The following is a 55,866-nucleotide window of genomic DNA, read 5'->3' on the forward strand; positions in this document are numbered from 1 at the left end:
GCTTGCCCTCGGTGCCCACCTCCCGGGCCACCCGGGTCACCTCGTTCGAGAAGGACGAGAGCTGGTCCACCATCGTGTTCACCGTGCGGCCGATGCGCAGGTACTCACCGCGCAGCGGGCGACCGTCGATCTCCAGCGCCATGTGCTGGGAGAGGTCGCCGTCGGCCACCGCCACGATGACCCGGGCGATCTCCGTGGTGGGGCGGCCCAGGTCGTCGATCAGCGAGTTGACCGCCCGCTGGCCCTCCGCCCAGGAGCCGTCCAGCCCTTCGTCGTCGAGGCGTTCGGTGAGCCGGCCGTCCCGACCGACGATCCGCGAGATCCGACGCAGGTCCAGGTGCTGCCGCTCCTGCAACGACACCACGTCGTTGAAGGCGTCGGCCACCTCACCACCCAGGCCGGACCGCCGGGGCAGGCGCACCCGGAGGTCGCCGCGACGCACCCGTCGCAGCGCCTCCACCAGCTCGCCCAGGAGCACCTCGTGGTCGTCCGTGGCAACCGCCTGTTTCGCCGTCGTCATCATTCCTCGCTCAGCTCGGGGCCGACCGGATCGTGCCGACACGCCATCCCACCATTCTGCCTGCGCCGGCGTCGAGGCCACGGCCAGCGCGAATCCGGCCGCGCGGGCGCGCCGCCGCCCCCCGGGTGGGCGACCGGGGTGACCGCTCTTGGCACCCGGGGCGGGGTCGGTGGAGGATACGGAGGTGTCAGCGGAGACGGGGCCGGCAGCCAACGGCGGCTCGGACGAGCACGTCCGGCGGGTCCGGCTTCCCGCGGACCGGCGTACGCCCGCCGCGGCCCGGGCGCTGGTCCGGTCGGTGCTCGCCGAGGTGGACCTGGCCCAGCTGCTCAACGAGGCGCTGCTGCTCACCACCGAACTCACCACCAACGCGGTCGAGCACGCCCGCACCGAACTGGACATCGAGGTCACCGCGGACCGGACCGGACTGACCGTGACCGTCACCGACTTCGCCTCCGGCCCGGTGGAGGAACTGATCGTCGGCGTCCGCAACGACAGCTCCGAGATCGACGAGGTGGCCGAGCGCGGTCGCGGGCTGCTGCTGGTCGACCACTTCGCCAGCCGGTGGGGCACCACCTACCTGCCCACCGGCAAGGGGGTCTGGTTCCGGCTCGACCGGCCCGGCACGGCGTCCGCCCGGCCGGCCGCCGCGCAGACCCGGACACCGGTCACCGCCGCCGACGGCGTCGAGGGGAGCGTCCCGAGCGCCGCCGCGATGAGCGAGCTGATGCAGATCAACCCCGATCCGTACGCCAACGACCCGCTGCCCGAGTTCGCCGCCGACCTGCTGGCCCGGCTGGCCGAGATGGTCGGCGCGGCCGGTGGCGTGGTCCGGCTGGACCGCGGCGACGGGCAGGGCGACCAGGTGCTCGCCCGGTACGGCCGGCCGCCCCGGGAGGACGGCGACCTGCTCCGGGTGCCGCTCGCCGTGCACCGCCCGTACGCCGGTGAGCTGGAGCTGGACGCGGCACCGTCGGCGTACGCCCGACCGCTGGCCGTGCTGGCCGCCGAACGGCTCTCGCTGCACCTGGAGAACGACCGGCTGCGCCGGGCGGACATCCGCCGCTCGGCCTGGCTGACCTTCCTCGCCGAGGCGAGCGAACTGCTCGCCCAGTCCCTGGACGTCGAGCTGACGATGGCGCTCATCCCGCAGCTCGTGGTGCCCCGGCTGGGCCAGTGGTGCGCCGTGCACACCACCGACGAGTGGGGCCGGCTACGCCTCGCCGCCGCCAGTCACGCCGACGAGGCGATGCTGCCGCAGCTGCACCGGGTGCTCCGGGAGACCGGCCCGGACTCGGTCCAGGCCCGGCTGCGGGAGGCGTCCCGCAGCGCGGCGCAGGTGCCGCTGAGCGGGCCGATGGAGGGGTTCGCCGTACCCCTGATCGCCCGTGGGCAGCGGCTCGGCACCCTGGCGGTCGGCCGTCACCAGCGGCACCGGCACGACGCGGACGAGGTCTCGGTGCTGGAGGACGTGGCCCGGCGGGCGGCGCTCGCCATCGAGAACGCCCGCATCCACGCCGAGCGGCGCCGGGTCGCGCAGACCCTCCAGCAGTCGCTGCTGCCGCCGGTGCTGCCGGTGGTCGAGGGCATCGGCTTCGCCGCCGAGTACGTGCCGACCGGCGACGACGCCGACGTCGGCGGCGACTTCTACGACGTGGTGCCGCTGCCCGACGGCCGCTGGCTGGTGGTGATCGGCGACGTGTCGGGCAAGGGTGTGCAGGCGGCCGCGGTGACCGGCCTGGTCCGGGACGTGATCCGGGTGCTGGTCGGGGACGGCAAGCCGCTGCCGGAGGTGCTGAGCCGGCTCAACGAGACGCTGGTCGAGCGGGGCGGCGGCCGGTACTGCACCCTCGCCCTGGCCGCGGTCGGGCCCGGCGAGGGCCGGCGGCTCGACGTGTCGCTGCACCTCGCCGGCCACGACCGGCCGGTGCTGCTGCGCTCGGCGGGCGGGGCCGCCTTCGTCGGCACCGGCGGCACCGCGCTCGGCCTGCTCGACACGATCGCCACCCCGACCGCGGAGATTCCCCTCGGGCCGGGCGACGCGCTGGTCTTCTACACCGACGGGGTCACCGAGCGCCGGCGCGGCCGGGAGCTCTTCGGCGTCGACCGGCTGCGCGAGTCGGCCGCCCCGTTGGCCGGCTACTCCGCCGACGTGATCGCCGCCCGGCTGCGCGCCACCGCGATCGGCTTCTCGGTCGAACCACCCCGCGACGACATCGCCATCCTCGCCCTCCGCAACGACGCCCTGTAGCCGTCGTCCCTGCCGGGGTGGGTCAGATGCCGCCGGGGAGGCGGCCGGGGGCCAGGCGGTGGTCGGGGTCCAGGTGGGCCTTGGCGGCGCGGAGGCGGGACAGGGTGGGCACCTCGCCCCACAGGTCCACCGTGCGGCGCACCGGCCCGGGCGCGGCGACCACCACGCACCGGCCCTGGCGGGCCAGCAGGACCTCGCGGACGGCGGAGAGGATCGAGGCCACCCGCTCCGGCGGCAGCGAACCGGGCAGCGCGGCGTGCACCGTGCCGACCCCGGCGGAACCCCGGACGGGCACCGGGCCGCCGGCCGCGTCCCGCAACGCGTAGACGGCCGCGTGCAGGTCGTTGATGGGCACCTCGATGCGCAGCGCGGTGTCACCGGGGGCGAACGGGTACCGCCCCCACCACTCGGGCGCCGAGTGGCTGGCCACCGCCTCGTCGCCGAGCACCTCGACCAGCCGGTCGGCGCGCTCCGCGACGTGCGCCGGACCGCCCTCCAGGAGCACCACGAGGCTGCCCGCCGCGGCCGGCCGGCCCGACCGGCCGGTCAGCGCCGGGTGGTCGGGGCGCCCGACCACGGACGGATGGAACGGGCTGACCCGCCGGCGCGGCAGCGGCACCGGTACGGGCAGGTCCACCTCGACGGCGGCCGGATCCAGCCCGGCGCCGAGCACCGCGCGGACCAGGTCGTGCACCTCGAGCGGCGTCCAGACCGGGCGGGACACCCAGATCCGGCTGGCCGGCACCGCCTGGACCCGCAGGGTCGCCGAGATCAGCACGCCGAGCCCGCCCTGCGACCCGCAGAGCAGCCGCGCCACGTCCAGCCCCGGCAGGTCGCCAGCACCGAAGAGGGCGGCCGCGCCCGGGTGCGCCGGGCCGGGATCCGTCCCGCCGGCGTGCGTCCCGCCGACACCCGTCGCGCCGGGGTGCGCCGTGCCGAAGGACGTGCCGCCGCGACACGTTCCGCCGGGGTGCGTCGCGGCGGGGTGCGCCGGACCGCCGCCGGACGGCGCCGCCCGGCCCAGCAGCTCGGTGCCCGCCTCACCCAGGCTGACCAGCTCCCCCTCGGCGTCCAGGTAGCGCACGCCGACGAGCTGGGCGCACGGGGTCCCGTGCCGGTGCCGGAGCGGGCCCGCCTCGTCGGCGGCGAGCACCCCACCCAGGGTCGCCCCGGGTGAGGGCGCGTCGACGGGCAACCGGCGACCGGTGCGCTCCAGAGCCGCCTGCACCGCCCGCAGCGGGGTCCCGGCACCCACCTCGGCCAGCGCCGAGCCCTGCGGCTGGTGCCAGACCCCGGCGAGCCGGCCGGTGTCGAGCATGATGTCGACCTGGCCGGGCGCGGCACCCCAATCGATCTTGGTGCCGGCGCCCCGGGGCACCACGGTCAGGCCGTGCGCCGCGGCCAGCCGCAGCACCTCGGCGGCGGCGTGCGGGCCACCCGGCACCGCCACCCAGCGGGCCGTCCGGCCGGCCACCTCGTCCGCCGCGCCGGCGAAGCGGGCGAACGGCGGGCCACAGATCTCCGCCAGTCGTCGGGTTATCTCGAGGGCTCCGGGTCGATCGGTGGAACTCGTTGCAGCCGCCATGGCGGTTATCGTACACATGTTCGAAAGCGCCGGTAGCGGATTGCCGACGCCGCTCGCGACGGCCCGTGGGGCGACGCCCGCCGGCCGCCGGGACACGGCCACCGGAGCCGTCCGGAACACGTCGCGCAAGCACTTCGGATCGGGCGCCCGGTTCCGGTCCGGCCGGCCGGTAACGTGACGCCGTGACCACCGAGACCTCCGAGCCGTCGCCCGCACCCGTCGCCAAGCGCGTGCCCAGCGGGCGCACCCACCACGGCGACACCGTCGTCGACGAGTACGCCTGGCTGACCGCCAAGGACGACCCGGCGACGATCGCCTATCTCACCGCGGAGAACGCGTACACCGAGGCGCGTACCGCGCACCTCGAGCGGCTGCGCGGGCAGCTGTTCGAGGAGACCCGGCGGCGGACCCAGGAGACCGACCTGTCCGTGCCCACCCGCAAGGACGGGTACTGGTACTACACCCGCACTGTGGAGGGCCAGCAGTACGGCGTGCACTGCCGCCGCGCGGTCCGGGCCGGCGAGCAGGTCCCGCCGGTCAGCGCCGACGGCGCGCCCCTGGACGGCGAGGAGGTGCTGCTCGACGGCAACCAGCTCGCCGCGGGGCACGACTTCTTCGCGCTCGGCGCCTTCGACGTCAGCCCCGACGGGCGGTGGCTGGCGTACTCGACCGACCACAGCGGCGACGAGCGGTTCACCCTGCGGATCAAGGATCTGAGCACGGGCGAGGTGCTGTCCGACGAGATCCCGGACACCTTCTACGGCACCGCCTGGTCCACCGACGCCTCCACGCTGTTCTACGTCACCGTGGACGACGCGTGGCGGCCCGACCGGGTCTGGCGGCACGCCGTGGGCACCCCGTCGAGCGAGGACGTGGTGGTCCACCAGGAGGACGACGAGCGGTTCTGGGTGGGCGTCGAGCTGACCCGCTCCGAGCGGTTCGTCGTCATCGACATCCACAGCAAGATCACCAGCGAGGTACGGGTGATCCCGGCCGGCAACCCCACCGGCGAGCCGGCCGTCGTGGCCCCCCGCCGGCAGGGCGTCGAGTACGCCGTCGAGCACCACGGCCACCGGTTCCTGATCCTGCACAACGACGGCGCCGAGGACTTCGCGCTGGCGTTCACCTCGGCCGACGTGCCGGGCGACTGGACCCCGCTGATCCCGCACACCCCGGGCACCCGGCTGGAGGCCGTCGACGCGTTCGAGAACCACCTGGTCGTCTCGCTGCGCAGCAACGGGCTGACCGGGCTGCGGGTGCTGCCGGTGGGCGGCGCCGACCCGTACGACATCGGCTTTCCCGAGCCGCTCTACAGCGTCGGGCTGGACGCCAACCCGGAGTACCGCACCAGCGAGGTGCGGCTGCGCTACACCTCCCTGGTCACCCCGGACTCGGTCTACGACTACGACCTGGTGACCCGGCAGCTGGTGCTGCGCAAGCAGAAGCCGGTCCGGCCCGGGCCGGACGGGCGGGCGTACGACCCGGCCGACTACGAGCAGCACCGGGACTGGGCGGTCGCCGACGACGGCACCCGCGTACCCATCTCGCTGGTCTGCCGCAAGGACACCCCGCGCGACGGCTCCGCCCCCGCCGTCCTCTACGGCTACGGGTCGTACGAGGCCAGCATGGATCCGTGGTTCTCCATCGCCCGGCTCAGCCTGCTGGACCGGGGCGTGGTCTTCGCCGTGGCGCACATCCGCGGCGGCGGCGAACTGGGCCGGCGCTGGTACGACGAGGGCAAGCTGCTGACCAAGAAGAACACCTTCACCGACTTCGTGGCCTGTGCCCGGCACCTGGTCAAGGCCGGCTGGACCGGCGCCGACCGGCTGGTCGCCCGGGGCGCCTCGGCCGGCGGCCTGCTGATGGGGGCGGTCGCCAACCTGGCGCCGGACGCCTTCACCGGGATCGTCGCGCAGGTGCCCTTCGTGGACCCGCTCACCTCGATCCTCGACCCGTCGCTGCCGCTCACCGTCACCGAGTGGGAGGAGTGGGGCAACCCGCTCGACGACCCCGAGGTGTACGCGTACATGAAGTCGTACAGCCCGTACGAGAATGTGGCGCCGGTCCGGTACCCGGCCATCCTCGCGGTGACCAGCCTGAACGACACCCGGGTGCTCTACCACGAGCCGGCCAAGTGGATCGCCCGGCTGCGCAGCGTGGCCCCGGACGGCGACTACCTGCTGAAGACCGAGATGGGCGCCGGGCACGGCGGTCCCAGCGGCCGCTACGACGCCTGGCGGGAGGAGGCGTTCGTGAACGCCTGGATCCTCGACCGGGTCGGCCGCGCCTGACCCGGGGCGAGGCCCGGCGCGGCGCGAGCCACCGCGGTGTGCCCAGCGGAGGCCGCGCCTAGCCGCCGGAGCCGAGCACCCCGGCCAGCACGGCCGGATCGACGTTGCCGCCGGTGACCACGGCCACGGTCGGTCCCGGCGGCAACTCGTCCCGGTGGAACAGCCGCGCCGCCAGCGCCACGGCGCCGCTCGGCTCGGCCACCAGTCGCGCGTCCCGGACCAGCCGGCCGGTCGCGGCGCGGATCTCGTCCTCGGTCACCGTGACGATGCCGTCCAGCCGCTCCCGCAGGTGGGCGAGGGTCAGCTCGGACAGGTTGGTGCGCAGCCCGTCCGCGCAGGTCCGGTAGGTCTGCTCGACCTCCCAGACCACCAGCTCACCGGTGGACAGGGAGTCCCGGGCGTCGGCGGCGAGCAGCGGCTCCACCCCGACGACCGCGGCGGCCGGCCGCAGCGCCTTGATCGCGGTGGCCACCCCCGAGGAGAGCCCGCCGCCGCCCACCGGCACCAGCACCACCGCCACGTCGGGCAGGTCGGCGACGATCTCCAGCCCGATGGTGCCCTGCCCGGCGATGATCCGCGGATGGTCGAAGGGCGGCACCAGCGCGGCACCGCTGCCCGCGGCGATCCGTTCCGCCTCGTCGACCCGGTGGGCCGGCGGGACCAGCCGCACGTCCGCGCCGAGCGCCCGGATCCGCGCCACCTTGACCCGTGGCGCCCCCTCCGGCACCACCACGGTGCACGGCACGCCGGCCCGGCGGGCCGCGTACGCCAGCGCCTGGCCGTGGTTGCCGGAGGAGTGCGTCACCACGCCCCGGGCCCGGGTGGCGGGGTCCAGCCGGGCTACCGCGTGCGCCGCCCCGCGCAGCTTGAACGACCCCACCGGTTGCAGGCTCTCCGGCTTGAGCCACAGCCCGTCGTCCCAGAGCGCCGGCAACAGCGGGGTGCGCACCACCGTGCCCGCGATGTCGGCGGCGGCGGCCCGGACGTCGGCGATCGACACCAGCTCCATCGCCCCATCCTGCCTCGGCGCCCGGACTGCCGTCGCCCGGCGACCGGCCCGGCCGCGCCGGCCACCGACGGGAACCCCGCGCCCGGTCCGCGCCGGCAGCAGGCCCGCGCCGGACCGGCACCTAGACTGCCCCCGATGAGCGAGGACCAGCAGGACGTACGCCCGCCGGCGGCGGCCCGGCGCGGGCCGGCCTGGGTGATCGTCGCGGTGGTGGCGGCCGCTCTGCTGGTCTGCTGCTGCTCGGCCGTGATCGGCCTGGTTGTCTCCTGGTCCGCCGGGCTCCTCGGCGCCCGCTGACCGGGACCCGGGTCAGTACGGGCGTCCGCCTCGACCAGCGGCGTTGACCGGGGCACCGGGGCGCACCCCGGCGAGCGCCGCCGCCTCGCCGGTGCGGACCATCCGCTGCCAGCGCAGCCGGTTGCCGATCACCGCCGTCACCACCGACTGCACCACCACCAGGTACATCACCTGGCGGTAGACGAGCTGCTGCAGCGGCAGGGCCCAGAGCGGACCGAACCGCTCCCGGTCCAGCCGCAGCGCGTACCCGGCGGTGCCGGCCTGGAGCAGGAGCAGCCCCAGCCAGGCCACCACCAGCGTGGACCAGGGCAGGAAGAGCAGCCCGTAGAGGGCGAAGACGTCCACCGCCGGCGCGGTCAGCGGCAGCACGAGCTGGAAGACGGTCAGGTACGGCAGGCCGCGCCGGCCCAGCTTCCCGCCGGCGCCCGACTCGCGCAGCGCGTGCCGGTGCTTCCACATCGCCTGCAGCGTGCCGTAGCACCAGCGGTAGCGCTGCCGCCAGAGCTGGCGCAGCGACGCGGGCACCTCGGTCCAGGCGATCGCGCGTTCCTCGTAGCTCACCCGCCAGCCGGCCCGGAGCACCTGCATGGTCAGGTCGGTGTCCTCGGCCAGGGTGTCGGCCGGTACGCCCCCGACGGCGAGCAGCACCTCGCGGCGGAACGCGCCGATCGCGCCGGGAATGGTGGGCATGCACTCCAGCACGTCGTACATCCGGCGGTCGAGGTTGAAGCCGATCACGTACTCCAGGTGCTGCCAGCGCCCGAGCAGCCGGCGTCGGTTGGCCACCTTGGTGTTGCCGCTGATCGCACCCACCGCCGGGTCGGCGAAGCCCTGGACCAGCCGGTACACGGTGTCCGGCTGGAAGACGGTGTCCCCGTCGACGAGCACCAGCAGGTTGGCGCGGGCGGCCCGGATGCCGGTGTTCAACGCGGCCGGCTTGCCCGCGTTGGCCTGCCGGATGACCCGTACCCCGCGCAGTCCCAGCCGCTCGACGATGTCGGCGGTGCCGTCGGTGGACCCGTCGTCGACCACCACCACCTCCAGCGCCGGGTACGCGCTGGCGACCAGGGACCGCACGGTGGCCGCGATGTTCGCCGCCTCGTTGTACGCCGGCACGATCACCGAGACCGGCGCGGTGACCTCGGGCCCGCGGCGGGGCCGGCGGACCCGCCGGACGTGCCGCCGGGCGCAGACCACCTGGACGGCGAGCCGCGCCACGCCGAGCACGAGCGCCACCCCGAGCAGCAGGTTCATCGCCGAAGCCAGCCCGCCGGCCCCGGCCTGCGCCCAGCGCAGCGCGGTCCCGCTCAACCGGGACCCGAGGCCGGCCGGCACCGTCGACCCGGGCTCGCCGATCCCCGCCGACACGGTGGTGAACCGGTAGCCGGAGCGGGACAGCCGGGGCAGCAACTGGTCCAGGGCGGCCACGGTCTGGCTGCGGTCGCCGCCGCCGTCGTGCATGAGCACCACGGCCCCGCCACCGCCGGGCGGGATGGCGGCTTGGACGATGGCCGACGCGCCGGGGCGCTGCCAGTCGCGGGTGTCCCGGTCGGCGAGGACCCCGAGGTGACCGCTGCCGGCGGCGTCCCGCAGCGCCTGGTACTGGGGCTGGCTGAGCGAGTTCGTGGTCGACGAGAACGGGAGCCGGAGCAGGGTCACCTCACGCCCGGTCGCCGCGGCGACCGCGTTGCGGGTCCAGGACAGCTCGGTCCGGGCTCGCCAGGCCGGCAGGCCGCCGAGATCCGCGTGGGTGAAGGTGTGCGAGCCGATCTCGTGCCCCTCCGCCAGGATCCGGCGGACCAGTTCGGGATGCTCGTCGACCCGGGCGCCGACCACGAAGAACGTCGCGTGGGCGTGGTGCCGGCGCAGCACGTCGAGGATCTGCGGGGTCCACCGGGGATCCGGCCCGTCGTCGAAGGTCAGTGCCAGGGTCCGCGCGGGCAGCCGCCGGGCGACCGGGGTCGGCCCGTCCAGCCGGAGCACCGGGCCGCCGGTGGTGAGCTGCGGGGGCGCCGGGGCCGCGGGCGCGGTGGACGGGCCGGAACCGCCGCCGACGTGGCTGACCAGGCCGTTGAAGCTGAGCGCGGCGAGCAGGACGATCAGGCCCAGCAGCAGGAGGATCCAGTGGGCCCGGGGGTCGCGCCGCGCGACGTGTCTCGCCATCGTCAGGGCTTGCCCGGAGTCCTGCTCGGCTTGGCGGTGTTACGCCGCTCGTCGCCCCGGCCACGGTTGCTGCTCGTCGGCCCCGGTGCGGTCGGGACGGTGGCCCGGGTGGCGGCCGGCCGGCTCGGGCCCGGTGCGGCGGACGTGGTGCGGGCCGCCGGCGTCGGCCGGGGGGTCGGGCCGGGCCGCGTGGCGGGATCGTCGGGCGCGTCGACGCCGGCCTCGACGGGCGGTCGCACCTTCGTCTCCGACCAGCCGGGGATCGGCACCGAGGAGTCGAAGAAGAGCCCGGCCAGGATCAGGCCGAGGCTGGTGAGCAGGCCGAGACCCGTCAACGTGCCGGCGATCAGGGTGAGCCGGCGGCGGCGCCCGGTCCGGTCGACGAACACCGGCGGCGCGCTGCCGGGCTGATTCTGCATGGTGCCGCACTCCCGCTGGTCCGCGTCACGCCGGCCGGGGCGGCCGGTCCGGGAGGTGGTGGCCTCCCGGACCAACAGCGCCCGGGGCGGGACGCGTGTCACGCGGGCCGTGCGGCGCCGGTGCCCGGACGGGGCCGGCGCGGGTCAGCGGTTCCAGGCGGGGTCGCGGCCGGTCCGGCCGAGCAGGCGGTCCAGGTCGGTGGCCTCCGGCAGGGTCGGTACGGGCGCCCCGAACGCGCCCATCTGCCGGCCGGTGTCCCCCATCCGGTCCATGAAGCCGTGCCCCGCCGCCAGCACCTCCGGGTCGACGGCGACCGGCTGCCCGGTGGCCCGGGCCAGGTCCCAACCGTGCACGGTGAGATCGATCAACGCCATGTCGCCGACGGTCTCCTGCGGCAGCCCCAGCCCCGGCGAGACGCCCTCCAGCGTGGCCGGATCCGACCAGGCCTCGACGAGGCGGTCGGCCTCGGCGGCGAACCGGTCCCGCCAGCCGTCGGTCAGGTGGTCGGTCTTGGCGGACCAGTCCACCTCGCCGCGCCGGGCCAGCACCTGGAAGTTGACCACCACGTCGAAGAGGTGGCCGAGCAGGTCCCGGACCGAATAGTCGGGGCACGGGGTGGGCAGGTCCAGTTGGTCGTCCGAGATGCCGCGGACCACCGCCACCGTCCGCGGCGCGGCGACGGCCAGCAGCTCGCTAGTCTTCGTGGTCATAGGGACCAGCATATGAAGGCGGTCTTGAAGAAATGCGACACGAACCGCGGCGCGACAGCCGGGGCATCCTCGACCCCGACCGGCTGCGGCGGCGGGTCCACTTCCGCCGCCGGCTGCCGGCCCCGGCGCTGCGCCCGTACGTCGAGCACTACTGGCTCATCGACTGGGACGTGACCGAGCCGTTCGAGCAGCGGTTGGTGCCGCACCCGGCGGTCAACCTGGTCTTCCAGGCCGGCGGTGACGGCGTCGAGACCGGTGAGCTCGCCGGGGTGGACCTCGGTCTGTTCACCATCACCGTGCGCGGGGTCGGCCGGGTCACCGGGGTGCAGTTCCGCCCGGGCGGCTTCCGCCCCTTCTGGCGCCGGCCGGTGGCCGAGCTGACCGGGCAGCGCCGCCCGCTGGCCGGCGGCCCGGCGCCCGGGCTGTTCGCCACCACGCCGATCTGCCCCGGCACCGACGACCAGCGCTGCCGGCGGCTCGACGACCTGCTCACCGCCGGGCAACCGGCACCGGACCCGGTCGCCGCCGAGGCCACCGCGCTGGTCGAGGAGATCCGCCGCGACCGGAGCGTCCTGCGGGTGGCCGACTTCGCCCGCCGGCACGACCTCTCCACCCGGCGGCTCCAGCGGATCTTCCTCGACCACGTCGGGGTCGGTCCGAAGTGGGTGATCCGGCGGTACCGCCTCCAGGAGGCGATCGAGCAGGCCGCCGCCGGCCCGCTGGACTGGGCGCGGGTCGCCGCCGACCTGGGGTACGCCGACCAGGCCCACCTGGTCCGCGAGTTCACCGCGGTGGCCAGCGTCTCCCCGGCCGCGTACGCCCGCTCGCTGGCCGCGTCGCGCGCCAGGTGAGCGGCCGGCGGCCACCGCGGCCGGTCCGGCGGCCGCGAGCCCGGCCACGTAGAGCCGCGACACCGTGCCGCCACTGCGGCGGTCAGTGTCGTGCGGGACCGGTCGGTCAGCGGCGGCGGACCGCGACCACCGCGACGTCGTCGTGGATCTCCGTCGGGGCCAGCTCCACCAGCAGCCGCTCGCAGAACCGGTCCAGGTCGTCGTCGACCCGGCCGGCGACCACGGCCAACGCGGCCAGCCCGTCGTCGATGGTGGCGTCCCGGCGCTCGATCAACCCGTCGGTGTAGAGCACCAGCGTGGAGCCGGCCGGCAGGACGAACTCCAGGTCCGGCGGGCGGGGCGCGCGCACCCCGAGCAGCGGGGCGCTGTGCTGCACGAACTCCACCCGCCCGGCCCGGCTGATCAGGGCCGGCAGGTGCCCGGCGCTGGCCAGTCGGACCAGCCCGCTGCCCGGGTGCAGCAGCAGCAGGCAGAGGGTGGCCTGCTCGTTGGGGAGCAGGGTACGCATCAGCTCGTTGACCCGGTCCAGGATCACCCCCGGCTGGTGCCCCTCCACCGCGTACGCCCGCACCGCGTGCCGCAGCTCGGCCATCACGGTGGCGGCGTGCAGGGAGTGGCCCGCCACGTCACCGACCGCCATCAGCAGATGCCCGTCCAGCATCACCAGCTCGTAGAAGTCGCCGCCCACCTCGGTCCGGGCGCTCGCCGGCTCGTAGCGCACGGCCAGGTCGAGGCCGGCGATCTCGGGCAGCCGTTGGGGCAGCAGGCTGCGCTGGAGGGTCACCGCGATCCGGTGCTCCTCGTCGAAGGAGCGCTGCGCCTCCACCGCCGAGGCGGTGGCCTGGGCGAGCTGCACCAGCACGGGAGTACGCACGGTCTGGGTGGCGGTCGGCACCACCACGTAGAGCGGGGCGCGGTCCTCGCGCAGCCGGGCGGCGCCCACGGTGACCGTGTCGTCGGCCGGCCAGTCGACCAGCCCCCAGTTGCCCGGCTCGTCGACCCGGACCGTGGTGCCGATCGGCACTCCGGTGTCGTCGACCACCCACGGCACCACGCCCGCCGGGGCGTCCGGTCCGGCGGCCACCCCGGCCAGGCAGTCGCCGTCGAAGGTCTCCGCGATCACCGCCGCCGGGCTGCGGAAGATCCGGGCGGCGCCGGCCGCCGCGACCTCCAGCAGCCGGGCGAAGTTCGACGCGGCGTGCATCTCCAGGGTGGCGTCGGCCAGCGCGGCCAGCCGCTCGGCGAGCTGCTCGGCGCGTTGCCGGGCCTGGTAGTAGCGGAGCACCGCGTGCGCGGTGGCGACCAGTTCCTCCGGCTCGATCGGCTCGGCCAGGTAGGCGTCCGCGCCCCGGGTCAGCCCCTGGGCCCGGTCCACCACGTCGACCGCGTGCGCCGAGACGTGGATGACCGGGATCGCCGGATGGGCCTCCTTGATCCGCTCGCAGACCTCGAACCCGCTCACGTCGGGCAGCCGTACGTCGAGCACCACCAGGTCGATCCGGTCCTTCTCCACCCGGTCCAGCGCCTCGGCGCCGTTCTCCGCCTCGATGGTCGCGAAGCCGGCCCGGGTCAGCCAGCTCACCAGCAGGTACCGCTTGGGCCGACTGTCGTCGACCACCAGCACGGTCGCCGGCCCGCCGTCCACCGTCACGCTCCGCCCGAGGGAAGGACGACCGTGAAGACGCTGCCCCGACCCGGTGCGCTGGTCAGCTCCAGCGTCCCGCCCAGCAGCGTGACCAGCCGTCGCGCGTACGGCAGGCCGAGCCCGGTGCCACCGACCCGGGTGGTGCCCGGCACCTGGTAGAACTCCTCGAAGATCCGTTCGTGCAGCTCCGGGGGGACGCCCACGCCGGTGTCGCTGACCGACAACGACCAGTGGTCGTCCTGCCGCTCGGCCCGCAGCCGCACCTCGCCCCGCTCGGTGAACTTCAACCCGTTGTGCAGCAGGTTGCGCAGCACCTGGGCGAGCAGCACCTCGTCCGAGCGGACCGTCGCCGGTGCGGGCGGCTCCTCCACCACCAGCTCCACCTCGGGCCGGTTGGACAGCGCCCGCAGCGTGCCGCGGAGCTGGCCGAAGACGCCGCGCAGGTCCACCTCGGTCCAGTTCGGCTCGAGCCGACCCGACTCGGCCTTGGCCAGGTCGAGCAGCTCGTTGACGAGGGTCAGCAGGTCGGTCGCGGAGGACCGGATCAGCCCCACCTGCCGGGCCTGTTCGGCGGTGAGCGGGTCGGACGCGGAGTCGGCGAGCAGCCGGGCCAGCCCGATGATCGCGGTGACCGGGGCGCGCAGCTCGTGGCTGACGTTGGCCAGGAACCGGCTCTTCGACTCGCTGGCCGCGCGGAGCTGCGCGGACTTCTCGTCCAGCTCGGCGTAGAGCGCCACGACGCCCCGGTTGGTCTCCTCCAGCTCCTCGGTGAGCTGGTTGTAGAGCGCCATCACCCCGTGGTTGGTCTCCTGCAGCTCGGCGTTGAGCACCGCCAGCTCGTCGCGCTGGCTGCGTACCTCGTCGAGGGCGCTGATGAGCTGGGCGTTCTGCGCCGCCAACTCGTCCAGGGCGGTGCCCGGAGCGTTGTCGGCCAGCTCGGCGCGAAGCTCGGCGAGACGCTCCGGGGTCAGCGCCGGCGCGTGGGCCGGAAGACGTCGGGACATCCTCACGACCGTATCGCCCCCCTGACCGGTCACGCCCAGCATGTCCACCAGCCGGGCCACCGCACCGGACTGTGGCTCGTACCGGCCGCCGGGCAGCGGGCGGGCCGGGGCCAGGTCGACCCGGAGCAACTGCCGCCCGGTGCGGGCGTCGAGGTCCACCGCGAAGGTGACGTCCGCGCCGGCGACGCTCCGCAACAGGTCCCGGGCCACCTCGCTCAGCGCGGTGGCCAGGCGTACCTGGTCCTGGTGCTCCAGCCCGACGGCGGCGGCCACCTCCCGGCCCCGCTGGCGGACCAGGAAGATGTCGTGTTCCACCCGCAGCGCCATCTGCAGCAGCGGGTCGGTGGCGGACGGCCGGGTCACGGCTCCGCCCGGGCGACCAGGACGCAGGCGTCGTCCCGACGGATTCCGGCGTCGCGGAGCAGGACGGCGGCGGTCAGCAGCGGCGCGCGGCCGGCCAGGCCGGGGTAGTCGGCCAGGTCCCAGCGGTCCACCACGCCGTCGCTCTGCATCACCAGGGTCGCGCCGGGCGGGAACGGGTACTCGTACTCGCGCACCACGGGGCGCTGGTGCCCGGCGATGCCGGGCAACGAGACGAGACCTCGCCGCCGCTCGCCCGCCACCACGATCATGGCTGCGATGTTGCCGAGGCCGGCGTACCGGAGCAAGCCTGACGCGGGATCCGGTTCGGCGACGGCGAGCGCGGCGCCCCGGGTGTGCGACATGGAGCGGTGCAGCTGCTGCACCACGGCGGCCGGCGGACCGGCGGGCGCGGACCGGAAGGCGGCGACCGCGGCGCCGCTGGCGGCGGCGGCCAGCGCCCCGTGCCCCAGCCCGTCGCAGACCAGCACCTGGCGCCGGCCGTCGGCGACCCGCACCGCGTACCCGTCGCCGCTGACCTGCTCGCCGGTGATCGGCCGGGTCAGCGCGGCGGCCCAGTCCGTGCCGGGGGCCGGCCCCGACCAGATCTGGACGGCCAGCGCGGTGCCCCGGCCGGGCAGCGAGTAGCCGTCGAACCAGCTCGCCTGCCGGGTGATGGCGCCCAGACCGATGCCGAGCGTGCCGGTGGTGGAGTGCCCGTCGCGGGCGGACTGGGCGAGGTCGGCCATGCCGGGTCCGGTGTCGACCGCCACCAGCTCGACGCCGGCCCGGCCGGCCCGGCGTACCGGCCGCAGCAGCAGGTTGCCCTCCTGCGCGTGCTTGACCAGGTTGCTGGTCAGTTCGGCGGTGATGATGGCCAGGTCGGCGACGCGCTGCTCGGGCAGCTCCACCTGCTGCCCGAGGCGTTCGGCGGCGCGCCGGGCCGCGCTGGCCGTGGTGCCGTTCTCCACCCGGAACCAGAGGCCGTGGTCGTCGACCACGTCGCCGGTCATCGGGACCACTTGGTGACGGTGATCCGGGTGCCCTCGCCGACGGTGGTCCAGATGTCGAAGTCGTCCACCAGCCGGCGGGCCCCGCTGAGCCCGAGGCCCAGCCCGCCGCCGGTGGTGAAGCCGTCGGTGAACGCCTGGTCGAGGTCGGCGATGCCCGGCCCGTCGTCGGCGAAGACGATCCGCACCCCGCGTCGGCGACCGTCCTCGACCGAGGTCACCTCGGCGGTGCCGCCACCGCCGTAGATCAGCGTGTTGCGGGCCAGCTCGCTCGCGGCCGTGACCAGCTTGGTCTGGTCGACCAGGGAGAGCTTGGCGGCGACCGCCGTGGTACGCACCAGCTGCCGCACCCGGACCACGTCCTCGTCACTGCGGATCGCCTGGACGTCCGGCACCCCCAGGTCGACAGCGGTCATGGCGTGGCCGTCGTCTCGGCGTCCTCGTCGTCGCCGTCGAGCGCGTCCCAGTCGTCGGCGCGGGTGGCCGCGACCAGTTCCATGCCCCGCTCGACGTTCAGCGCGGTCCGGATGCCGTTGAGCGACAACCCCAGCTCGACCAGGGTGATGGCCACGGCGGGCCGCATCCCCACCACGACCGTCTCGGCGTCCAGCACCTTGGAGATGGACGCGATGGTGGAGAGCATCCGGCCGACGAACGAGTCGACGATGTCCAGCGCCGTGATGTCGATGATGACGCCGTGGCAGCCGGTGGCGACGATCCGCTCGGCCAGGTCCTCCTGGAGCTGGATCGCCGTCTGGTCGGACATGTCGACCTGGATCGAGACCAGCAGGATGTCACCGATCTTGAGGATCGGCACCCGCTCCATCAGGACTCCCGGCGCGGCCGGCGCGCGGTGGTCTCGACCCCGGTCAGCCGCAGCACGTGGCGCAGCGCGTCGGCGAGGCTCGCCTTGGTCGCGATGTCCCCGAACTCGATGCCGAGGGCGACGATGGTCTGCGCGATCTGCGGCCGGATGCCGGAGATGATGCAGTCGGCGCCCATCAGCCGGGCGGCCACCACCGTCTTGAGGATGTGCTGGGCGACCTGGGTGTCCACCGCCGGTACGCCGGTGATGTCGATGATCGCGTACGGCGAGCCGGTGTCGACCAGGGTCTGCAGCAGGCGCTCCATCACCACCTGGGCGCGGGCCGAGTCGAGGGTGCCGACCAGCGGGACGGCGACCACGCCCTCCCACAGCTTCACCACCGGCGTGGAGAGCTCCAGCAGCTGCTCCGCCTGGTCGGCGATGAGGCCCTCGCGGGTGCGGACGTAGCTCTCGAAGGTGAAGAGGCCCATCTGGTCGATCAGGGCGGAGAAGGCCACGAAGTCCCGGAGGGTGTCGTCGGCCTTGTTCTCCTCCATCAGCTCCAGCAGGGCGTCCTTGACCGCGAACACGCTGATCGCGGTCTCGCTGGCGCTGAAACCCTGCCGGGCCCGGTTGGTGGACAGCTCGGCGAGCACGGCGCGCAGCTCGCCGCCGTGCTCGTCGGCCAGGTCGGTGAGACCGTTCCGGCCGGCGTCGATCATGCTCCGGTGCAGTTCCCGCACCTGTCGGCCCAGCTCGGCCTGGCTGAGCCGGCCGCGCAGCGAGGCGGCGACGGTTTCCGTCCAGCGCTCGGTCAGCCGGTCGGTGTGCTCACTCAGCAGGCGGGCGAGCCGACCACTCTGTTCGGCGCTCATCGCCATGGTGACCTCCCTGAACATTGAACCGGGCGGACTCTATCACCGGGGTCTGTGGAACTACTTGCCACGCGGCAAAGAATGATCAGCGCAACCGGGTTGCCTCCCGTTCTGCGCATCCCTCGCTTCGTGGGATACCGTTCCACCGAACACAGGAGGTCGACGAATGTCCCTGACGGTGCACACGGAACAACGCGACGACGTGGTCGTCGTGTCGGTCGCGGGCGAGCTGGACATGGCGACGGCACCGCAGTTGCAGGACCAGATCACGGATCTGCTGGACAAGGGCCGCAGCCGGCTCGTCTTCGACCTGGCGGATGTCTCGTTCTGCGACTCCACCGGGCTGTCGGTCTTCGTCCGCGCCAAGAACAGCTGCGACGAGGTCGGCGGCGTGGTCCGGCTGGCCGCCCCGCAGCGCGGGGTGCTCCGCATCCTCGAGGTCAGCGGGCTGGTCGAGGTGCTGCACACGTACCCGACGGTGGACCAGGCGGTCGCGGGCGACCCGACCCCCGCCTCCTCCTGACCGTCGCCGCTCAGCGCTCGTCCTCGATGTGTCGGGGACGGGCGATCACCATGCCCGCCGCCGTCTGCACGGCGAGCGCCGCCAGCAGGAAGCCGAGCGGAGCGGTCCACCCGCCGGTCGCCTCGTAGAGGATGCCGACCAGCAGCGGGCCGAGCGCCGCGATCAGGTAGCCGGTGCTCTGCGCGAACGCGGAGAGCGCCACGGTGCCCTCGGCGGTCCGGGCGCGCAGCCCGATGGTGGTCAGGATCAGCGGGAACGCGCCCTGGCCGAGGGCGAGCAGCAGCACCCAGAACGGCGCCGGGCCGTGTGGGGCGAGGGCGAGGCCCAGGTAGGCGGCCGTGGAGAAGGCGGTCAGCCCGAGCACCAGCGGCCGCAGGGTGCGCAGCCGGCCGGCGACGGCCGGCATGGCCAGCGCCACCGGCACGCCGAGCGCGGTCACCCCGGCCAGCAGCAGCCCGGCGGTCTGCGCGGAGTAGCCGGCGTCCCGGAATAGTTGGGCCAGCCAGCCCATGATCGCGTAGCCGCTCAGCGACTGCGCGCCGAAGTAGGTCGCCATGGCCCAGCCGAGCCGGGTCCGCCCGGGCCGGATCCGGGCGGGGGTGGCGACGGCGGCCGTCGGGGTCGCCGCCCGCCGGGCCCGGCGGTCCCGCAGCGCCAGCGGCACCCACGGGAGTACGGCCAGGGCGGCCAGCCCGGCCCAGACACCGAGCCCGGCGCGCCAGGAGCCGAACGCGTGCGCCACCGGCACGGCCGAGGCGGCGGCCACCGTGGTGCCGACGGTCAGCGCCATCGTGTACGCCCCGGTGACCAGCCCGGTGCGGTGCGGGAAGTGCTGCTTGACCAGCATCGGCAGCAGGATGTTCGCCACCGCGATGCCGGACAGCGCGAGCGCGCTGGTGAGCACGAAGACCACGGCCGAGTCGGTGACCACCCGGAGCACCTGGCCGGCGGTGAGGGCCAGCATCGCCAGCACCAGCACCCGGGCGGCCGGCCAGCGGCGGACCAGCCACGGGGTGAGCGCGCCCAGCCCGGCGAAGGCGATGGTGGGCAGCGTGGTGACCAGGCCGGCGGTGCTGCCGGAGAGCCCCAGCCCGCCCCGGATCTCGTCGAGCAGGGCGCCGAGGCTGGTGACGGCGGTGCGCAGGTTGACCGCGACGAGCAGCATCGCGACCAGCACCAGCAGGCCGCCGCGGGCCGGGGTGGCCGGGGGCGCGGGGGCGGCGGCGGGGGCCGGGCCGGGCATCACGTCGGTGGTCGGTGCGCCGGCGGGCGCCGCGGTGCGCGCGGTTGGCGGGGTCATGACCTCGAACCTACAATCATGGGATGAATTTCGGCAGGAGGTGTAACCGGTGACACCCACCGTCGATTCCGTCGCCGTGCCGCCGCGCGGGCACCGGGTGCGGCAGACGATCGAGCAGTTGCGGGCCCGCATCCTCGGCGGCGAGTGGCCGGTGGGCGGGCGGATCCCGACCGAGCCGCAGCTCGTCGCGGCGCTCGGCGTGGGGCGCAACACGGTCCGCGAGGCGGTCCGGGCGCTGGTGCACGCCGGGGTGCTGGAGTGCCGGCAGGGCTCCGGGACGTACGTGGTCTCCACCGACGAGCTGGCCCCGGTGGTGGCCCGCCGGCTCACCGACGACCGGATGACCGAGGTCATCGAGGTCCGGCGCGCCTTCGAGGTGGAGGCGGCCCGGCTCGCCGCGCTGCGGCGTACCCCCGGGGACCTGGCCGCGCTCGACGGCGCGCTCGCGGCCCGGGAGGCCGCCTGGCGCTCCGGCCGGGTGGACGAGTTCGTCGAGGCCGACGCCGCGCTGCACAGCGCGGTGGTGGCCGCCGCGCACAACGCCATGCTCGCCGAGCTGTACGCCTCGGTCGGCGCGGCGCTGCGCAGCACCGTCGCGCAGGCGATGGGCGAGACCCTGGAGCCCGAGCGGTACGTCGACCACGGCCGCCTGGTGGCGGCGATCCGGGCCGGCGATCCGGCGCGGGCGGCGATCGAGGCCGGTGCTTTTCTCGAACCGCCGTCCGGGGCATAGGTTGTCCGCGACGCAGAATCGGACAGCACGGGAGTGCGGATGTTCAAGGGCTTCAAAGACTTCATCATGCGCGGCAACGTCGTCGACCTGGCGGTCGGTGTCGTCATCGGCGCGGCGTTCACCGGCGTGGTCACCGCCTTCACGAACTCGTTCCTGAAGCCGCTGATCAAGTTGATGGGCGGCGGGAAGGACCAGTTCGCCGGCTCGTGGAAGATCGGCGAGGAGAACTTCATCACCTGGGCCGACTTCATCAACGCCGCGATCACCTTCCTGCTCACCGCGGCGGTGCTCTACTTCCTCGTGGTGTTCCCGATGAACAAGCTCGCCGAGCGGCGCAAGCGGGGCGAGGAGCCGCCGCCGGCCGCGCCGAGCGAGGAGGTCAAGCTGCTCACCGAGATCCGGGACGCGCTGCTCGCCGGCAACCACGGCACCCCGGCCCAGCGCGGCGCGCTCGACGACGTGCTGGGTCGCCGCCAGGAGCCGCCGGCCCCGCGCTGACCCATAGCCGATCGGCCCCCGTGGGAATCCCGCGGGGGCCGACCCGTGTCGAACACATGTTCGATAGGGTCCACGGCATGGAGCAGCGCAAACACTGGTGGAACGGGAAGTGGGGGCGGCTGGCCCGGCGGGACGTCTTCCTCCGGGTCGACGGCGACCGCTGGCACGTCGAGCAACGCGCCGGCGGCGCCGAGGGGGTCTCCCAATTCTACGAGTACGCCAGCGTGGACGAGGCGGAGGAGACGGTCCGGGCGCTGCTGGAGGGGCCGGACAGCTGGCGCGAGCTCTCCCCCCGCCCGCCGGGCGGCTGGCTCCCATCCGTTTAGCGGCCGGGCGACCCGGGAACCGCGCCAGCATGAGCCAGCAGCAGGACACCGTCGCCCGGGTCACCACCGGCATGCGGGTGGTCGACTCGACCGGCGTCGAGGTGGGCACCGTGGATCTCGTCCAGCGCGCCGATCCGAGCGCGGTCACCGTGCAGGCGCCCGCGCCGGTGGACCCGGGGAGCAGCCTGGACGAGCTGATCGAGTCGGCGGCCGCCGGGGAGCCGGACGTCCCCGCCGACCTGGCCGCCCGGCTGCTGCGCCACGGCTACCTGAAGGTCTCCACCGGGCTGGCCCGCACCGGCGCGGTCTACGTGCTGGCCGACCGGATCGCCGCCGTCGGTGACGACGGGGTACGCCTCACCGTCCCGGCCGCCGACCTGCCCGAGGAGGAGTGATCCGGGCCGCCCGGTGGGCGGCGGAAGAGCAGTAGCATCAGCCAGCCGGCGACGAGGCCCCAGAACGCCCCGCCCACGCCGAGCAGGCTCACCCCGGAGGCGGTGACCACGAAGGTGACCACCGCCGCCTCGCGGCCCACCGGCTCGGCGACGGCCGCCGAGACCGCCCCGGCCAGCGCGCCGAGCAGGGCGAGCCCGGCCACCGCCTCGACCAGGATCGGCGGGGAGAGCAGCACCAGCGCGGTCGCCAGGCCGGCGCCGAGGCCGAGCAGCGCCATGCCGATCCCGGCGGTGACCGAGGCGATCCAGCGCCGGTCCGGGTCGGGGTGGGCGTCCGGGCCGGCGGCCAGGGCGGCGGTGATGGCGGCGAGGTTCAGCGCGTGCCCTCCGGCCGGCGCGCCGAGCATGCTGGCCAGCCCGGTGACCCGCAGCGCCGAACCGAGCGGGGCGCGGTAGCCGTAGCCGGCGAGGACCGCGGTGCCGGGCACGTTCTGCGCGGCCATGGTGACCAGGAAGAGCGGCAGCGCCAGGCCGACCACCGCGGGCAGCGTCCAGGCCGGCGCGGTCAGCGCGACGGCCGGCGCGAGGTCGGCGTGGACCGGGCCGGGCGCGGTCAGCCCGATGGCGGCAACCGCCACGGCCAGCGCGCCGGGTACGGCCCACCGGCGGGCGAGCCGGTGCAGCAGGAGCCAGGCCAGCACCACCGGCCCGGCCAGCCGGGGCACCTCGACCAGCGCCCGCACCGGCGCGGTGCAGAGCGGCAGCAGCACCCCGGCGAGCATGGCGCTGGCGACCGGGGCGGGGATCGCGGCGACCGCCCGGCCGAGCGCCGGCACCAGCCCGGCCGCGACGATCAGTCCCCCGGCGAGCAGGAACGCGCCTACCGCCGCCGGCCACCCGCCGGGCACCGGACCGGTGGCCACGAGCAGCGCGGCGCCCGGGGTGGACCAGGCGACGGCGAGCGGCATCCGGTGCCGCAGCCCGAGCCAGACCGCGCACAATCCGGTGCCGACGCAGAGCGCCAGCAGGCCGGAGGCCGCCTGTGCCTGGTCGGCGCCGACCGCCCGGAGCCCGGCCAGCACGACGGTGAACGAGCTGGCGAAGCCGACCAGCGCGGTGACCACGCCGGCCAGTACGGGTTGCAGCCGACCGGTCATGTCCCCACCCCCGTTTCCTACCGTTCCGTTTACGGAACGGGACGGTGTAGGACGATAGCCGGCATGGCAACTGCCCCACCAGCCGGTGGCCACGATGCGGACCAGGTCGGCCGGCGCATCCGCGCCCTGCGCGAGGAACGCGGCCTCTCCCTCTCCACGCTGGCCCGGCTGGCCGGTGTCGGGAAGGCCACCCTCTCCGGGCTGGAGAACGGCACCCGCAACCCGACCCTGGAGACGCTCTACGCGGTCACCGCGCAGCTCGGCGTGCCGCTGACCGCCGTCCTGTCCGGGCCGGCCGAGACGCCGACCGTACGCGGCGCGGCGGTGGGCGCCACCCTGCTGGAGGTCTTCACCGACACCGACGCCACCTACGAGCTGTACCGGATGCGGGTGAGCCCGGGGCCGCCGCAACTCTCCCCCGCCCACCAGGCCGGCGTCACCGAGCACGTGACCGTCTTCTCCGGCGTGCTGCGGGCCGGGCCGGTGGACCACCCCGGGACCGCCGGCCCCGGCGAGTACCTGCGCTGGACCTCCGACGTGCCGCACAGTTACGCGGCGGTCGGCGACGAGCCGGTCCGGGCCAGCCTGCTGCTGCGCTACCCCATCGGCGACCAGGGTGGACGGTCAGCGGCCCGCCCGGAGTGAATCTTTCCCGACCGCCATACCCGGTGTGTAGAGACGGGAATGGGGTCTTCTTGGCAAGCTTGACCCATGACGCTGATCCTCCGCTCGGCCATCCTCAACGACGTCGGCCTCGTCCGGACCAACAACGAGGACTCCGCCCTCGCCGGTGACCGCCTGGTGGCGGTGGCCGACGGCATGGGCGGCCTCCCGGCCGGCGAGGTGGCCAGCGAGATCGTCATCCGGATCCTGGACGAGCTGACTCCGCCCACCGGGCCGGACGAGGCGGCCGACGCGCTGCGCGCCGTGGTGAGCACCGCCAACCAGCGCATCCGGGCCGCGATCAGCGTCGACCCGGCCCGCGACGGCATGGGTACGACGCTCACCACCGGCCTGCTCGCCGGCGACACCCTGGTCCTCGCCCAGGTCGGCGACTCCCGCGGCTACCTGCTGCGCGACGGCGAGCTGACCCAGCTCACCCGGGACGACACCTTCGTGCAGGCGCTGGTCGACCAGGGCGCGCTCTCCCCCGACCAGGCCCGGCACCACCCGCAGCGCTCGCTGGTCACCCGGGCCGTGCAGGGCTCGGACGCGCCGCCGGCCATCGGGATGCTCACCGTCTTCGCCGGGGACCGGCTGCTGCTGTGCAGCGACGGGCTCTCCGACTACGTGGAGGACAGCGCCATCGCCTCGGCGTTGGGCACCTACCAGGACCGGCAGCAGTGCGGTGAGCAGCTGGTGAAGCTCGCCCACCAGGCCGGCGCCCCGGACAACGTCACCGTCGTGGTCTCCGACGTCACCGCGGCCTGACCGCCACCGCCCGGAGCCCTCACGGCCCGGCGTGGCCCACTAGATAGTTGTGCCATCTAGATGACGGCACTACTCTCCAGCGGGTGATGACCGAGCGGCGGGGCCAGTGGTTGCGCGGAGTGCTCGACCTCTGCGTCCTCGGCCTGCTGCGCGACCACGAGTCGTACGGCTACCAACTCGCCCAGTCCCTCGACGCGGCCGGCATCGGCCCGATCCAGGGCGGCACGCTCTACCCGGTGCTGCTCCGGCTGGAGCGCAGCGGGCTGATCACCGCGCGTTGGCGCGAGGGAACCGGCGGACCGGCCCGCAAGTACTACCGGATCACCGAGAGCGGACAGGCCGCACTGGGCCGGGGCGGGCCCGACTGGCAGGCGTTCGCGACGTCGGTGACGGCCATCGTGACGGGAGGAGTCGACGGGTGAACGCCGACCAGTGGCTGCACGCGTTCGCGGCCGAACTGCACCACGACCGGGTGGCACCGGAGGACATCCGGCACGTGGTCGCCGAGGCCGCCACCCACCTGCGCGACGGCGGGGGCGACCCGTGGACGGTCTTCGGCCCGCCCGACCGGTACGCCGCCGTGATCGCCGAGAGCGTCGGCACCCGCCCGGCGCCCCGCCCCGGCCCGGTCCTGCTGCACGCCGAGGGGATCACCAAGCGCTACGGCCGACGTACCGTGCTGCGCGACGCCGGCCTGACCGTCCGGGCCGGGCAGATCGCCGCCGTGATCGGCGCCAACGGCTGCGGCAAGAGCACCTTCCTGCGGATCTGCGCCGGGCTCGCGTCCCCGGACCGCGGGCAGGTCACCCTCGCCGGCCGGCTGGCGTACTGCCCGCAGCAGGGCGGCACCGCCGACTTCCTCCTGCCCGACGAGCACTTCGTGCTGGTCGGAGCCGGCCGGGGGATGACCCGGAGCACGGCCCGCCGGGCCGGCCGGGCCACCGCCCGGCAACTCGGCTGGGAGTCCGCCGACCCGGTGCCCGCCCGGCAGCTCTCCGGCGGCACCCGGCAGAAGCTCAACCTCACCCTGTCCACCCTGAACGAGCCCGACATCCTGCTGCTCGACGAGCCCTACCAGGGCTTCGACCGGGGCAGCTACGTCAACTTCTGGGATCAGTTGCTGCGGCTGCGCGACGCCGGCCGGGCGATCGTCGTGGTGACCCACCTGCTCAACCAACTCGATCGGGTGGACCTGGTCCTCGACCTCACCCCCGCCGTACCCGGAGGCCGCCCGTGCACCGGCTGAGCACCGTCGCCGAGATGACCCTGCGGGAGCTGGTCCGCCGTCGGGGCGTACTCCTGCTGCTGCTTCTCATGCCGCTGGCCTTCTACCTGATCCGGCGCGACGCCTACATCGGGCAGTCGGTACGCGCGCTGCTGCTCGGGATCGCCTGGGCAGTCAGCACCGCCGCCCTCTTCACCACCGGCGCGGCCCGCGACCTGGAGCCCCGGCTGCGGCTCGCCGGCTACCGGCCGCACCACCTCTACCTCGGCCGGATGCTCGGGCTGTGGGTGATCGGGCTCGTCATCGCCGTACCCTTCTTCGGGCTCGTCGCCGTCGACAGCGACGGCCTGCGGTACGGCGGGGTGGCCGCCGCGATGCTCTGCGCGGTCGCGGTGGCCGCGCCCTTCGGCATGCTGATCGGCGCGGTGCTGCCGCGCGAGCTGGAGGGGACGCTGCTGCTGCTCACCGTCGTCACGGTGCAGATGCTGCTCGACCCGGCCGAGGCCGGGGCCCGGCTCACCCCGTTCTGGTCGTGCCGGGAGATCGCCACCTGGGCGGTCGACCACACCGACGACAGCTACCTCACCCGGGGCGTCCTGCACGCCGTGGCGGTGACCGCCCTGCTGGTCCTCGCGGTCGCCGGCGCGGTGTCCGCGCGGCTGCGCCGCCGCCGGCACGTCCGGCAGCTACCGGTGACCTGACGCCGATTCCGGTTGCGGGCACCGGCGGGCCGGGTTGGGATGGACGGATGCGTATTCGCCGCCTGGCCGCCGAGGAACGCCTCACCACCAGCTTTCCGCTCCAGGCGTACGCGTTCGAGGCGTCGCCGATGGCCGACTCCCGCACCGAGGAGTTCCGCGAGTACCTGCCGTACAACGCGGGCAACCGGACGCTGGTGGTCGAGGAGGACGGGCTCACCACGGCCGCCGCGTCGGCCATCCCGATGCGGCAGAACCTGCGCGGCCGGGTGCTGCCGATGGCCGGCGTGGCCGGCGTGGCCACCCATCCGCTGGCCCGCCGGCGCGGTCACGTCCGGACCCTGCTCACCCGGCTCCTCGACGAGCAGCGCGAGGAGGAGCACGCGCTGACCGCGCTCTACCCGTTCCGGGCCTCGTTCTACGAACGCTTCGGCTACGTCGGGCTGCCACGCCGGCGTACCGCGGTGTTCTCCCCGGCGGACCTGGCCCCGCTGCTCCGCGCCGAACTGCCCGGCGACGTGGGCTGGGAGCGGATCGGCGCGGGCTGGGCGACCTGGCGCGGCTACACCGAGCGGCAGCTGCGGGAACGGCACGGCTTCGCGGTCTTCCCCGAGTTCCGGGCGGTGTCGCTGCGCGACCGGGACGACCGGTGGCTGCTCACCGCGGTCCGGGACGGCGTGCCGGTCGGCGCGGTGACCTACCGGATCGACGACCACGGCGGCGAACTGATCGCCGACGACCTGCTCGCCGACGACCCGTACGCCCGCGCGTCACTGCTCCGGTTCTTCGCCCACCACGTCGACCAGGTGGACCGGATCCGGGTCGAACTGCCCGCCGACGAGTTGCCCGAGTTGTGGCTCACGGACCTGGCGGTGCACGTCGAGGCGCGGGTGTCCCGGCCCGGTTCGCCGGCGCCGATGGCCCGGCTGCTCAGCCTGGACGCGCTCGCCGGCCTGCCGGCCGGCACCGGCCGGGTCCGCGTCGAGCTGGTCGGCGACCGGTGGCTGGCCGGGGCGCACCTGCTCGACGGCGCCACCGGGCGGCTGGAACTGCTGCCGGGGGAGAGCGGCGCTTCCGGCAGCGTGCCGACCGCCACGTTGACCGCCGCCGGGCTCTCCGCCCTGGCGTACGGGGTGCTCGACCCGGTCGAGGTGGCGATCCGGGGGCTCGGCGAGGTGCCGCCGGACGCGGCCACCGAGCTGCGCCAGATCTTCCCGCGCGCGCTGCCGTACCTGTTCGCCGATTTCTGAGCGGTTTTCCCGTTCCGGAGGCGGGGTAGGGTCCTGCGGGTGCCGGAGTGGTTGGAAGCGGGACTGTGGGGGTTGCTGGCCGGCTCCGCCCTGGTGATCGGGGCGGTGGTGGGCTACGTCGCCCGGGTACCCCGCCGGGTGATCGCGTCCGTGATGGCGTTCGGCGCGGGCGTGCTGCTCTCCGCCGTGTCGTTCGAGCTGATCGCGGAGGCGCACGAGCAGGGCGGGCTGCTGCCCGTGGCGATCGGCGCGGCGATCGGCGCGCTCACGTACACCGGGGCGAACATCCTGCTGGCCCGGCGCGGTGCCCGGCACCGCAAGCGCTCCGGCGACGTGCAGCCCTCCGAACAGGAACAGCCCGGCTCGGGTAACGCGATCGCGGTCGGCGCGCTGCTGGACGGCGTACCGGAATCGGTGGTGATCGGCGCGAGCCTGCTGGCCGGCGGCCCGGTCAGCCTGGTCACCGTGCTGGCCGTCTTCCTCAGCAACGTGCCGGAGGGCCTGTCCAGTGCCGCCGGCATGCGCCAGGCCGGCCGCAGCCGGCGCTGGGTGTTCCTGCTCTGGACGGCGATCGCGCTGGTCAGCGGCGCGGCCGCGCTGGCCGGGTACACGCTGCTCGGCGGCGCCCCGCCCGTGGTGCTGGCCACCATCACGGCGCTGGCGGCCGGCGCCATCCTCGCCATGATCACCGACACCATGGTGCCGGAGGCGTTCGAGGACGCGCACCTGCTGGTCGGCCTGATCACCGTCCTGGGCTTCCTGGCCGCGTTCGCCCTCTCGCACACCTGACCCGCCGGCGGGCCCGGCCCGGTCACCGTGGTCCCGGCCTCGTCGCTGTGGTCCCGGCCCGGTCGCTGTGGTCCCGGCCTGGTCGCTGTGGCCCTGGTCCCCTCGCGGCCCGGCCTCGTCGCGGCGCGGCCCGGCCGCGCAGTCACCGGTCCTCACCGTTGCGGATGGGTGCTTTCCGGGTGGCGGCGGGCGGCTTAGCGGCGGGTTAAGGATCCGGCGTCGGTTCGTGCACCGGCGGGTCGCCCTCCTAGCATCGGGCGGTGCGCGTGAAGTCCGCTCTCCTCCTGCTCGTCCTCGCCGTCGGCACCGCGGGACTGCCCGCCTGCGCCCCCGGCGACCCGGCCCGGCCGCCCGCCGCCCCGGCCGCCGCGACCGGCACCACCACCGCCTCCGTTCCGGCGGCCACCCCGACGGCCGGCCCGGGCGCCCGCGCCGGACTGGGCGCCGCGACGCCCGGCGCCACCGCGTCGGCCGCCGCGTTCCGCGCCGGCAACCCGGCCGGTCGCGCCGCCGTACCGGCCGAGGCGCGGGCGGTGGACACCTCGCACCCGACCCGCAGGATCGGCACCGGCACGGCCGCGAGCTGCACCTCGGAGGCGGTGGTGAAGGCGGTGGCGGCCGGCGGCATCATCACCTTCAACTGCGGCCCGGCCCCGGTGACGATCACCATGAAGGCGACCGCGAAGGTGGTCAACTCGCACGGGCCGCGGATCGTGCTGGACGGCGGCGGCAAGGTCACCCTGAGCGGCGGCGGGAAGCGGCGCATCCTCTACCTGAACACCTGCGACCAGGCCCAGGGGTGGACCACGTCGCACTGCCAGAACCAGGATCACCCGCAGCTCACCGTGCAGAACCTGACCTTCACCGGCGGCAACTCCACCGGCGACCGGACCGAGGGCGGCGGGGGCGGCGCGATCTTCGTCCGGGGCGGCCGGTTCAAGGTGGTCAACTCGCGCTTCGTCGGCAACCGCTGCGACCGGACCGGCCCGGACCTGGGCGGCGCGGCGCTGCGCGTGCTCAGCCAGTACGAGAACAAACCGGTGTACGTGGTGAACAGCACCTTCACCGGCGGCAACTGCGCCAACGGCGGGGCGTTGAGCAGCATCGGCGTCTCCTGGACGGTGCTGAACAGCGTCTTCCGGGACAACCGGGCGGTCGGCAACGGCGCGAACCCGGCCCGGTCCGGCACCCCCGGCGGAGGCAGCGGCGGCGCGATCTACTGCGACGGCAACGAGTTCACCGTGCGGATCGCCGGCACGATCATCGAGGGAAACCGGGCCGCCGAGGGCGGCGGGGCGATCTTCTTCGTCAGCAACAACCGCACCGGCACCCTGCGCATCGAGCACTCGACCCTGCGCCGCAACCCCAGCGCCGGCTTCGAAACGCGCGGCTACCCCGGCATCTTCTTCCTAGGCGCCCACCCACCCACCATCCTCCCCTGACCACCCCTCACCACCCCCTTCCCCTCACCTTGTTGACCAAGGACCTCACGCCAACGCGCCCCCTCACCTTGCTGACCAAGGACCTCACGCCGACGCGCCCCTCACCTTGTTGACCAAGGAGTTCACGCCGACGCGCCCCCTCACCTTGTTGATCAAGGAGTTTGCGTCGCCGGGAGCGCCTGAACCGACGCAAACTCCTTGATCAACGCCGAGGAAGAGGGCATCGGGGAGGGGTGGGGGGTGGGGTTAGTAGGGGTTGGGGTGGCCGGGGAGGCGGGCCTTGAGGAGGGCGGCGGGGCGGCCGGGCAGCGTCGGGTCGGTGGACAGCGGTGGAGCGGCGGTGCCGGCGCGGCGGGACATGCCGGCGAAGAGGTCGCGGAGCGCGGTCACCGCGTCGATCCGCGGGCGCCAGCCGAGTTCCCGCTCGGCGCGCTCGCTGGACATCAGCGGGACGTTCAACGCCAGGTCCACCCAGCCCGCGTCGACCGGCTGCAGCCGGGCCCACCAGGTCAGGCTCGCCGCCGCGCGCAGCACCGGCGCCGCCACCGGCACCGTCCAGCCGTGGAAGTGCCGGGCCACCAGCTCCGGGGTCAGCACCGGGTCCGCGGCGACATTGAAGGCGCCGCGCGCCTCACCCAATACCGCCCGGGCGTACGCGTCGGCCACGTCGTCGGCGTGCACCGCCTGCATCCGCAGCCGGCGGTTGGCGGGTACCAGCGGGATCCGGCCGTACCGGAGCAGTTGGACCGGCAGCAGCGGGCCGATGAAGTAGCGGCTGATCTCGGTGCCGGCGTCCCGCTGGAAGATCAGCCCCGGCCGCAGCCGGACCACCCGCAATCCCGGCTGCTCCCGCTCGACCGTGTCCAGCAGCCGCTCCACCTCCGCCTTGTCCCGGCTGTACGACGACCCCGCCACCCCGGTGGCCGGCCAGTTCTCGCTCACCGGGTGGTTCTTCGGACCGGGCGCGTACACCCCCACCGACGAGGCGTGCACCAGGGCGGGCACGCCGGCCCGGACGACCGCGTCGATCACCGCGCGGCTGCCCTCGACGTTGGTCCGGTACAGCGTCCGCCGGTCGTGGCTCGGCTGAATCTGCCAGGCCAGGTGCACCACCGCCTGAGCGCCGGAGACGATCGTGGCCAGCCGGTCGGCCGCCCCGGGAGCGCCCACGTCGCAGGCGTGCCACTGCACCCCGTCGTACGGTTCACCGGCCCCCGGACCGGGCAGCCGCCGGGCCACGCCCACGAGTTCCGACCCGGACTCCTGCCGCAACCGGCGCAGCAGGGCGGTGCCCACGTTGCCGCTGGCCCCCACGATGACGACGCGCATGCCCGCTGCCGTACCCGCTGGTGCGGGCACCAACCCCCGGACCGCTCAGGGCCGCGGATTCGTCCGGGTCCAGCCCCGCTCCCCCTGGCGGCGGCCCTGCACGGCGGCCAGACAGCGCGGGCAGACCCAGCCCTCCGGGTCGGCCTCGGTGAGCACGTCGGTGGCCGAGTAGTCGAACGGCACGTGCGGGAACCGACGCAGCCGGGTACGGCTCAGCGGCAGCCCGCACACCGTCTGGTTCTGCCCCGACAGCCACGCGTGCACCTCGCCACCCGGCCGGCGCACCCCGTCGGCGCCCGGCACCTCCCGTGACGCGGCCACCGCGGGAGTACTGCTCAACCTCATGCCCATCCCAGTTCCCCGGGCCGGCCAGCCCATACCGGCGGACCTGTCGGAAGATCGACCACGGGGGAAGCCGGAAGACCGGTGTGAGCGGGTTCCGGTAGCCTGGGCGGGCGGGCCGCTAGCTCAATGGCAGAGCTGTGGACTTTTAATCCATAGGTTCAGGGTTCGAGTCCCTGGCGGCCCACCGACCGCACCATTGTGCGAACCGGTGGTACTCCTGAAGTGCCCCCGTCCGTTTCAGGCGGGGGCATCGTCGTGTCTGTGGGGATCTTGAACACGGGTATGACTCCCTGGTCGGTGAGTTGAACTTCGGCGATGAGGGTCTCGATGGCGGCCTTGCGTTCGGTGTCGCTGCCGCTGGCCATGATCGTGGTGAGGTAGTCGCGGATCAGGGCAATGGTGCCGGGCGCTGGTGGGGCAGGTTGGGCGGCCAGACCGGCGGCGAGTTCGGCGTGCCGGGCATGGAGTTGGGCCAGCTGTTGGCGGATTTCCCGGATGCGCGGGCCGGCGGTGGCGTCGTCCATGGTGCCGTTCTCGAACGCGGTGTGATACCGGTCGATGGCAGCCTCGGTGGTGGTGATCTGGTGGGCGAGGGCGGTGAGTTCAGCGCCTCGGTCGTCGGTGGTGCTGTTGCGTTGGGCATAAGCGCGTTCGATCATGGCGCTCAGGACGGGCTCGGCGGTGGTGTAGAAGTCGTGCAGCGCGGTGAGGATGGCGTTGTCGAGGTCGTCGGCGGGTAGGCGGGGTGCGTCGCAGGTGGCGTGTTTGCCGTATCGGGTGCGGGTGAAGCAGGTGTAGTAGCGGTAGCGGCGGGTCCGTCCGTTGGCGGACGTGCCGATGTAGCGCTGCCCGCAGCGCGGACATGTCAGTAGCCCGGTGAGGTAGTAGTCCGAATCGGACATCGCCCGCTGGGTCTGGACGTCGCCGCGCGCGTTGGCGATGTCCTGGGCGCGTTGGAAGGTGTCCCGGTCGATCAACGCGTCGTGGGCGTCAGGGACGTAGACGTCGCGGTAGGCGATGTCCCCGACGTAGGCGGGGTTGTCCAGGATCCGGTTGATGGTGTGCCCGGACCACTTCTTCCCGGTCCGGTTCGGGACGCCCCGTTCGTTGAGGACGGTGGCGATGGCGCGGGTGCCGACGCGGTCGCGGGTGTAGAGCCGGAAGATGTCGCGGAGAATGGGTGCCTCGTCGGGGTGAGGGATGAGGCGGTGGTCGGGGTTGACGAGGTAGCCGTAGGGGCGGGTACCGCCGGCCCATTTGCCTTTGCTGGCTTTCGCGGTCATGCCACTTTTCACTCGGTCGATGATGATGTTGCGTTCGAATTCGGCGAACACGGCGAGGAGTTGAAGCATCATGCGGCCGAAGGGCCCGCCGGTGTCGACGGGTTCGGTGGCGGAGGAGAATCGGACGCCGGATCCTTCGAGGATGTTGATGAGGTCGAGGAGGTCGGCGACGCTGCGACTGAATCGGTCGAGTCGGTAGACGAGCAGCACGTCGTAGAGACCGGCTTTCGCGGCGTGGAGTGCTTTCCGAAGACCGGGTCGGTGGGTGGTGGCACCGGAGGCGTCGTCTTCGTATTCGGCGACGATGGTCCACCCGGGCTGGGACTTGACGTATTTCTCCAGGGCGGCGCGTTGGGCGTCAAGGGAGAACGGCTGGTGTTCGTCGTCGGTCGAGCGGCGGATGTAGACGCAGACCCGGCACGGGCCGACGGGCCGCTCGGCCGGGGTGGGTCGGTGGGCGCGTCGGCCTCGCCGCTTGGGCGGGGCGAGGGGTGGGGCTGTCACGGGCGGGTGTCCTTCGCGGTGGAGGGGTGGTGCCGGTGGCGGCCGGACGGGCCGCCACCGGTGGTACTGACTACTGGAAGAGGTCGGGGTGGTCGTCGATGAAGTGGTTGAGCAGGACGGCGAGCGCTTCAGCGGCGTTGTCGAGTTCGGTAGTGGACATGGGTACGGTTTCGATCCGCGCGATCCGCATAGGAATAGTGGTTTCCTTGTTGCGGGCGCGGGATGTTTTCGCACCGCCGTTGTGGGTGGCGGTACCGGGATGTGGTGCGTCAGGATAGCTCCGGACGTCGTTTTCATGGTGCGGCTTGTGGGCCACGTTCCTCCGAAAAGCGGAAAAGCCGGCTGGGGTCGGAGGAGTCCGCTCATCCGTCGCTCCTTTCGTTCGAATTGCAGCCCATCGAGTCGGACGGGAGGATAGCTCGGTTATCTGTCAGCGGTGGGACTTCGATCTCGCTGGAATCTGTCAGCCGCTTTCGGAGGGCTGTCGACAGATCCGTGACAGACCGGTGGGGCTGTCAGTCGGCAGCGTCGCGATGGTGGTCGGTGTGCAGGGTGTGGTCGGCCAGGTCGGCCAGGCGCAGCCGATGCGGCCCGCCGGTGGCCCAGACGGCGTCGGCGGGGCACAGGCCGGCGGTGGTGGCGTAGTCGCGGGCTGCGGTCGCGACGGGCAGCCCGGTGGGCTCGGCGGCCAGCCGCAGCCACAGGTTGCGTTCCCGGGTGGTGGAGTGCAGCCAGAACAGCACGGGCCAGACCTGGCCGAGGGTGCCGAACAGGTCCCGGTAGCCGGCGAGTTTGCCGGTCAACACGTCGAGCTGCTCGCCGCCGGTGTCGTACTCGACGAACACCGACACCAGGCGGCCGTGTTCGGCCCACAGGGCGTAGCCGTCGGGTCGGACCCGCGGCTGGTACGCGCGGACCAGAGCGGGGTCGTCGGGCCGGGTGAACGCGCCCGAGCGGGCACACGCGGCCTCCGGTAGCCAACGGACCAGTTCCGCGTCGGGGCGGGTGCGGGCGTAGCCGGCCAGGTCGGTGAAGAACTGGTTCACCCCGAGCCGGTGGGTCAGTGTCCGAGTGGAGGTCCACCGCCGCCGCTGAATGCGGGCGTGGTCGCGGCGGGGTGGACGCTCGTCGCGGTCCGCGGCGACGACGTCGACGCCGAGCTGGTCGAGCAGGTAGTGGTAGGGGTAGGAGCCGCCGTCGGGCCGCTGCGGCCGGAACCGGTCCACCAGCCGCAACTGGTGCAGCTTGCGCAGCCGCCGCTGGCAGAAGTCCAGCGACGGGAACAAGGCGTGGGCGATCTGGAACGAGGTCAGCACGCCGTGGTCGTACAGCCAGCCCAGCAGGACCCGGTCCCGTCCGGTCAGCTGGGACTGGACCCGCAGCACAGGATCAACCATCAGCGGCGGTCACCCCCTTTCAAGCGGATGCGGATGACACACCCTCTGGGGAGAGACCCGAGACGTGGAGGGTCTGTCGGAGGACAGGTGACAGCCGGTGACAGCCGGAGCGACCTGCACTGTGAGGAGGGGACGGGGGTCCGTTCGGGGGTCAGGTTCAACACTGACGTCAACACGGACGCCAACCCTGACCCCCGAACGGGGATCAAGACGGGTTCTGTCAGAACCGGCCCGCGACGTCGAGCCGGCCAGCGGTGCCGGCGGTCGGAGAGTTGAGCGAGAAGCAACGAGACTCCTTGTGGAAGGGGTAGCGAGAGTGGACCGCCGGGTCGACGGTCCGCAGGGTCGAGATCATTCCGGTGGTGTCGCCGCCGCCCCTCGGGCCAGCCAGGATCTGGGCACGGCCCTGTCTCACCCGGCGAGCGAGACGGCACAGGGGCAGCGGGCATTGGTCGCTGTGAAGTTGTCAAAGAACACGGCCATCCCCGGCGGAGCCGGGCGGCCAAGGCGGAAGCGGACAGCACCCATCGCCACGGCCGTGAAACCTACGACCATGGGTGACCGTTGCTCGACAAACGGCGAGAGAACGACCCAGCGGACCACCCGGTCCTCAGCCCAGGCGAAGGGCCGGACCGCAGCTACCGAGCGGCGCGCGTCAACGCGTCCAGCACGATGGGCCGGCTCAGCTCGCCGGAACCAGATCCTTCATCGGGGACCTCCCGTCAGGTAGCTCGTACGCCGACGACCGGTCGAGGGCCGCGACGACGGCGAGCGCTCCACCGGGAGCGACCGCCCGTACGCTGGTCGGCCCGGTGGCCAGTCGCCGCACGAGGACGTGCCTCTATTGCGCATCAGCGGAACACGCCGGTCAAGTACGATTGGCCAGCCCGAAGCGCCGGCGGGAGCGCTGAACATTCGCCTCTGTTCACCTGCGTCCACCCACGGTGTGCAACAGTCCGCTCCAGCCCCGCACCGTCCAGGCCAAAGAATCTTGAGGAAATCTCCGTCCTCTCATAATGTGAGACACCGGGCTGTCGAGTGTGGACAAGCGGCGGTCTGTCCGTGTCAGTCGGGATGAGATACGTTCGGCATCATGGCCCCCGATAAGCAGGACGGCCCAATAGGGGCGTGGATCCGGCGGACCGAGTACGTTACCTGTCCCGTATGCGGTCGGTAGGAAGCCAGTCCGGCCGCCGACGCCGTTCTGAGCGCCGACAAATTAAAGGAACTGCGTCCGTGCCCGTCCAGGGCCGAAACGGGGTGCACCGGTGTGGCTGAGGTGGCCGCCTGGTGCCGCCGGGTGGGGAGACGCACACCAACCTCACGTAGTCCGCGGCGTGTCGATCACGTGCGCTGATGCCCGCGCCGGCCCGGCTCCGCCGCGACTTTCTCAGACCGAAGCCCTACGCGTCACAACTGACGCTTGCCTCCGTCAGCACGGGATTGCCAGCGAGCATCTGCGGAATAAGTAGTCCACGTAGCGCTTGGGTGGCCTGGATGACGTCCTTATGCGCGCGGATCTTTGTGTCGATGGCCCTGGCGACCTCGGTAATGCTCAGCTGCACGGCTGCGGGCGGCAGCACGAGGGGCATTGCTCGGATCTTGCGGCCGTTGAGCGTCGGCAGCACTCCACGCTGAGTGTGTTCGGCCAGCCACTCCTGCACCGCCGGGTGGGTGAGGTAGCACGCGATGTACTCCGCGGAGATGTCTTGCTTTGCGCGGATGCGGATGCAGGAGCCGCCGAGTAGCCAGCGCTCTTGTCGCTCGGTCACCGTCGCGTGCCGGGTTGTTCTACCGATGCGCACGAACACGATGTCGCCGGAACAAAGCTCGTACCGTGGCCGAAGGCGTTTGGCGGTTTCCTCGTCCACGCTGACGCTGGAGAGAATCCCCTCGGGGCCGATGTCGCCGGCCTTCACGACGGGGACACCTCCGATCACGTACGCGGAGGAACTCAACGTGGTGCCGGATGGGCCTGGTTGCACGTCGCAGCACTCGCCAAGCTGCCGCGTTTGCCAGTCATCCGGGACGGGGCCAATCAGCGTGTCCACGACACCAACCTTTCGAGGCAGCGGTCGAGGGTCAGGTCGGCTGTTCTGGCCTCGTCGTCCAGCCGGGCCAGGTTGCTTCGCAATGCGGGAAGCGTGGGCGAGGTCCGCCGGTCGGTCACGAGTTGCCGACCCTGATTCAGATAGGTGCTGGGCTGAAGGTCGTAGCTGTGCTCCCGGATCTCCGTCACCGTCGCTGTGGTGGCGGCGAAGTCTTCCGTCGCGATCGGGAGGGCGGCCGTCTTGTTCATCCATCCTTGATACGCGTCGAGGACTGCTTGGCAGCCAGGCTCTGTCAACACTCGGTGGGTAGGGCCGATCTTGCGAGTCGCTCCCCGCGCATCGACGAAGAGAACCTCCTCGCCTGCAGTGTCGCCAGGATGAGCCAAGATCCACACTGTTACCGGGACCGTGGTCTCGCGAAACAGGTGACTGGGCAGCGCGACAACACAGCGAACGGCTCCACGCTCGACCATCGCCCCCCTGATCTCCCGCTCCCGGACGGTGAGCGCGAACGTGGCGTTGTAAGGCATGATCATGGCAGCCCGGCCGCCGGGCGCGAGCGCCTCGACCGCCGCCTGCAACCAGGCCATGGTGACGTTGTGCGGGGAAGGCTCGCCGTACGGCCACGGGCGTGCCGATCGGGCCGTGGGAAGGCTCCAGTTCCTCATGCCGAACGGCGGGTTGAGCAGCACGACGTCGAACCGGCCCGGTTCGGCGTCGATCTCCCCGGGGTCCGACGGCGGCCCATCTCCGAGGTCGATCCGTATGCCGTGGATTGCGGCGTTCATCGTGGCGAGGCTCCAGGTCCTGGCCGTCGCAGCCCGTCCGGTCAGCGCCACTGGTGAACCCGATCCGGCCATGCGCGTCATATGTTTCCCCGCCGCCACCAGCAGGTTACCCAGGCCGCAGCAAGGGTCGTGCACGCGGCTCCCGGGTGCGGGATCGACCATCCGCACCATCAGACTCGCCAGCCCAGCCGGAACCAGGTATTCGTCTGGGCTGCTGTGGCGGAACCTGGCGAACTGGTCGAGCAGGTACTCGAACACCTTGTCGCCGGGTGTCCGGACGTCGTCGAGGATGCGAACGATGTTGAGGAGCTGATGCCGTCCATAGACGGTTGCTGGAGCGTCTCGAAGGACTGTTGTGGCAGTCGAAAGGGGCGCCGCCTGCCGCTGCCATGCCTGCGTGACAACCCCATGAATCGTCTCAATGGAGGATCTCGATATCGCCGCCCAGTCGACAGGGGAGGCATCTCGCAGGCACAGTAGGGACAGGACGATGGCCTCGAAGACTGCCGGTACCTCGCTCTTGCGTAGCAGCCGCTCCAGGGGCGACCACAACCGCTCGTCGAGTAACTCCGCCGCCGGTTCAGGCATTGGATCAACGGTAGCTGGTGGTACTGGATACCCGACCGCGGAGCGGAACCGTTCCCCGTAGGTCCTTCCCAGACGCTCGCCGGGCAGCAACGCTGGACGCGGGATCCGGCGGCCATCGAGCCACGCCGCCACCGCCGACGTCAGGTAGCCATCCTGGGATCCGCGCCGAACGAGCTGAGGAAAGTTCTTGGGGTGCCTACGCGCCCAGTTGCTCACCGCCTGGGTGGTGACGGCTGCGGCGTGAGCCACCTCCTCCTTCGTCATCAGCTGCTCCACCCTGGACATGGTCAGCGCCCCTCTCGGCTGCTGCCACGGGAGCTACCTCCCGGGCGGACCGATCCCCGCACCGCGCGGATCAGCTGCGTGAGGTGACGGGTCCGCCGCTCGCTCATGATGACCCAGCCAAGGAACAGCACCGGTAACAGAATCGCACCCATGATGTACGGCCCGGGGAGATCACCGACCAGCTGCGCCAGCCTCGCCGCCATGCTGCCTCCTCCTATGAGATTTCGTTGTCGCACTCGAAGCTAGGGGCAGCAGCCCGACGAACGAAGCGCGTATCGATGATACGCGCATGTCTGTTTCGCCGCTGTCCGGGCGTAGCGGCGAAGGGCGGCGGTATCCCATCGTGGGCAAGGGAGGCCAGCTCAAACTCGCGCAAGGGTGTCGATCCTTGCGGATCAGGCCCTGGCAGTCGAGGGTCGAGGGCGTGCAGATATGGGATCCGCTGAAGGAACACCAGCTGCTGTTGCTGCGGCGGATCGGCGAAGGAGACGACCTCAGCGGCCCCGAAGGACTCGACCAGCGCCACTCGGCTCGAGCACTGCAGACCCGCCGGCTCGTCGACATCAGCCGCCGGGGCGGTGTGTGGCGGGCCCAGATCACCGACGCCGGCCGCTTCTACCTCGACAACGGCATCCACCCTGACCACCCCGACCGGCTCTCGCCCGGCAGGGCGACACCCCGCCAGCGCACCCGGACCGCCATTACCTCCAACCGCAGTGGGTCGGCTTCGAGCCGGTCGCCAGCCGGTGGCGGCGCCACATCGGCCGACTCGCCGCAGCCTCCGACCACCCCAACGGTCGAGCAGGCCCGGCAGCTCGTGGAACGCCTGCAGGTCGAGGGCGGGACCCTGCGAGTCGAGAGCCCCGACTCCGAGGAACGTGCCCTGTATCGGCGGGTCATCCACGCGGCCAAGCAGCACGGTCTCGTGCCCGCCGGGTTCCACCTCAAGCACACCGGCCGCGCCGCCGGAGACCTAATCATTCGGCTGTCCAACGACGACGACCCGGACGACAAGGATTGGAACCGGATCCGGCTCAACACACGCCGTGTCACCACCGACCCGGACCTCGTGTTCGCCGCGCTGGAGAAGAACCCGGCCGGACTGGAGGTTACGAAGGCATCCGTCCCCCGGGCGCTGGGCCTGATCCGCGGCCTCGCCGCCGAGGCCCGACGGCGGGGCCACCGGGTCGGGGTGAACACCAAGACCAAGAACCCGTCGGTCTACCTCCAAGTCGACAAGACCCGTCGCAGGGTCAGGCTGATCGAGGAGTACGACGACGTCCCCCACGTCCCCACCGCCGAGGAGGCCCGGCAGTTGCGGCGCAACCGGTGGATGGTGCTGCCCAAGACCGACCGGGTCGCCTCTGGCCGTCTGCGGATGGAGATCGCCCGCGCTGGCTGGGACAAGAAGGACACTTGGACCGACGACAAGCGCACCACCCTGGAGAAGCGCCTCCCCCGCATCATTCGTGACGTCGAAGCCGGTATCGCTGCCGACGAGGAAGCCAAACAGGCTGCTCAACGGGCCCACGACGAATACGTCGCTGAGCAAGAAAGGAAGCGGGCAGAAGAGCATCGCCGCTGGCAGGTCGCCCTCGACGAGGCCCGCCCCCAAGCCGCCGAACTCCTGCGCAAGAAGGCGTTCCGGCGGGCCTACGACTCCTGGATCTCCGCCAACGAGATCCGCGCTTTCTGTGACGCCCTCGAAACCGCGCCCGACGAACCAGCCGAGTCGGACAACCGCACCCGTTGGATCGACTGGGCGCGAGCCGCAGCCGACCGCCTCGATCCCACCTGCGGCGACGGAGCCCTCGCCGGCATTAAATTCGATATCACTCCCCAGCCCGACGACCTACGGCCCTTCATCGGCGACTGGAGCCCGCACCAGCCCCACCGCGAGTACCGGTCGGAGCGCGACCAGCAGGCCATCAACGCCACCCGGCTTCAGGCCGACACCTGGCACCACGGTATGCGCGGACGCCCCAGTTGGTGGCGCAAGTAGCAGCCATGTACAGAAGCGCGCCCATGGTCGCAGACGGTCGGCTGGGCCCGTCCGACGGATGCGTTCGCCTACTGGTGGGTGAAGTGGCCGTACTTGGCGCCGGCCAGAAAGCTGGTCCAATCCTCCCGGCGGAACAGGAGGGCCGGGCCGGTGGGGTCCTTGCTGTCGCGGAGAGCCACCGCGTCGGCGAGGTCGGCGACCTCGACGCATTGGCCGTTTCCGCTGGACCGGGTGCTCTTTTTCCACTGGGCGCGGGACAGGTCGACTGAGGTCATCCCGTACCTCCTTTCTGACTGATCGCTGCGGCGTGTTCCTGGATCAGCTTGATCGAGCTGGTCGGGTCGAGTGCGGTGGCGCGGAGGTGTTCGAACGTGCTGGTGTAGCGGCGGACGTCTGCTTCCCGTTCGAGGAACAGGTCGCCGGCCATGCTGTCGACGTACACCAGGGCGGGGTCGGCCGGGTCGGGGAAGTCCATGACGACGAACGAGCCGGGCATGCCGGCGTGCGCGCCCGAGGTGAACGGGATGACTTGAAGCGTGACGTGCGGCTGGCCCGCTGCGCTCACCAGGGCGTCGAGCTGTTCGGCCATGACGGCTGGTCCGCCAGTCAGCCGGTGCAGGACGGCCTCGTCGAGGATCGCCCAGAGGCGCAGCGGCTCCGTCTTGCGGAGCGACTCCTGCCGCTGCATGCGCGCCTCCACCCGGGCCTGCACGTCCGCGTCGCTCGCCAACGGCAACACACCCCGGATGACGGCGCGGGCGTAGCTCTCGGTCTGTAGGAGGCCCGGAACGAAGAGCGACTCGTAGTTGCGGACCGAGCGGGCTTCGGCTTCGAAGCTGATGTACGTGGTGTAGAGCTCCGGCAGTTCCGACTCGTACGCCTGGAGCCAGCCCAGCTGCGCGGCCTGGCGGGACAGGGCGATCAGCTCGCTGCGCTTGTCCTCGTCGGTGACGCCGTACTTGTCCAGCATCGCCATCAGGGTGCGCCGCTGCGGGCGGACCTTGGCCGTCTCGATGCGGTAGAGCGTGGCGGGATTGATGCCGGTCTGCTCGCTGACCTCGTCGCGGGTGAGGCCGGCCGCGGCGCGCAGGCTGCGCAGCTCCGCCGCGAGCCGCCGGAGGCGCACAGTGGGCGGTTGCCGTCGAGCTGACAACTCCATATCCCTTCGCTCCTGTCGTAGTCAGAGTGTGCCCGCCATGCGGATGCAACCTCCAGGCAGGCCAGGCAAGTGACGCACATGCGAATGCAATCCTTGCATTATCACTAGTGCATAGGCACTATGGGCATGAGCATGTCAGGCCGGTGCGGCCCACGAAGCCGCGCGGTACGGCGGTGGGCTCGCGCTCCCAGGGGTCCACCGCCCGTCCGGCCTCGAACGCCTCTCGACGGGACGCAGCCCGTCACCCGAAGCGGGCTGCGTCCCCCCACGAGAGGCCGAGTCAGGGAGGCAACGCAGTGGTTCCATCCCTCGTCCTAGCGGTGGTCGCGATGCTCGGCTTCGCCGCCGGACTGTTCCTGTTCAAGGTCAAGTCCCGATGGTGCCGACGGTGCGGGTCGGCACTGAACTGCCCCGACTGCGGAGGCCGCAGATCCCGCCCGCATGCCGGCCGGACGAGTTGGACGAGCGGACTGTGACCCCCACGCCGATCACACCTGTAGTCGCCGTCGCACCCGGCGACGTCGTGCATTTACGCGAACAGGACTACCAGCACGGCAGCGGCCCGCTTCGATTGCGGATCGTCTGCGTCCGCCTCGACCTCAGCCTCTGGTACGACGGCCAGTGGGTGTGGCTCGAAGGCATCGAAATGCCCTCGACCGGACGCACCGGACGCTTCCGGCAGGTACTCGCCCGCGTCGGCGCCCTCCCGCAGCCGCAGGACTGACATGGCCGCCACTGTCTACCTGTCCGCAGCGGCCATCGACCAGCTCACGACCGCGCAGCGAGCGCTCGACGAGCACGTCACCTCCAGCGCCACCGGCTACTGCCTGCGCTGCCAGCTCATCGGCCCCTGCCCCACCAACGAGCAAGCCGCCGCCACCTTCACCCGCTACGGCCGCCTACCTCGACGAACACCCGGCGCGACCCGACCGCAGCTCATCAACGCCCGCCGCATCACCGCCGGCCCCGATCCTGCGACCGACCTCACCCGGAGGTACCAACCGTGACCCTGCCCGACATCGCCGCCGCGCTACGAGACCTCCACGTCTCCATCGGCCAACAGCAGGACCTGACCAAGGTCGTCATCCAGGACGCCGAGAACGCTCGAGCCGAGTTCCGCGCCCTCACAACCGGAGCCACCAACCCCCTGGTCAACCGCGCACTGGGCAACTACGCCCAAGGAATCGTCAAGCTCCGCGACGGCTCATGGCTGCTCGCCGAAGCCGGCGGCATCCTCGCCGAGTACGCCCGAGCAATCGGCATCGATATGCCGCCACGGCAACCGACCGAGGGCAAGCGGAAGGCCGAGCCGAATCCCGACGAGCAGAGCGACACCGGTCCTCGCCAACCCGGCCCTCAATGGCTCCCGCCAGCCGACGAACCGGCAAAGCGCGACCCGTCGGCTGGCTGACCCTCCATGACGTGGTGGAGTGCGGTGACGGCGGCGCTCAGCTACCGGCCGTCGCTACCGCCACCAAGTGCTTGCCGACGAGTCAGTGAACGTCTCTGGTTGCGCATCGGATAGTAGATTCACTGGCAGTCGTTGACACCTAGGGTTCCGATGCCTAGCCTGGGTAGGTATGGACGTAAGAGGTCATCTCGACCTGCTGCTGTTGGCCGTGTTGGCAGAAGCGGGTCCGGTGCACGGATACGCAGTGATCACCGCTCTGCGGGACCGTTCAGAGGGTGCCTTCGACGTGCCGGAAGGCACGGTGTATCCCGCGCTGCACCGGCTGGAGCGTGCAGGGCTAGTCGTCAGCCGGTGGGAGCAAGCGACGCCGCGACGCCGCCGGATCTACGAGCTGACCCATGACGGTCAGCTTGCCCGCACCGCCAAGCAGCGGGAGTGGCGCAGCTTCGTCAACCGTGTGCAGGCCGTGATCGGGCCAGCCACCGCGCAGGCGATGGCATGACCACCCCGACCGGCGACGGGCCGGTGGAACAGTATCTTGATGACATGTTCGACCGGCTAGCCGGCACCGGACCTGCCGGGCGGCGGCTACTCGTCGAGGCAGAGACTCATCTGCTGACCGCCGCGGCGGAAGCTCGCGCCCGCGGCCTCGACGCGGAGGCCGCCGAGCGTGAAGCCATCGACCGATTCGGTACGGCAGCCCACGTCACCCGACACGTTTCGGCCGCAACAGATGCTCGCGCATCGCTGGGCCGCCTGGTCACCGGAACCTGGATCGCCACCGGCGTCCTCATGCTCTGGTGGGGTGCCAGTGGCATGGCTACCTGGCTACTCAGCTGGCCATGGACGCGGCTACTGATCGCCACCGACCGATTCGGAACCCAGCCGGACATGTGCAGCCGCCCATGGGTGCCGTCGAACCCCACGCTTGGCTGCTTCGCACAGTACCGCGGGAATCTGAGCCTCGTGCCGGTGGAAGGCGACCGGAACTCCTACCCCTGGTTCGCGGTAGGCGGTCTGCTCCTCCTGGCGGTGTGGCTACTCGTGCGCCGCTCCACCGTCCTACGCACCACAGCGTGGACGCCGAAGCCAGCCATCCTCGGACTCGCCCTCGCGATCCCGTTCGGTCTCGCCGCACTGATCATGACGGCCTACGGTGTAAAGGGGCTCTACTGGCAAGCTCAGGACGGGACCTTGAGCTACCTCACCGCGGGACTCCTCGCGGCAGGCATCAGCATCGCCGCCATCCGCCGCATCCGCGGCTTCTCACTCACCGCGCCAACAGCGGTTCCCGCGCTTAGCACTGGGCCGCACTGCTGAATCTGCCAACGGTGGCTCATGCACCTGCCGAAATACTCGCCGAAAACAGTACGAAGGGGCACCAGATGCGACCGAGCCGGAATTGCCGCTTCGCTGTAAAGCTCGCCTGGTGGCGGCGATCTGGCCGAACCACTTGCTCGGCGGCGGGAAATTGATCATCTCGCTGGTCCTTGGCGTCCAGATGATCAACCCCGGCCGATGGTCATGCCGACGTGCCGTGGGTTGATTGTGGTTCGTGGCTGCCGGGACTGGAGGTGCATGACCAGCACTTAGTTCAATGTCGGTTCGACCTGTTTTGGTGCGATTCCGGTACCCTTCGTCTCGTCCTCGACGCTTGACTGAGGGGCGGTAAGCCGGGATGGTGGGTTGCTGTGAGGTGCGTGGCGATTACAGCGCGAAGTCGGAATAAGCGTGCCGCGAGATATTCATGTAACAAAAAGTACTTGTTCGACTACGAGGGGTCCTGTTCGATCGGCGTGGATGCCCGCACTCGCGGGTACCAGGTCTAACGGGAGGCACTGCATGAAAGTGAAGACCGTCATCGCGTCGGCGATCATCGTCGGATCGGGCGTGCTGCTGGCACCGGGCGTCTCGAGCGCGTCGCTGACTGAGTGCGCCTCGAACCACATGTGCATGTGGAAGAACAACAACTTCTCGGGGCTGATCGGGGACCGTAACCACGGCGACGCCAACATCCAGAATCTGCCCAGCAGTGTGAACGACGAGATGGACTCGTGGGCCAACCGGTCGGCGTCGTACGCCGGGTGCATGTTCGCGGACGCGGGTGGTGGCGGGGATCGCCAGACGATGGCCAGGAACAGCAAGGACGACAACGTGAACCCTGCGAACAGCGACGAGGTCACGTCCTGGCGCACGGCGAACGCCTGCTGAGATGTCTGATGTCGTAGGTGAACCACTGATCCACCTGACCGGTGTCTCGAAGGTGTACCGCTCGGAGGTCGAGACCGTCTGGGCGGCGCGGAACGTTGACTTCGTCGCCCGTCCGGGTGAGTTTGTGTGCATCTACGGCGCCAGCGGATCGGGCAAGTCGACGCTGCTGAATTTGCTCGCTGGCCTGGACCTCGCCGATTCCGGGGTGGTCCAGGTTGGCGGCGTCGACGTGTCAAGCGCCGACGAGAGTCAGCGTGCGCAGCTGAGGCTGCGCACCGTAGGTGTGGTGTTCCAGGACAACAACCTCATCGAGGAATTCACCGCGATAGAAAACGTCGCGTTGCCGCTGGAGGCCCGTGGGATCCCCGCAGCCGACACGGTCGCCGAGGCTGTCGAGCAGCTCGGCCGCGTTGGCATGGCGGGTCTGGAGCATCGTCTTCCCCGACAGCTGTCCGGCGGTCAGCGCCAGCGGGTCGGTGTAGCACGAGCGCTGACCGGTCAGCGGGCGGTCCTGCTTGCCGACGAACCCACCGGCGCCTTGGACTCGGCGGCCACCCAGGACCTGTTCGCGCTCATCCGCACGTTGTGCGACCAGGGCATCCTGGCGGTGATCTGCTCCCACGACCCCCGGTGTCGCGCCTACGCAGACACGCTGTACGAAGTCATCGACGGCCAACTGGAACCGCGTTGAGCAAGCAACTCGGCGCTGCGGCGCAGCTGCGTTTCGCCCTGCGGCTCACTCACCGGTTCGTCCGTTCCCGGGAGACAGCCCGCTCCGCGTTGATCGTTCTCCTCGCCGCGCTGTTCCTCATGGGGATGTTCGTAACGCTGAAAACTCTGTCGCTGTCCGGCGCTCAAGTCGCTGACCGGGATCTCGGCCGTTTCAATGCCTCTGTAGGGTATGGCAGCATCGTTCTGCCACCCGGCGATGACACCTTTGTTCAAGAGGTGCGCGACAGGGCGGCAGCCGTCGGTGCCACGGACGCCGCGGTGGTGCTCAGCGCCACCGACGTACAACTGACCACCACGCCGGCGCGCGACGTAACCATGTTCGAAGCGGACTGGCAGTCAGACCCCTATCCGGCGAAATACCGGCTGCTGTCCGGACGGTGGCCTGCCCGTCCGGGCGAGGTGGTGGTGACCGAGCCGCAGGACGTCGCCGCTTCTCCGGGCGCCGTCCTGCCGGTGCTGGGCGGTGCGGTGAAGCTACAGGTAGTTGGCACAGCCGACGATCGGTACGCGAGCACGACGAACCTGCTAGTGGGACCCGGGACCTGGGCCGGCCTCAATCCGAAACTCACCGACGGCTTCGCGCTGCTCGGCGCTCAACCATTCCTGCTGTGGTCCTCGGGAGACGCCGGCGCGGTCGTCGAGGCGTTCGCCAGCGTCGTGCAACAGCGGACGAACGGCGGGCGGCAAAACACCGGCGTTGACCCCGACGTTGTGACGACGAGTCTGATGACCCGGCAGGACCTGCTGGTGCGGCCAGAGCGGACATGGATCGAACGGACGCCGGCGGGCTACACGGTGCCCTCGCTGCTACTGCCCATCGGCGCTGTGCTGCTGGTGTTCGCACTCCACAACCGCCGCTCGCGCCGCACCGCCTCCGCTTTGATCTCAGTCGGCGTGCGGCCCATCACCGCCGTGACGGGCGTCGCCCTGTCAACCACGGCATGGTGCTTGGCTGCCGGCGCGATCGGCACGGTCGCGGGAGTAGGGGTCGGTGTCGGTGCCCGCGCCATCGTCGCACAGCTGCGCGACCGGCCCGCCGGGCCAGTTGACGGACTCGCCGGGCCCGCACTCCAACTGCTCGCGCTGATCGCCCTCACCAGCCTGTGTGCGTGGGGCGCCCAGCTGTACGACACACGACGCCCTGCACCGTCGACACCCTGCCAAAGCCGAGCCCGCGCGACAGCATGGGGCAGCCGAATCCGCGATGCCCGGCATCTGCTGGCGGTCGCCGCCTGGTGCGCTTCCGCCATCTATGCCATCCAGATCGACTCCCCGGCCAAGGCCATGATCCTCACGGGAATCATGACCTTCGCGGTGCTGCTCGTAATCCCCGAAATCGTGGGACTGCTGCTCCGGGTACATCCGCAACGAAACCCGCGTCTACGCCTGGCTTGTCGTCAGCTCGCGGCAGACCCGCGACGTGCCGCTGCCACCATTGCCGTACTCACCACACTGTTAGGCGCATCCCTCGGCAGCTTCGCACTGCTCAGCACCATCGTCAGAACCCTGGACGTACAGCAATACCCCGACGTCCTACCTGGTCAGGTCCTACTCGCCGACCGCGCCAGCATCACCTTTCCGCCCACCGTAGCGCTGCTCTCCGCCGCGAACGCCTCCGGCGCCCTCGGCGGGAAACCACGAATCCCAATCGGCTACGCCTACACCATTGACGCCGACGGCAGCATCACTCGAGCCGCCACCCGAGATGAACAGATCGGTTACCTGCTTACGGTAGACACACCCACGCAGGTCGAGGAACTGGTCGGCCACTCGCTCGACTCCACACAAACCGCCGCTCTGATCGGCGGCGGGCTCCTGATCTGGGCCGACGCGCCCGATCCTCCCGGCAAGAGCAGCCGCACACGCCTCGCTATCACCGCCGGCGACGGAATCGTCGGCCGAACCCCTGATTTGCCCACCAGCGAAGTCAATGTTGATTTGGCCGATTGGCGTGTCGGCACCGACGGCGTGCTGCTGCGCGCCACCGCACAGAACCTGGGCCTCCCACTCAAGGACGGCCCAATCATGCTCACCGGACTCACCGACGAGCAGGCCCAGAATCTCCAGAAAGCTGTCGGTCGGGCTGGCATAGACGCCCGAACAGTCCGAATTTATGTGCCACCACCACCGCCCGTTCCGCCGATCGCACTAGCAGCCGCCGCAACCGGCCTCGCCATCCTCGCCCTCGCAGCAGTGCTGGCCGCAACCCGCGCCCAAGCCCGAATCCTCCGCAGCTATCTGGCCCGACTCCTCGCCATCGGCATTCCACCGACCTGGGCCCGTCACGTCCTGCTCTACCAGCAGGGACTCCTCCTAGCGGTCAGCACCCTGCTGGGCCTCCTCATCGCGCTCATACCCACCATCGTCCTCGCCGTCCGAATTCCCGGATTCATCGTCAGCATCCCCTGGAGCCAACTCCTCATCCTCCTCGCCGCCATCTACATCGCCACGCTCCTCGCCGCACTCCGCTCCGTTCTCTCCCTCCGAGCGAGGGAAGGAACGGGAGTAGGGATCTAACGGAGTTTCCGGCCTGACCCATCAGGCGTTGTGCCTGGTGAGGAGGGTGCCGTGATGACCGCGACACTGAATGACCAGACCAGACGTAGGAAGCGGCCTGAGCCGTCGGCGGAGGCGAAGGCCGCCGCCGAGCTGGTCCGGGCGGCGAAGGAGCAGGGGCTGTCGTTGACCGGCCCGGACGGGCTGCTCAAGCAGTTGACCAAGACGGTCCTGGAGAGCAGCGCCGGTGGATCGATCGGCTGCCATCCGTTCCGCCAGGAGAGCAAGGCGGCGGCGAGCGCCAACTCCGTCAACGCCTCGGTCGGGACAGCCCGGATGAGTATCTCAGGACGTGGTCTTGGAGTTCGATCAGAACGTCGAACGGGTTGATCTTCTCGGCGTCGGAGAACCGGACCGCTGGCTCGGCGTCGAGAGCCTGGTGGTCGGTCATCGTGTCATCCTGAGGGAAAGGAGCACGTTCAGGTTCGAGATCGTCCGTACGAACGTCTCGTACGCGGCGGCTTCGGTGGGGAGCGGGATCGGTCAGTGTGTCGTGAAGGTGGGCGACGATCTCGATCTCCCTGCGGGAGCGGACTGCTCGCCCCGCTGGTGCCGTCAATCCCTCATACGGGAATTCTCGGACAGGGTCGGCGCCGGTCAGTCGATCTATCGGCGACGCCCGTAGGTCCCGCATCATCGTGTTTACCTGCCCAAACGCAGCGGGAACGGTTCACCGGCGATGGTCGGTGATTGGTTCGCATGGTGGTACCTCCGGCCCACTCGACAGCCCGACTCAACTGCGGGAACACCGCGAAGAGATCAACGGACACAACTCAGTCCTGATCTTGGCAGCGACTGCGACAGACCTTTCCCCGACATGACCAGGCGCGAGAGGGCCTGCCGGGTGACGGTACGTCACGTTTGCCGGATCATGGTTCTATGTGGACGTGCAGAGCGACATCGGACTCACCGCCTACCTGGTGAACGAATCACGAGCGCGACGGGAGGATCTCGCGGCGGACCCGCTGGCGAGGGCGTGGATCTCGGAAAAGGACCGCGGCGCGGTTCGGGATCTGTGGGACGAGTTCGCCGGATCGGTGTACCCCCACGACGACCTGGTCGTGTCCCTGCGTGGCCGCATCATCCTGGAAACCCTGACCCAGGCCCTGGAGAAGCGCAGCGACACGGTGCTGGTGGTGTGCGGCGCCGGCTTCTCGTCGTATCCGTGGCTGCTGCCGTTCGCTGCGGCGATGGAGGTCGACCTGCCCGACATGGTGGCGGCCAAGCGGCGACGAGCCGCCGAGCTGCGGGCGGCCGGGGTGCTCGATCAACGAGAGGTCGAGCACATCGCGGCGGATCTGAACGACCCGGGGGCACAGCGCCGGCTCCTGGACCGCATCCGCCGGTTCGCCGCCGGGCGGCCCATCGCATTTGTGGCCGAAGGGCTGGTCTTCTACCTTCCCCCGGAGCAGGCCCGGGCGGTCGTCGGGCTGGGGGTCGCGGCAGGGCCGCAGACCCTGACGATGATCAGCTACTGGCCGCTCGCCGCAGCGGATCATCCGGTGCTGTCGGCGCAACGCCGGTGGTTCCGGAAGCGGTCGCTGCCCGAGGACGCCAGCTACCTGACCACCAGTGAGCTCTCGGCGGTCCTGGGCGCTCCGGTGGAGAACCACAGCACCGAGGACCTTCAGCACCGGTACCTCGGTGAGGTCGTCGTACCCGAGACTGAGCTGATCCCGGAGCACGTGGCGGTGGCCGGGAGATGACCGACGTACTGCACCTCCAGACCAGGGCCTACCCCCTGCACTACGCCTCGGTCGACCGCACCCTGGAAACGGTGGTGGTGCCGGGACGGGGCGAGATCCACCTCGTCCCGGGCATGCTCGGTTCGGTGGCGTACAACTCCGAGGAAACGCTCGACGTCGACTTCACCGACATCGTTCGCGCAGCGGTCAGCCTGCCCGACGTGACGATCGTCAATTGCCGGATCCGGATCCTCGCCGCCGGCGCCGTACTCGTGACGTACGCCCTGTTGCACCCGACGGATCTTCGCCAACTGGACGTGCACGCCCTGGTCGCGCTGGACGCGGCGATCAACCGCAAGCTCCGGGAGGCCGACCGGGCCTTGCTGGTGGACGTCTTGGCCGCCGCGCGGCGGGCCGGGCTCCTCCGGCACGTGATGGTGCCGCCGGGCGGTGCCGCGGCCGCCGACTGGACGGAAATCAACCCCCGTGCCGTCCGGTACAACTGCCACTTCATCGCGCGCGACCCCGCCTGGGAGCCGGATGGTCGGGTGCCCGCTCTGGTGCTGGGGCCGCACTGCCAGATCCTGTTGCCCTACACCTATGCGTGGGACGGTGATCCCTCCCCGGACCGCATCGACGACATCCTGACGATGCTGGAACCGGCCGATATCGCCGTCGCTCAGCAGTCGGTGCTGGTCGGCGCGAGCGTCGGCGGGCTCCGGATCCTGAGCGAGCTGGCCCGGGCGATTCCCGGTCGGCTGGAGGGTCCGGAGTTCCGTCGGTTCCTCGACGGCGTCTGGGCCGACTATCACCATCTCGACGCGTACCGGGTGGAGTCGGGCCAGGACCACCGGGCCACGTACCTCGCGGCCCGCGAGACCATCGGGCTCGACGGTACCCACGAGCGCGCGGAGAAGTTGCTCAGCCATGTGAACGCCTCGCTGCTCGCCGAGGCTTCGCTGCGGAGCGAACGGCTGGACAAGCGGCTCAACCGGGTCGCCGCCGCGCTGACCGTGGTCGCGTCCGCGGCGTTCCTGCTCGACATCGCGGCCTTCCTGTTGCCGAACGTGAGCGTGCAGATGAAGGTGGGGGTCGTCTCCGGGGTGACTCTCCTCGCCGCCGGTCTGCTGGGCGCGACCATCTCCTGGTCCGGTGAACGGAACGTTGAGCGGGGACCCGGCTCTGCAACGGACGGCGCATCAGCGGCTTCCGACCCGGCTGGTCGGCCGGAGTAGCCAGGGCAGAATGGCGCCCTGCTCATCCAGGTGACCTACCCGGACGCAGGGGCATCGACGACGGGCGCGGTGTGGTTCGCCTGGTCGTACCTCCGCTGAGCGTTGCCCGTCGAGGGCGTGGAAGGCCGATCCGCTAATGGGCCGGGGACGGGGCTTCCGCTGGGCGTCCGGCGGCCCGTCGCGCGTCTGCGATGGCGACGCCGAGCAGCACGACGACGGCGGCGATGGCGGCGAGCAGCGGCGGGCCGGGCAACAGCAGTGGCGCCAGCAGGATGAGAGCGGCGATGCCGACGAGCCGGCGCACGGCGAGGCGGTTGAAGACGACCTGTTCCAGCCGACTGCGGCCGACCAGGAAGAGCGCCGGCCCGCCGAGGATGATCGCCACCGAGGCCGGATGGGACCGCCCGCCCGAATGCGCCAGCACGAGTTCCGAGCCCGCCGCGGTAGCGGTGATGCCGAGCGCCATGAGCACGTGTGCGGCGCCGATGATGCCGCCGACAGCCGCCCGGTTCGACGCCATCTCGACGGCTTGGGCCAGCACCTGGCCGGCGCGTTGGAAGTAGATCCGCCACATCAGCACGGACGACAAGAATGTGATCACCAGGGCCGCCGTTGCGGCGGGCGTGGCGGCGTGGGTGGAGTAGGTGACGCCGATCGACACCACCGTCTCGCCGAGCGCGATCAGCAGCAGCTGTTGGTAGCGCTCGGCGAGGTTCAGGCAGTTGGCCGTTGCCCAGACCCGGGCCTCCGGTTGGCGGCGCATGCCGGGCACCGGCCAGCCGAACCGCGCCACGACCAGGTCCAGGGTGATGGCGATCAACCACAGGGCGACCCGGGGGTTTCCGCGCAACACCGCGCCGGCGAGCCAGATCACGCCGGAGGTGCCGGCCCAGATGACCACTCGGGTGAAGGACGCTCGTACCTCGTCGTGCTCCGGTAGCAACGACCGGAGGAGCAAGGGGCGTCCGATGTGCAGCAACACGTACACGACGGCGAAGGCGGCACCGCGCTTCTCGAACTCGTACGGCATCGCCGTCGCCATGATCAATAAGCCGAACGCGCTGGCCAGGACCAGCAGCTGGATCCAGCGGTTGCGGTAGTCGAACCGGCTGGTGATGTATGCGGTGGTCGTCCACAGCCAGAGCAGCGGCAGGGCCAGCACGAGCGTGTACAGCAACGACAGCCACTGCCGGCGCACATCGTTCGAGAGGAGGTCCGGCACGATCCGGCTGACGACCGCGAGCAGGGCGAAGACCAACACCAGGTCGAAGAAGAGCTCCAGGTAGCTGACCTGTCGGGCGTCCTCCTCGCCGCGCAGGATGCTCCCACCCGGTGCCGGGTCCAACGGTCGCCCCATCGCACCATGATCGCCGGAAGGGCGCCTTCATGCGCGGATTTGGCCCTTTTCCTCGCTCGCTCCGCTGGCGATACCAGCCGGAAGCGGTTCCGCGAACGCCAGCCCGGATGACACCCGGATCGGGTGCCGGCAGCTGCCGCTCCCGGGCGGAGGTCGCCGAAGGCGGCGGAGATGGGTCAGCGACCTACGCGGATGCGGTCGGCGGCATACAGCGGCTAACGCCGCTTGGCTCGCTGCCGCGAGGCCTCGTACAGCACCACGGTGCCGGCTGCTGCCGCGTTCAACGAGCTGGCGGCGCCCACGATGGGGATGCGGACCATCCGGTCACTGGCCTCCTGCCAGCCGGCGCTCAGTCCGTTGGTCTCGTTGCCCACGAGAAGAAGCGTGGGGCCCGTCAGATCATGGTCGGCGACCTCCACCTCGCCGTGTTCGTCCGTACCGATGATCTGAACCTGTGGAAGCCCACGCGCCCGCACCGCGGTCAGCCAGTCGAGAACCTCCCGATGGCTGGCGATCCGTACGACCGGGACAGCGAACAACGATCCCGTGCTGGCGCGGATGGCCTTCGGATCGTAGGGGTCAGCCGCGTGACCGGTGATGACGACACCCGAAGCCCCGAAGGCGTCCGCGGAGCGAATCAGAGTGCCGATGTTGCCCGGGGTCTTCGGGCGGTCGAAGACCACGACCAGCATCGTCGGCCCGGCCGGGATACGGTCCAGGTCGTCCTCGGGCTGCGCCACCACAGCCAGCAGCTCGGGTGACTCCTCGTCCTTGCCGCCAAGTTCCCGCATCAGCTCCGGTGCGAGAGCCACGCGCGGAGCCGAGGCCCGGTCGAGGAGATCCCGGCACCAACGGGACAGCGCCTGCCGGTCCGGATAAAGGAGAGCACGGATCTCCCAGCCCTGCTCCAAGGCCAGGGTGATCGGTCGTACCCCTTGCACCAGGAACTCACCCGACCGCTGGCGCTTGTTGCGGTTGGTCAGCAGCGCCTGCCACTGCTGGAAGCTCGCGTTCCGGGTGGTGATCTTCATGGTCTTCGCCACGCAGATGATTCAACAACATCCGCCCGGCCCGGGGATCAACGCCGACGTACCGCAGCGGCCGGCGTTGGTCCCGGCGTGGCGGTGGCGTCCGGCATCCGGACGCCACCCGCCCCTACTGCCGCACCCGAAGCTCAGCCCTTGGTCTCCCGAGGGTCACGGCTACGCGGGTACGTGTTCTTCTCGCCGATCGTGCCGTCCTTCTTCTTGATCACGTGCTCGACCTCGCGCTGCACGGCCGTCTGCCGGCCCGCGGACTCCGCCTCGGCCTTGGTGTCGTGCGTCGTGCTGGCGCGCTGATTGCCCTCCGGACGGTTCTTCCACTGACCGTCCTCGTAGTACGTCTCGACATCACCCTTCGCCACGCCCATGACCTCCTAGGTTGCCTGCTGGTCATGGATATTTGCCCCGGCCGCTGCGGGGGCCAAACGTCCGCCGTGCGCAAACCCCGGGTACGGGAAGCGGCCACGCCGGCTGCTGGCGCAAGGAGCCGGTAACCGGTGGCGCAGCGGGCCGCGACAGCGTCGGGCAGTTCATGGTGGAGCGGAATGCGCGGGAGGCCACCCGCAAGGCGTGAATCGCCGGCCGGTCGTCGGCACCGCGGGGACCGGGCGCCAAGCGGGTTCGTGCTGGACCACCATGGTGAGGATGACGTCGTGAGCCACCGCCCCGGACGGAGATGAGCATGCCGGAACCACGCGCCTTCTGGCTCGATGAGCAGTTCGACCGTGAGCACGGCACGGACGGCCGTGGCCGCTACGAGGCCGAGGTGCTGAGGCGTACCGCTGAGTTCGCCGACGCCTGGGGCGACTTTGCGCCGGTCACCTTCGCCGCCACCGCCTGGCGGCTCGCGGTCGAACTGTCACCCGGCTACGTCCGCTGGCACCGGCGGATCATCTCCGCGACCTGTACGCCGAGCCGGTGGGACGGGAGCATGATCTGCGCCGTGTCGGTGGTCTCGCGCTGGCCGGCCGAACTCACCTGGACCAAGCAGTGGCAGCGGGACCGTGGCTGGCGGGACTGGCCCCAGTTGTTCGGCCAGTACCCGACCCCGTCGGACCAGGACCTCACGCGCAGCCCGCACCTGAGGGCAGTGTTGCAGGTGGAGGCGCCGGTTCCGATGGATGACCTGCCACCGGCCCCCGACGGTCCGGGCCCGTCCGTGGCACCCGCGGCGCGCCGGGCCGTCACCGTGCTGGCGCGGGAACTCAATGAACTCCTCGCCCCGGTGATCGGCCAACTGGAAGCCGGTGTACCCGCGGACTCCTGACCGGGCAGGCTGACCCTCGTACCGACCTGTCGGGCGGACCCCGACAGGGCTCTCGCCGGCGTACCCGGGTCGCCTCCCCGCACGTCCTACGACGGGTTGGCGTTCAGCCGCAACGCGTAATCCAGATCGTCGTCGGCGTTCAGAATCCGGCTGGCGCCGAAGGCGAGAATGGCGAATCCGAGGAACCACATGCCGTAAAAGAGTGGCAGCGTGGTGGACAGCGGTGGCTTTTCGGTAAGGCTGCCGAGAGTGGCGATGCCCGTCATGAGCGCTCCGACAGATGCCACCATGAGGACAGCCAACAATATGGCCCGCAGGGCAGACCGCAGCCCCGCCGCTCCCGTCAGGGTCGCGTACACCAGCAGGACGACCACGAGGGCGGCGCCGACCAGCGACCAGCCGGTGACGTACGTCAGATAGGGCTTTCCGGTCACCAGGTCCCACTGGTAATCCGTGGTGTAGATCTGTGATTTCAGCATTCCGTCGAACATCGACTGCCGGCCACCGAACGTGCCCCACAGCATGTCGGACAGCCGCCCGAGCAGGTAAGCCGCGGCCAGCAGCAGGGCCGAAAAGAGAGCCAACCGTACGCTCGCCCGCTGTGCCACTGTGGTCCACTCGCGGACAGCTTGGCTGGCCCGGGACACCTCCCGAGTGCGATTGCGAAGGAACTCCCGCAAGCCGATGGCGAAAGTCACCAGCACCAGAACGACGTACGTCCACCCGGGCGCGTGGGTGACGACGATACCGCACTCGATCACATCATCGAACTGCTTGAAGTAATCGATCCAGCCATCGAGCTTGCATTCCGGCCCCATGGCCGGAAGGTTAGGTTGGCGCCCAAGGACATCGATAGCGACCGAACAGCCAGTACCGTGCCGCTCAAGCGGCCCATCTGCCGGACGGCTACGCTGTCATCGGCGCCCGGCCCCGCCTGCGCTGGTCGAGTCGCGCCGGCCCACCCGAGGGCAGACCGGCGCGCCCGGTGCTGCTGGTTCAGCAGTAGGTGTAGCCGCTGCCGCGCGACCGCCAGGTGCAGCTGTCGACGAGCGAGCCGGAGGAGTTACGCAGGTAC

The 55,866-nt window shown here is 71.6% G+C and carries 57 protein-coding genes, 1 tRNA gene and 2 pseudogenes (1 of these 60 cut by a window edge); 31 read left to right on the forward strand and 29 right to left on the reverse strand.

Annotated features, from left to right (window positions below; genetic code table 11):
• Positions 1–520, reverse strand: a 520-nt coding sequence (locus LQ51_RS34185; RefSeq protein WP_231605925.1) for a HAMP domain-containing protein, incomplete at its 3' end; no start/stop codon positions are given.
• Positions 521–704: 184 nt separating this feature from the next.
• On the opposite strand from LQ51_RS34185, the gene LQ51_RS29130 reads away from it, so the two are divergent.
• Positions 705–2,771 (forward strand): SpoIIE family protein phosphatase, encoded by a 2,067-nt coding sequence (locus LQ51_RS29130; RefSeq protein WP_046571260.1) that lies wholly within the window; start codon positions 705–707, stop codon positions 2,769–2,771.
• Between the two features lie 22 nt (positions 2,772–2,793).
• Here the strand turns inward: LQ51_RS29130 and LQ51_RS31565 are convergent, their stop codons facing one another.
• The gene (locus LQ51_RS31565; RefSeq protein WP_231605926.1) at positions 2,794–4,356 is read right to left on the reverse strand and encodes an FAD-binding oxidoreductase; all 1,563 of its coding nucleotides are present in this window, start codon (positions 4,354–4,356) and stop codon (positions 2,794–2,796) included.
• A 182-nt stretch (positions 4,357–4,538) separates the two neighbouring features.
• Here LQ51_RS31565 and LQ51_RS29140 point away from each other — a divergent pair, with 182 nt between their 5' ends.
• On the forward strand, positions 4,539–6,647 hold the full coding sequence (locus tag LQ51_RS29140) for a S9 family peptidase (RefSeq protein ID WP_046571262.1): 2,109 nt from the start codon (positions 4,539–4,541) through the stop codon (positions 6,645–6,647).
• 58 nt (positions 6,648–6,705) lie between these two features.
• Here LQ51_RS29140 and LQ51_RS29145 read toward each other — a convergent pair whose 3' ends face one another.
• Entirely contained in the window at positions 6,706–7,656 is a 951-nt protein-coding gene (locus tag LQ51_RS29145) for a threonine ammonia-lyase (protein WP_046571263.1), read from the reverse strand.
• Positions 7,657–7,791: 135 nt separating this feature from the next.
• On the opposite strand from LQ51_RS29145, the gene LQ51_RS33100 reads away from it, so the two are divergent.
• Entirely contained in the window at positions 7,792–7,953 is a 162-nt protein-coding gene (locus LQ51_RS33100; RefSeq protein ID WP_156313275.1) for a hypothetical protein, read from the forward strand.
• 12 nt (positions 7,954–7,965) lie between these two features.
• Here LQ51_RS33100 and LQ51_RS29150 read toward each other — a convergent pair whose 3' ends face one another.
• From LQ51_RS29150 to LQ51_RS29160, 3 genes are read right to left on the reverse strand one after another with little or no spacing between them, the layout of a single operon-like run.
• Positions 7,966–10,116, reverse strand: a complete 2,151-nt coding sequence (locus LQ51_RS29150; RefSeq protein WP_046571264.1) for a bifunctional polysaccharide deacetylase/glycosyltransferase family 2 protein — start codon at positions 10,114–10,116, stop codon at positions 7,966–7,968.
• A 2-nt stretch (positions 10,117–10,118) separates the two neighbouring features.
• Positions 10,119–10,637, reverse strand: a complete 519-nt coding sequence (locus LQ51_RS29155; RefSeq protein ID WP_046571267.1) for a hypothetical protein — start codon at positions 10,635–10,637, stop codon at positions 10,119–10,121.
• Between the two features lie 42 nt (positions 10,638–10,679).
• Positions 10,680–11,246 carry a TIGR03086 family metal-binding protein gene (locus LQ51_RS29160; protein ID WP_046571270.1) on the reverse strand — a complete coding sequence of 189 codons (567 nt, stop codon included), beginning with the start codon at positions 11,244–11,246 and terminating at the stop codon, positions 10,680–10,682.
• A 32-nt stretch (positions 11,247–11,278) separates the two neighbouring features.
• Here LQ51_RS29160 and LQ51_RS29165 point away from each other — a divergent pair, with 32 nt between their 5' ends.
• Positions 11,279–12,097 (forward strand): helix-turn-helix domain-containing protein, encoded by an 819-nt coding sequence (locus tag LQ51_RS29165; protein WP_046571271.1) that lies wholly within the window; start codon positions 11,279–11,281, stop codon positions 12,095–12,097.
• Between the two features lie 106 nt (positions 12,098–12,203).
• On the opposite strand, the gene LQ51_RS29170 is transcribed toward LQ51_RS29165, so the two are convergent.
• From LQ51_RS29170 to LQ51_RS29195, 6 genes are read right to left on the reverse strand one after another with little or no spacing between them, the layout of a single operon-like run.
• Entirely contained in the window at positions 12,204–13,742 is a 1,539-nt protein-coding gene (locus LQ51_RS29170; RefSeq protein ID WP_046571363.1) for a SpoIIE family protein phosphatase, read from the reverse strand.
• Positions 13,743–13,744: 2 nt separating this feature from the next.
• Positions 13,745–15,073, reverse strand: coding sequence for an ATP-binding protein (locus tag LQ51_RS29175; RefSeq protein ID WP_046571364.1), 1,329 nt, complete (start codon positions 15,071–15,073; stop codon positions 13,745–13,747).
• Between the two features lie 32 nt (positions 15,074–15,105).
• The gene (locus tag LQ51_RS29180) at positions 15,106–16,119 is read right to left on the reverse strand and encodes a SpoIIE family protein phosphatase (RefSeq protein ID WP_046571365.1); all 1,014 of its coding nucleotides are present in this window, start codon (positions 16,117–16,119) and stop codon (positions 15,106–15,108) included.
• The gene (locus LQ51_RS29185; protein ID WP_046571272.1) at positions 16,116–16,532 is read right to left on the reverse strand and encodes an ATP-binding protein; all 417 of its coding nucleotides are present in this window, start codon (positions 16,530–16,532) and stop codon (positions 16,116–16,118) included. Before LQ51_RS29185 ends, LQ51_RS29180 begins: the two co-directional genes overlap by 4 nt.
• Positions 16,529–16,942: an STAS domain-containing protein gene (locus tag LQ51_RS29190; protein ID WP_046571275.1), complete on the reverse strand. Its 414-nt coding sequence runs from the start codon at positions 16,940–16,942 to the stop codon at positions 16,529–16,531. Before LQ51_RS29190 ends, LQ51_RS29185 begins: the two co-directional genes overlap by 4 nt.
• Positions 16,942–17,802 (reverse strand): STAS domain-containing protein, encoded by an 861-nt coding sequence (locus LQ51_RS29195; protein ID WP_046571366.1) that lies wholly within the window; start codon positions 17,800–17,802, stop codon positions 16,942–16,944. Before LQ51_RS29195 ends, LQ51_RS29190 begins: the two co-directional genes overlap by 1 nt.
• A gap of 160 nt (positions 17,803–17,962) precedes the next feature.
• Between LQ51_RS29195 and LQ51_RS29200 the strand changes: the two genes are divergently transcribed.
• Positions 17,963–18,319, forward strand: a complete 357-nt coding sequence (locus LQ51_RS29200) for an STAS domain-containing protein (RefSeq protein WP_046571277.1) — start codon at positions 17,963–17,965, stop codon at positions 18,317–18,319.
• 10 nt (positions 18,320–18,329) lie between these two features.
• Here the strand turns inward: LQ51_RS29200 and LQ51_RS29205 are convergent, their stop codons facing one another.
• The gene (locus tag LQ51_RS29205; protein ID WP_156313280.1) at positions 18,330–19,562 is read right to left on the reverse strand and encodes an MFS transporter; all 1,233 of its coding nucleotides are present in this window, start codon (positions 19,560–19,562) and stop codon (positions 18,330–18,332) included.
• Positions 19,563–19,668: 106 nt separating this feature from the next.
• Here LQ51_RS29205 and LQ51_RS29210 point away from each other — a divergent pair, with 106 nt between their 5' ends.
• From LQ51_RS29210 to LQ51_RS29225, 4 genes are all read left to right on the forward strand, one after another.
• Positions 19,669–20,352 carry a FadR/GntR family transcriptional regulator gene (locus LQ51_RS29210; protein WP_046571281.1) on the forward strand — a complete coding sequence of 228 codons (684 nt, stop codon included), beginning with the start codon at positions 19,669–19,671 and terminating at the stop codon, positions 20,350–20,352.
• A gap of 39 nt (positions 20,353–20,391) precedes the next feature.
• Positions 20,392–20,850, forward strand: coding sequence for a large conductance mechanosensitive channel protein MscL (mscL, locus tag LQ51_RS29215; protein WP_046571283.1), 459 nt, complete (start codon positions 20,392–20,394; stop codon positions 20,848–20,850).
• A gap of 77 nt (positions 20,851–20,927) precedes the next feature.
• Entirely contained in the window at positions 20,928–21,176 is a 249-nt protein-coding gene (locus LQ51_RS29220) for a hypothetical protein (protein ID WP_046571373.1), read from the forward strand.
• A gap of 29 nt (positions 21,177–21,205) precedes the next feature.
• Positions 21,206–21,571, forward strand: coding sequence for a hypothetical protein (locus LQ51_RS29225; RefSeq protein ID WP_046571285.1), 366 nt, complete (start codon positions 21,206–21,208; stop codon positions 21,569–21,571).
• On the opposite strand, the gene LQ51_RS29230 is transcribed toward LQ51_RS29225, so the two are convergent.
• Positions 21,484–22,728 (reverse strand): benzoate/H(+) symporter BenE family transporter, encoded by a 1,245-nt coding sequence (locus LQ51_RS29230; RefSeq protein ID WP_082159711.1) that lies wholly within the window; start codon positions 22,726–22,728, stop codon positions 21,484–21,486. The two genes, LQ51_RS29225 and LQ51_RS29230, sit on opposite strands and share 88 nt — an antisense overlap.
• 63 nt (positions 22,729–22,791) lie before the next feature.
• On the opposite strand from LQ51_RS29230, the gene LQ51_RS29235 reads away from it, so the two are divergent.
• From LQ51_RS29235 to LQ51_RS29270, 8 genes are all read left to right on the forward strand, one after another.
• Positions 22,792–23,373, forward strand: a complete 582-nt coding sequence (locus LQ51_RS29235) for a helix-turn-helix domain-containing protein (RefSeq protein ID WP_046571286.1) — start codon at positions 22,792–22,794, stop codon at positions 23,371–23,373.
• Positions 23,374–23,439: 66 nt separating this feature from the next.
• A complete protein-coding gene (locus LQ51_RS29240) occupies positions 23,440–24,159 on the forward strand; it encodes a PP2C family protein-serine/threonine phosphatase (RefSeq protein WP_046571289.1) in 720 nt (239 codons plus the stop codon).
• Positions 24,160–24,245: 86 nt separating this feature from the next.
• Entirely contained in the window at positions 24,246–24,581 is a 336-nt protein-coding gene (locus LQ51_RS29245) for a PadR family transcriptional regulator (protein WP_046571290.1), read from the forward strand.
• Positions 24,578–25,405, forward strand: a complete 828-nt coding sequence (locus LQ51_RS29250; RefSeq protein WP_046571292.1) for an ATP-binding cassette domain-containing protein — start codon at positions 24,578–24,580, stop codon at positions 25,403–25,405. Before LQ51_RS29245 ends, LQ51_RS29250 begins: the two co-directional genes overlap by 4 nt.
• Before the next feature lie 14 nt (positions 25,406–25,419).
• Positions 25,420–26,085, forward strand: coding sequence for an ABC transporter permease (locus LQ51_RS29255; protein ID WP_197087946.1), 666 nt, complete (start codon positions 25,420–25,422; stop codon positions 26,083–26,085).
• A gap of 47 nt (positions 26,086–26,132) precedes the next feature.
• A complete protein-coding gene (gene eis, locus LQ51_RS29260) occupies positions 26,133–27,332 on the forward strand; it encodes a GNAT family N-acetyltransferase (protein ID WP_046571295.1) in 1,200 nt (399 codons plus the stop codon).
• 39 nt (positions 27,333–27,371) lie between these two features.
• On the forward strand, positions 27,372–28,121 hold the full coding sequence (locus LQ51_RS29265) for a ZIP family metal transporter (RefSeq protein WP_046571298.1): 750 nt from the start codon (positions 27,372–27,374) through the stop codon (positions 28,119–28,121).
• A gap of 260 nt (positions 28,122–28,381) precedes the next feature.
• Positions 28,382–29,563 carry a hypothetical protein gene (locus tag LQ51_RS29270; protein ID WP_046571299.1) on the forward strand — a complete coding sequence of 394 codons (1,182 nt, stop codon included), beginning with the start codon at positions 28,382–28,384 and terminating at the stop codon, positions 29,561–29,563.
• A 246-nt stretch (positions 29,564–29,809) separates the two neighbouring features.
• On the opposite strand, the gene LQ51_RS29275 is transcribed toward LQ51_RS29270, so the two are convergent.
• Both LQ51_RS29275 and LQ51_RS29280 read right to left on the reverse strand, forming a co-directional pair.
• Positions 29,810–30,892 (reverse strand): NAD-dependent epimerase/dehydratase family protein, encoded by a 1,083-nt coding sequence (locus tag LQ51_RS29275; RefSeq protein WP_046571300.1) that lies wholly within the window; start codon positions 30,890–30,892, stop codon positions 29,810–29,812.
• Between the two features lie 45 nt (positions 30,893–30,937).
• On the reverse strand, positions 30,938–31,213 hold the full coding sequence (locus tag LQ51_RS29280; protein WP_231605927.1) for a hypothetical protein: 276 nt from the start codon (positions 31,211–31,213) through the stop codon (positions 30,938–30,940).
• Positions 31,214–31,349: 136 nt separating this feature from the next.
• Between LQ51_RS29280 and LQ51_RS29285 the strand changes: the two genes are divergently transcribed.
• Positions 31,350–31,421, forward strand: a tRNA-Lys gene (locus LQ51_RS29285).
• Here LQ51_RS29285 and LQ51_RS32480 read toward each other — a convergent pair.
• From LQ51_RS32480 to LQ51_RS29335, 8 genes and pseudogenes are all read right to left on the reverse strand, one after another.
• On the reverse strand, positions 31,396–33,024 hold the full coding sequence (locus LQ51_RS32480) for a recombinase family protein (protein WP_082159713.1): 1,629 nt from the start codon (positions 33,022–33,024) through the stop codon (positions 31,396–31,398). The two genes, LQ51_RS29285 and LQ51_RS32480, sit on opposite strands and share 26 nt — an antisense overlap.
• A gap of 515 nt (positions 33,025–33,539) precedes the next feature.
• Positions 33,540–34,421: a replication-relaxation family protein gene (locus LQ51_RS29300; protein WP_046571306.1), complete on the reverse strand. Its 882-nt coding sequence runs from the start codon at positions 34,419–34,421 to the stop codon at positions 33,540–33,542.
• A gap of 1,403 nt (positions 34,422–35,824) precedes the next feature.
• Complete coding sequence (locus tag LQ51_RS29310; protein ID WP_046571311.1) at positions 35,825–36,472, reverse strand: restriction endonuclease subunit S; 648 nt, start codon at positions 36,470–36,472, stop codon at positions 35,825–35,827.
• Positions 36,460–38,133 (reverse strand): N-6 DNA methylase, encoded by a 1,674-nt coding sequence (locus LQ51_RS29315; protein WP_046571313.1) that lies wholly within the window; start codon positions 38,131–38,133, stop codon positions 36,460–36,462. Before LQ51_RS29315 ends, LQ51_RS29310 begins: the two co-directional genes overlap by 13 nt.
• A gap of 2 nt (positions 38,134–38,135) precedes the next feature.
• On the reverse strand, positions 38,136–38,336 hold the full coding sequence (locus tag LQ51_RS29320) for a hypothetical protein (protein WP_046571315.1): 201 nt from the start codon (positions 38,334–38,336) through the stop codon (positions 38,136–38,138).
• A gap of 192 nt (positions 38,337–38,528) precedes the next feature.
• Positions 38,529–38,588, reverse strand: a pseudogene (locus LQ51_RS34675) (hypothetical protein); the annotation flags it as partial.
• A gap of 1,615 nt (positions 38,589–40,203) precedes the next feature.
• On the reverse strand, positions 40,204–40,410 hold the full coding sequence (locus tag LQ51_RS29330) for a DUF397 domain-containing protein (protein WP_046571318.1): 207 nt from the start codon (positions 40,408–40,410) through the stop codon (positions 40,204–40,206).
• Complete coding sequence (locus LQ51_RS29335) at positions 40,407–41,294, reverse strand: helix-turn-helix domain-containing protein (protein ID WP_046571319.1); 888 nt, start codon at positions 41,292–41,294, stop codon at positions 40,407–40,409. The genes LQ51_RS29330 and LQ51_RS29335 overlap by 4 nt, the downstream gene beginning before the upstream one ends.
• A 376-nt stretch (positions 41,295–41,670) precedes the next feature.
• Between LQ51_RS29335 and LQ51_RS29340 the strand changes: the two genes are divergently transcribed.
• The 12 genes and pseudogenes from LQ51_RS29340 (at position 41,671) to LQ51_RS29390 (ending at position 51,124) form a co-directional block, all read left to right on the forward strand.
• Positions 41,671–42,018, forward strand: a complete 348-nt coding sequence (locus LQ51_RS29340) for a hypothetical protein (RefSeq protein ID WP_046571320.1) — start codon at positions 41,671–41,673, stop codon at positions 42,016–42,018.
• Between the two features lies 1 nt (position 42,019).
• Positions 42,020–42,301, forward strand: a complete 282-nt coding sequence (locus tag LQ51_RS29345) for a hypothetical protein (protein WP_046571321.1) — start codon at positions 42,020–42,022, stop codon at positions 42,299–42,301.
• The gene (locus LQ51_RS29350; RefSeq protein WP_231605929.1) at positions 42,298–42,705 is read left to right on the forward strand and encodes a hypothetical protein; all 408 of its coding nucleotides are present in this window, start codon (positions 42,298–42,300) and stop codon (positions 42,703–42,705) included. Before LQ51_RS29345 ends, LQ51_RS29350 begins: the two co-directional genes overlap by 4 nt.
• A 169-nt stretch (positions 42,706–42,874) precedes the next feature.
• A complete protein-coding gene (locus tag LQ51_RS29355; protein ID WP_046571323.1) occupies positions 42,875–43,207 on the forward strand; it encodes a PadR family transcriptional regulator in 333 nt (110 codons plus the stop codon).
• Positions 43,204–44,025 carry a hypothetical protein gene (locus LQ51_RS29360; protein ID WP_046571326.1) on the forward strand — a complete coding sequence of 274 codons (822 nt, stop codon included), beginning with the start codon at positions 43,204–43,206 and terminating at the stop codon, positions 44,023–44,025. The genes LQ51_RS29355 and LQ51_RS29360 overlap by 4 nt, the downstream gene beginning before the upstream one ends.
• Before the next feature lie 522 nt (positions 44,026–44,547).
• The gene (locus LQ51_RS32485) at positions 44,548–44,916 is read left to right on the forward strand and encodes a peptidase inhibitor family I36 protein (protein ID WP_197087947.1); all 369 of its coding nucleotides are present in this window, start codon (positions 44,548–44,550) and stop codon (positions 44,914–44,916) included.
• A gap of 1 nt (position 44,917) precedes the next feature.
• Positions 44,918–45,607: an ABC transporter ATP-binding protein gene (locus tag LQ51_RS29370; protein WP_082159715.1), complete on the forward strand. Its 690-nt coding sequence runs from the start codon at positions 44,918–44,920 to the stop codon at positions 45,605–45,607.
• Positions 45,604–48,165, forward strand: coding sequence for an ABC-2 family transporter permease (locus LQ51_RS29375; protein WP_046571330.1), 2,562 nt, complete (start codon positions 45,604–45,606; stop codon positions 48,163–48,165). The genes LQ51_RS29370 and LQ51_RS29375 overlap by 4 nt, the downstream gene beginning before the upstream one ends.
• Before the next feature lie 54 nt (positions 48,166–48,219).
• A pseudogene (locus tag LQ51_RS33110) lies at positions 48,220–48,382 on the forward strand (IS256 family transposase); the annotation flags it as partial.
• 120 nt (positions 48,383–48,502) lie between these two features.
• Entirely contained in the window at positions 48,503–48,829 is a 327-nt protein-coding gene (locus LQ51_RS33115) for a hypothetical protein (RefSeq protein WP_156313277.1), read from the forward strand.
• A gap of 256 nt (positions 48,830–49,085) precedes the next feature.
• Positions 49,086–49,910, forward strand: coding sequence for a class I SAM-dependent methyltransferase (locus LQ51_RS29385; RefSeq protein WP_197087948.1), 825 nt, complete (start codon positions 49,086–49,088; stop codon positions 49,908–49,910).
• A complete protein-coding gene (locus tag LQ51_RS29390; RefSeq protein ID WP_046571332.1) occupies positions 49,907–51,124 on the forward strand; it encodes a hypothetical protein in 1,218 nt (405 codons plus the stop codon). The genes LQ51_RS29385 and LQ51_RS29390 overlap by 4 nt, the downstream gene beginning before the upstream one ends.
• 133 nt (positions 51,125–51,257) lie before the next feature.
• Here the strand turns inward: LQ51_RS29390 and LQ51_RS29395 are convergent, their stop codons facing one another.
• The 3 genes from LQ51_RS29395 to LQ51_RS29405 all read right to left on the reverse strand — a co-directional run bounded on the left by LQ51_RS29395 (position 51,258) and on the right by LQ51_RS29405 (position 53,886).
• On the reverse strand, positions 51,258–52,481 hold the full coding sequence (locus LQ51_RS29395; protein WP_046571334.1) for a low temperature requirement protein A: 1,224 nt from the start codon (positions 52,479–52,481) through the stop codon (positions 51,258–51,260).
• A 215-nt stretch (positions 52,482–52,696) separates the two neighbouring features.
• Positions 52,697–53,512, reverse strand: a complete 816-nt coding sequence (locus LQ51_RS29400) for a TrmH family RNA methyltransferase (protein WP_369799908.1) — start codon at positions 53,510–53,512, stop codon at positions 52,697–52,699.
• A 143-nt stretch (positions 53,513–53,655) separates the two neighbouring features.
• Complete coding sequence (locus tag LQ51_RS29405) at positions 53,656–53,886, reverse strand: DUF2188 domain-containing protein (RefSeq protein ID WP_046571385.1); 231 nt, start codon at positions 53,884–53,886, stop codon at positions 53,656–53,658.
• A 320-nt stretch (positions 53,887–54,206) separates the two neighbouring features.
• Between LQ51_RS29405 and LQ51_RS29410 the strand changes: the two genes are divergently transcribed.
• Positions 54,207–54,791, forward strand: coding sequence for a hypothetical protein (locus LQ51_RS29410; RefSeq protein ID WP_231605930.1), 585 nt, complete (start codon positions 54,207–54,209; stop codon positions 54,789–54,791).
• 86 nt (positions 54,792–54,877) lie between these two features.
• On the opposite strand, the gene LQ51_RS29415 is transcribed toward LQ51_RS29410, so the two are convergent.
• A complete protein-coding gene (locus LQ51_RS29415) occupies positions 54,878–55,609 on the reverse strand; it encodes a hypothetical protein (RefSeq protein WP_046571342.1) in 732 nt (243 codons plus the stop codon).
• A gap of 178 nt (positions 55,610–55,787) precedes the next feature.
• On the reverse strand, positions 55,788–55,866 hold the end of the coding sequence (locus tag LQ51_RS29420) for a lamin tail domain-containing protein (protein ID WP_046571387.1). The gene runs 377 nt beyond the window's last position; only the last 79 of its 456 coding nucleotides appear in the window; its start codon lies off the right edge, out of view; its stop codon occupies positions 55,788–55,790.

The organism is Micromonospora sp. HK10 (genome assembly GCF_000982955.1).
GTDB lineage: Bacteria > Actinomycetota > Actinomycetes > Mycobacteriales > Micromonosporaceae > Micromonospora.

Coding starts and splice junctions, on each gene's coding strand:
- LQ51_RS31565 (WP_231605926.1), bottom strand. CDS start 4,356: ATGGCGGCTGCAACGAGTTCCACCGATCGACCCGGAGCCCTCGAGATA.
- LQ51_RS29145 (WP_046571263.1), bottom strand. CDS start 7,656: ATGGAGCTGGTGTCGATCGCCGACGTCCGGGCCGCCGCCGCCGACATC.
- LQ51_RS33100 (WP_156313275.1), top strand. CDS start 7,792: ATGAGCGAGGACCAGCAGGACGTACGCCCGCCGGCGGCGGCCCGGCGC.
- LQ51_RS29150 (WP_046571264.1), bottom strand. CDS start 10,116: ATGGCGAGACACGTCGCGCGGCGCGACCCCCGGGCCCACTGGATCCTC.
- LQ51_RS29160 (WP_046571270.1), bottom strand. CDS start 11,246: ATGACCACGAAGACTAGCGAGCTGCTGGCCGTCGCCGCGCCGCGGACG.
- LQ51_RS29165 (WP_046571271.1), top strand. CDS start 11,279: ATGCGACACGAACCGCGGCGCGACAGCCGGGGCATCCTCGACCCCGAC.
- LQ51_RS29175 (WP_046571364.1), bottom strand. CDS start 15,073: ATGGCGCTGCGGGTGGAACACGACATCTTCCTGGTCCGCCAGCGGGGC.
- LQ51_RS29180 (WP_046571365.1), bottom strand. CDS start 16,119: ATGACCGGCGACGTGGTCGACGACCACGGCCTCTGGTTCCGGGTGGAG.
- LQ51_RS29185 (WP_046571272.1), bottom strand. CDS start 16,532: ATGACCGCTGTCGACCTGGGGGTGCCGGACGTCCAGGCGATCCGCAGT.
- LQ51_RS29190 (WP_046571275.1), bottom strand. CDS start 16,942: ATGGAGCGGGTGCCGATCCTCAAGATCGGTGACATCCTGCTGGTCTCG.
- LQ51_RS29195 (WP_046571366.1), bottom strand. CDS start 17,802: ATGGCGATGAGCGCCGAACAGAGTGGTCGGCTCGCCCGCCTGCTGAGT.
- LQ51_RS29200 (WP_046571277.1), top strand. CDS start 17,963: ATGTCCCTGACGGTGCACACGGAACAACGCGACGACGTGGTCGTCGTG.
- LQ51_RS29205 (WP_156313280.1), bottom strand. CDS start 19,562: ATGCCCGGCCCGGCCCCCGCCGCCGCCCCCGCGCCCCCGGCCACCCCG.
- mscL (WP_046571283.1), top strand. CDS start 20,392: ATGTTCAAGGGCTTCAAAGACTTCATCATGCGCGGCAACGTCGTCGAC.
- LQ51_RS29220 (WP_046571373.1), top strand. CDS start 20,928: ATGGAGCAGCGCAAACACTGGTGGAACGGGAAGTGGGGGCGGCTGGCC.
- LQ51_RS29225 (WP_046571285.1), top strand. CDS start 21,206: ATGAGCCAGCAGCAGGACACCGTCGCCCGGGTCACCACCGGCATGCGG.
- LQ51_RS29230 (WP_082159711.1), bottom strand. CDS start 22,728: ATGACCGGTCGGCTGCAACCCGTACTGGCCGGCGTGGTCACCGCGCTG.
- LQ51_RS29235 (WP_046571286.1), top strand. CDS start 22,792: ATGGCAACTGCCCCACCAGCCGGTGGCCACGATGCGGACCAGGTCGGC.
- LQ51_RS29240 (WP_046571289.1), top strand. CDS start 23,440: ATGACGCTGATCCTCCGCTCGGCCATCCTCAACGACGTCGGCCTCGTC.
- LQ51_RS29245 (WP_046571290.1), top strand. CDS start 24,246: ATGACCGAGCGGCGGGGCCAGTGGTTGCGCGGAGTGCTCGACCTCTGC.
- LQ51_RS29255 (WP_197087946.1), top strand. CDS start 25,420: ATGACCCTGCGGGAGCTGGTCCGCCGTCGGGGCGTACTCCTGCTGCTG.
- eis (WP_046571295.1), top strand. CDS start 26,133: ATGCGTATTCGCCGCCTGGCCGCCGAGGAACGCCTCACCACCAGCTTT.
- LQ51_RS29275 (WP_046571300.1), bottom strand. CDS start 30,892: ATGCGCGTCGTCATCGTGGGGGCCAGCGGCAACGTGGGCACCGCCCTG.
- LQ51_RS29300 (WP_046571306.1), bottom strand. CDS start 34,421: ATGGTTGATCCTGTGCTGCGGGTCCAGTCCCAGCTGACCGGACGGGAC.
- LQ51_RS29315 (WP_046571313.1), bottom strand. CDS start 38,133: ATGTCCAGGGTGGAGCAGCTGATGACGAAGGAGGAGGTGGCTCACGCC.
- LQ51_RS29320 (WP_046571315.1), bottom strand. CDS start 38,336: ATGGCGGCGAGGCTGGCGCAGCTGGTCGGTGATCTCCCCGGGCCGTAC.
- LQ51_RS29330 (WP_046571318.1), bottom strand. CDS start 40,410: ATGACCTCAGTCGACCTGTCCCGCGCCCAGTGGAAAAAGAGCACCCGG.
- LQ51_RS29335 (WP_046571319.1), bottom strand. CDS start 41,294: ATGGAGTTGTCAGCTCGACGGCAACCGCCCACTGTGCGCCTCCGGCGG.
- LQ51_RS29340 (WP_046571320.1), top strand. CDS start 41,671: ATGGTGCCGACGGTGCGGGTCGGCACTGAACTGCCCCGACTGCGGAGG.
- LQ51_RS29345 (WP_046571321.1), top strand. CDS start 42,020: ATGGCCGCCACTGTCTACCTGTCCGCAGCGGCCATCGACCAGCTCACG.
- LQ51_RS29355 (WP_046571323.1), top strand. CDS start 42,875: ATGGACGTAAGAGGTCATCTCGACCTGCTGCTGTTGGCCGTGTTGGCA.
- LQ51_RS29360 (WP_046571326.1), top strand. CDS start 43,204: ATGACCACCCCGACCGGCGACGGGCCGGTGGAACAGTATCTTGATGAC.
- LQ51_RS32485 (WP_197087947.1), top strand. CDS start 44,548: ATGAAAGTGAAGACCGTCATCGCGTCGGCGATCATCGTCGGATCGGGC.
- LQ51_RS29370 (WP_082159715.1), top strand. CDS start 44,918: ATGTCTGATGTCGTAGGTGAACCACTGATCCACCTGACCGGTGTCTCG.
- LQ51_RS29390 (WP_046571332.1), top strand. CDS start 49,907: ATGACCGACGTACTGCACCTCCAGACCAGGGCCTACCCCCTGCACTAC.
- LQ51_RS29395 (WP_046571334.1), bottom strand. CDS start 52,481: ATGGGGCGACCGTTGGACCCGGCACCGGGTGGGAGCATCCTGCGCGGC.
- LQ51_RS29400 (WP_369799908.1), bottom strand. CDS start 53,512: ATGAAGATCACCACCCGGAACGCGAGCTTCCAGCAGTGGCAGGCGCTG.
- LQ51_RS29410 (WP_231605930.1), top strand. CDS start 54,207: ATGCCGGAACCACGCGCCTTCTGGCTCGATGAGCAGTTCGACCGTGAG.
- LQ51_RS29415 (WP_046571342.1), bottom strand. CDS start 55,609: ATGGGGCCGGAATGCAAGCTCGATGGCTGGATCGATTACTTCAAGCAG.